General features: G+C 38.2%; 52 protein-coding genes and 1 other annotated feature (1 of these 53 only partly in view). Of the genes, 33 read left to right on the top strand and 19 right to left on the bottom strand.

All coding sequences use genetic code 11. The features are described from left to right. The first annotated feature begins 349 nt into the window (after positions 1–349). The 5 genes from HCH28_RS16030 (at position 350) to recQ (ending at position 8,699) form a co-directional block, all read left to right on the top strand. Positions 350–2,236 carry an FAD-dependent oxidoreductase gene (locus HCH28_RS16030; RefSeq protein WP_221682129.1) on the top strand — a complete coding sequence of 629 codons (1,887 nt, stop codon included), beginning with the start codon at positions 350–352 and terminating at the stop codon, positions 2,234–2,236. Between the two features lie 81 nt (positions 2,237–2,317). Continuing rightward, positions 2,318–2,537, top strand: a binding site (T-box leader). 44 nt (positions 2,538–2,581) lie between these two features. Then, positions 2,582–4,255 carry an arginine--tRNA ligase gene (argS, locus tag HCH28_RS16025; RefSeq protein ID WP_221682120.1) on the top strand — a complete coding sequence of 558 codons (1,674 nt, stop codon included), beginning with the start codon at positions 2,582–2,584 and terminating at the stop codon, positions 4,253–4,255. 130 nt (positions 4,256–4,385) lie between these two features. Then, positions 4,386–5,561 (top strand): MFS transporter, encoded by a 1,176-nt coding sequence (locus HCH28_RS16020; protein ID WP_221682118.1) that lies wholly within the window; start codon positions 4,386–4,388, stop codon positions 5,559–5,561. Between the two features lie 254 nt (positions 5,562–5,815). Further along, positions 5,816–6,919, top strand: a complete 1,104-nt coding sequence (locus tag HCH28_RS16015) for a TcaA NTF2-like domain-containing protein (protein ID WP_221682116.1) — start codon at positions 5,816–5,818, stop codon at positions 6,917–6,919. A gap of 7 nt (positions 6,920–6,926) precedes the next feature. Next, on the top strand, positions 6,927–8,699 hold the full coding sequence (gene recQ / locus HCH28_RS16010) for a DNA helicase RecQ (protein ID WP_221682114.1): 1,773 nt from the start codon (positions 6,927–6,929) through the stop codon (positions 8,697–8,699). Positions 8,700–8,760: 61 nt separating this feature from the next. On the opposite strand, the gene msrA is transcribed toward recQ, so the two are convergent. Beyond that, entirely contained in the window at positions 8,761–9,291 is a 531-nt protein-coding gene (gene msrA / locus HCH28_RS16005) for a peptide-methionine (S)-S-oxide reductase MsrA (protein ID WP_221682366.1), read from the bottom strand. Between the two features lie 165 nt (positions 9,292–9,456). Between msrA and HCH28_RS16000 the strand changes: the two genes are divergently transcribed. From HCH28_RS16000 to HCH28_RS15990, 3 genes are all read left to right on the top strand, one after another. Further along, positions 9,457–10,407, top strand: a complete 951-nt coding sequence (locus tag HCH28_RS16000; protein WP_221682112.1) for an LCP family protein — start codon at positions 9,457–9,459, stop codon at positions 10,405–10,407. Between the two features lie 64 nt (positions 10,408–10,471). After that, entirely contained in the window at positions 10,472–11,671 is a 1,200-nt protein-coding gene (locus tag HCH28_RS15995; protein ID WP_004230045.1) for an AI-2E family transporter, read from the top strand. 101 nt (positions 11,672–11,772) lie between these two features. Further along, positions 11,773–12,138 (top strand): cupin domain-containing protein, encoded by a 366-nt coding sequence (locus HCH28_RS15990; protein ID WP_221682110.1) that lies wholly within the window; start codon positions 11,773–11,775, stop codon positions 12,136–12,138. A 47-nt stretch (positions 12,139–12,185) separates the two neighbouring features. Here the strand turns inward: HCH28_RS15990 and HCH28_RS15985 are convergent, their stop codons facing one another. Further along, positions 12,186–13,361, bottom strand: a complete 1,176-nt coding sequence (locus HCH28_RS15985; RefSeq protein ID WP_221682108.1) for an aminotransferase class I/II-fold pyridoxal phosphate-dependent enzyme — start codon at positions 13,359–13,361, stop codon at positions 12,186–12,188. 232 nt (positions 13,362–13,593) lie between these two features. Here HCH28_RS15985 and HCH28_RS15980 point away from each other — a divergent pair, with 232 nt between their 5' ends. Together HCH28_RS15980 and HCH28_RS15975 are read left to right on the top strand one after the other, a co-directional pair. Beyond that, positions 13,594–14,475 (top strand): aminoglycoside 6-adenylyltransferase, encoded by an 882-nt coding sequence (locus HCH28_RS15980; RefSeq protein ID WP_221682100.1) that lies wholly within the window; start codon positions 13,594–13,596, stop codon positions 14,473–14,475. Between the two features lie 14 nt (positions 14,476–14,489). Further along, positions 14,490–15,305, top strand: coding sequence for an ATP-binding protein (locus HCH28_RS15975; RefSeq protein ID WP_221682098.1), 816 nt, complete (start codon positions 14,490–14,492; stop codon positions 15,303–15,305). Between the two features lie 46 nt (positions 15,306–15,351). On the opposite strand, the gene HCH28_RS15970 is transcribed toward HCH28_RS15975, so the two are convergent. Then, a complete protein-coding gene (locus HCH28_RS15970; protein WP_004230036.1) occupies positions 15,352–16,146 on the bottom strand; it encodes an enoyl-CoA hydratase/isomerase family protein in 795 nt (264 codons plus the stop codon). Positions 16,147–16,513: 367 nt separating this feature from the next. On the opposite strand from HCH28_RS15970, the gene HCH28_RS15965 reads away from it, so the two are divergent. Continuing rightward, positions 16,514–17,389, top strand: coding sequence for a tyrosine-type recombinase/integrase (locus tag HCH28_RS15965; protein ID WP_221682096.1), 876 nt, complete (start codon positions 16,514–16,516; stop codon positions 17,387–17,389). A 43-nt stretch (positions 17,390–17,432) separates the two neighbouring features. Here HCH28_RS15965 and HCH28_RS15960 read toward each other — a convergent pair whose 3' ends face one another. From HCH28_RS15960 to HCH28_RS15950, 3 genes are all read right to left on the bottom strand, one after another. Next, complete coding sequence (locus HCH28_RS15960; RefSeq protein ID WP_221682078.1) at positions 17,433–18,287, bottom strand: transglutaminase family protein; 855 nt, start codon at positions 18,285–18,287, stop codon at positions 17,433–17,435. A gap of 61 nt (positions 18,288–18,348) precedes the next feature. Next, positions 18,349–19,314 carry an alpha-E domain-containing protein gene (locus tag HCH28_RS15955; protein ID WP_221682076.1) on the bottom strand — a complete coding sequence of 322 codons (966 nt, stop codon included), beginning with the start codon at positions 19,312–19,314 and terminating at the stop codon, positions 18,349–18,351. Beyond that, positions 19,268–20,758: a circularly permuted type 2 ATP-grasp protein gene (locus HCH28_RS15950; RefSeq protein WP_221682074.1), complete on the bottom strand. Its 1,491-nt coding sequence runs from the start codon at positions 20,756–20,758 to the stop codon at positions 19,268–19,270. The genes HCH28_RS15955 and HCH28_RS15950 overlap by 47 nt, the downstream gene beginning before the upstream one ends. Before the next feature lie 76 nt (positions 20,759–20,834). Here HCH28_RS15950 and HCH28_RS15945 point away from each other — a divergent pair, with 76 nt between their 5' ends. From HCH28_RS15945 to HCH28_RS15880, 14 genes are all read left to right on the top strand, one after another. Continuing rightward, positions 20,835–21,248 carry a hypothetical protein gene (locus HCH28_RS15945; RefSeq protein WP_221682072.1) on the top strand — a complete coding sequence of 138 codons (414 nt, stop codon included), beginning with the start codon at positions 20,835–20,837 and terminating at the stop codon, positions 21,246–21,248. Positions 21,249–21,559: 311 nt separating this feature from the next. Next, positions 21,560–22,522 (top strand): tyrosine recombinase XerC, encoded by a 963-nt coding sequence (locus HCH28_RS15940; protein WP_221682070.1) that lies wholly within the window; start codon positions 21,560–21,562, stop codon positions 22,520–22,522. A gap of 57 nt (positions 22,523–22,579) precedes the next feature. Further along, positions 22,580–23,074 (top strand): DinB family protein, encoded by a 495-nt coding sequence (locus HCH28_RS15935; RefSeq protein WP_221682068.1) that lies wholly within the window; start codon positions 22,580–22,582, stop codon positions 23,072–23,074. Positions 23,075–23,236: 162 nt separating this feature from the next. Next, a complete protein-coding gene (locus HCH28_RS15930) occupies positions 23,237–23,386 on the top strand; it encodes a hypothetical protein (RefSeq protein WP_004230023.1) in 150 nt (49 codons plus the stop codon). Between the two features lie 213 nt (positions 23,387–23,599). After that, the gene (locus tag HCH28_RS15925) at positions 23,600–23,770 is read left to right on the top strand and encodes a transcriptional regulator (protein WP_221682066.1); all 171 of its coding nucleotides are present in this window, start codon (positions 23,600–23,602) and stop codon (positions 23,768–23,770) included. A gap of 391 nt (positions 23,771–24,161) precedes the next feature. Beyond that, positions 24,162–25,880, top strand: coding sequence for a putative bifunctional diguanylate cyclase/phosphodiesterase (locus HCH28_RS15920; protein WP_255601566.1), 1,719 nt, complete (start codon positions 24,162–24,164; stop codon positions 25,878–25,880). 369 nt (positions 25,881–26,249) lie between these two features. Beyond that, positions 26,250–27,686 carry a proline--tRNA ligase gene (proS, locus tag HCH28_RS15915; protein ID WP_221682055.1) on the top strand — a complete coding sequence of 479 codons (1,437 nt, stop codon included), beginning with the start codon at positions 26,250–26,252 and terminating at the stop codon, positions 27,684–27,686. Between the two features lie 318 nt (positions 27,687–28,004). Beyond that, positions 28,005–29,078 carry a hypothetical protein gene (locus HCH28_RS15910; RefSeq protein WP_221682053.1) on the top strand — a complete coding sequence of 358 codons (1,074 nt, stop codon included), beginning with the start codon at positions 28,005–28,007 and terminating at the stop codon, positions 29,076–29,078. Positions 29,079–29,092: 14 nt separating this feature from the next. Continuing rightward, the gene (locus HCH28_RS15905) at positions 29,093–29,779 is read left to right on the top strand and encodes a Dph6-related ATP pyrophosphatase (protein ID WP_221682051.1); all 687 of its coding nucleotides are present in this window, start codon (positions 29,093–29,095) and stop codon (positions 29,777–29,779) included. 245 nt (positions 29,780–30,024) lie between these two features. Beyond that, positions 30,025–30,237 (top strand): hypothetical protein, encoded by a 213-nt coding sequence (locus tag HCH28_RS15900; protein WP_221682049.1) that lies wholly within the window; start codon positions 30,025–30,027, stop codon positions 30,235–30,237. A gap of 302 nt (positions 30,238–30,539) precedes the next feature. Further along, the gene (locus HCH28_RS15895) at positions 30,540–30,866 is read left to right on the top strand and encodes an ArsR/SmtB family transcription factor (protein WP_221682047.1); all 327 of its coding nucleotides are present in this window, start codon (positions 30,540–30,542) and stop codon (positions 30,864–30,866) included. After that, a complete protein-coding gene (locus tag HCH28_RS15890) occupies positions 30,863–31,273 on the top strand; it encodes an SRPBCC family protein (RefSeq protein ID WP_048392814.1) in 411 nt (136 codons plus the stop codon). The genes HCH28_RS15895 and HCH28_RS15890 overlap by 4 nt, the downstream gene beginning before the upstream one ends. A 103-nt stretch (positions 31,274–31,376) precedes the next feature. After that, on the top strand, positions 31,377–34,547 hold the full coding sequence (locus HCH28_RS15885) for an ATP-binding cassette domain-containing protein (RefSeq protein WP_221682039.1): 3,171 nt from the start codon (positions 31,377–31,379) through the stop codon (positions 34,545–34,547). Between the two features lie 144 nt (positions 34,548–34,691). Further along, on the top strand, positions 34,692–35,642 hold the full coding sequence (locus HCH28_RS15880) for a nucleoside hydrolase (protein WP_221682030.1): 951 nt from the start codon (positions 34,692–34,694) through the stop codon (positions 35,640–35,642). Here HCH28_RS15880 and HCH28_RS15875 read toward each other — a convergent pair whose 3' ends face one another. From HCH28_RS15875 to HCH28_RS15865, 3 genes are read right to left on the bottom strand one after another with little or no spacing between them, the layout of a single operon-like run. Further along, entirely contained in the window at positions 35,643–36,767 is a 1,125-nt protein-coding gene (locus HCH28_RS15875; RefSeq protein WP_221682028.1) for a Ger(x)C family spore germination protein, read from the bottom strand. It abuts the gene before it with no gap. Beyond that, positions 36,754–37,875: a GerAB/ArcD/ProY family transporter gene (locus HCH28_RS15870; RefSeq protein ID WP_221682025.1), complete on the bottom strand. Its 1,122-nt coding sequence runs from the start codon at positions 37,873–37,875 to the stop codon at positions 36,754–36,756. The genes HCH28_RS15875 and HCH28_RS15870 overlap by 14 nt, the downstream gene beginning before the upstream one ends. Positions 37,876–37,891: 16 nt before the next feature. Continuing rightward, positions 37,892–39,409, bottom strand: a complete 1,518-nt coding sequence (locus HCH28_RS15865) for a spore germination protein (RefSeq protein WP_221682023.1) — start codon at positions 39,407–39,409, stop codon at positions 37,892–37,894. Between the two features lie 415 nt (positions 39,410–39,824). On the opposite strand from HCH28_RS15865, the gene HCH28_RS15860 reads away from it, so the two are divergent. Beyond that, entirely contained in the window at positions 39,825–40,706 is an 882-nt protein-coding gene (locus tag HCH28_RS15860) for a GNAT family N-acetyltransferase (RefSeq protein WP_221682021.1), read from the top strand. A gap of 264 nt (positions 40,707–40,970) precedes the next feature. Next, complete coding sequence (locus HCH28_RS25460; RefSeq protein WP_221682365.1) at positions 40,971–41,555, top strand: argininosuccinate lyase; 585 nt, start codon at positions 40,971–40,973, stop codon at positions 41,553–41,555. A 181-nt stretch (positions 41,556–41,736) separates the two neighbouring features. On the opposite strand, the gene HCH28_RS15850 is transcribed toward HCH28_RS25460, so the two are convergent. Together HCH28_RS15850 and HCH28_RS15845 are read right to left on the bottom strand one after the other, a co-directional pair. Continuing rightward, the gene (locus HCH28_RS15850) at positions 41,737–42,594 is read right to left on the bottom strand and encodes a PhzF family phenazine biosynthesis protein (protein WP_221682014.1); all 858 of its coding nucleotides are present in this window, start codon (positions 42,592–42,594) and stop codon (positions 41,737–41,739) included. Positions 42,595–42,737: 143 nt separating this feature from the next. Then, a complete protein-coding gene (locus tag HCH28_RS15845) occupies positions 42,738–43,946 on the bottom strand; it encodes an MFS transporter (RefSeq protein WP_221682012.1) in 1,209 nt (402 codons plus the stop codon). Between the two features lie 133 nt (positions 43,947–44,079). Between HCH28_RS15845 and HCH28_RS15840 the strand changes: the two genes are divergently transcribed. Further along, the gene (locus HCH28_RS15840) at positions 44,080–44,634 is read left to right on the top strand and encodes a helix-turn-helix domain-containing protein (RefSeq protein ID WP_221682010.1); all 555 of its coding nucleotides are present in this window, start codon (positions 44,080–44,082) and stop codon (positions 44,632–44,634) included. 367 nt (positions 44,635–45,001) lie between these two features. Here HCH28_RS15840 and qoxD read toward each other — a convergent pair whose 3' ends face one another. Genes qoxD through qoxA form a run of 4 tightly spaced genes read right to left on the bottom strand, consistent with a single transcriptional unit; the run spans position 45,002 to position 48,741 of the window. Beyond that, complete coding sequence (qoxD, locus tag HCH28_RS15835; RefSeq protein ID WP_221682008.1) at positions 45,002–45,286, bottom strand: cytochrome aa3 quinol oxidase subunit IV; 285 nt, start codon at positions 45,284–45,286, stop codon at positions 45,002–45,004. Position 45,287: 1 nt separating this feature from the next. Further along, positions 45,288–45,884 (bottom strand): cytochrome aa3 quinol oxidase subunit III, encoded by a 597-nt coding sequence (gene qoxC / locus HCH28_RS15830; protein ID WP_221681998.1) that lies wholly within the window; start codon positions 45,882–45,884, stop codon positions 45,288–45,290. After that, positions 45,881–47,830, bottom strand: coding sequence for a cytochrome aa3 quinol oxidase subunit I (gene qoxB / locus HCH28_RS15825; RefSeq protein WP_221681989.1), 1,950 nt, complete (start codon positions 47,828–47,830; stop codon positions 45,881–45,883). Before qoxB ends, qoxC begins: the two co-directional genes overlap by 4 nt. Before the next feature lie 20 nt (positions 47,831–47,850). Then, positions 47,851–48,741 carry a cytochrome aa3 quinol oxidase subunit II gene (gene qoxA / locus HCH28_RS15820; protein ID WP_221681980.1) on the bottom strand — a complete coding sequence of 297 codons (891 nt, stop codon included), beginning with the start codon at positions 48,739–48,741 and terminating at the stop codon, positions 47,851–47,853. A 352-nt stretch (positions 48,742–49,093) separates the two neighbouring features. On the opposite strand from qoxA, the gene pdxR reads away from it, so the two are divergent. Further along, entirely contained in the window at positions 49,094–50,524 is a 1,431-nt protein-coding gene (pdxR, locus tag HCH28_RS15815; RefSeq protein WP_221681968.1) for a MocR-like pyridoxine biosynthesis transcription factor PdxR, read from the top strand. A gap of 643 nt (positions 50,525–51,167) precedes the next feature. On the opposite strand, the gene HCH28_RS15810 is transcribed toward pdxR, so the two are convergent. The 3 genes from HCH28_RS15810 to HCH28_RS15800 form a co-directional block, all read right to left on the bottom strand. Beyond that, on the bottom strand, positions 51,168–51,779 hold the full coding sequence (locus HCH28_RS15810) for a hypothetical protein (RefSeq protein WP_255601563.1): 612 nt from the start codon (positions 51,777–51,779) through the stop codon (positions 51,168–51,170). A 200-nt stretch (positions 51,780–51,979) separates the two neighbouring features. Further along, positions 51,980–52,612, bottom strand: a complete 633-nt coding sequence (locus HCH28_RS15805; RefSeq protein ID WP_004229970.1) for a hypothetical protein — start codon at positions 52,610–52,612, stop codon at positions 51,980–51,982. Between the two features lie 249 nt (positions 52,613–52,861). Continuing rightward, positions 52,862–53,110, bottom strand: coding sequence for a hypothetical protein (locus tag HCH28_RS15800; RefSeq protein ID WP_221681966.1), 249 nt, complete (start codon positions 53,108–53,110; stop codon positions 52,862–52,864). A 300-nt stretch (positions 53,111–53,410) separates the two neighbouring features. Here HCH28_RS15800 and HCH28_RS15795 point away from each other — a divergent pair, with 300 nt between their 5' ends. The 4 genes from HCH28_RS15795 to HCH28_RS15780 all read left to right on the top strand — a co-directional run bounded on the left by HCH28_RS15795 (position 53,411) and on the right by HCH28_RS15780 (position 57,145). After that, complete coding sequence (locus HCH28_RS15795; RefSeq protein ID WP_221681964.1) at positions 53,411–53,593, top strand: hypothetical protein; 183 nt, start codon at positions 53,411–53,413, stop codon at positions 53,591–53,593. Then, positions 53,545–55,074, top strand: coding sequence for a DHA2 family efflux MFS transporter permease subunit (locus HCH28_RS15790; protein ID WP_221681962.1), 1,530 nt, complete (start codon positions 53,545–53,547; stop codon positions 55,072–55,074). Before HCH28_RS15795 ends, HCH28_RS15790 begins: the two co-directional genes overlap by 49 nt. 164 nt (positions 55,075–55,238) lie before the next feature. After that, positions 55,239–55,850 carry a TetR/AcrR family transcriptional regulator gene (locus HCH28_RS15785; protein ID WP_221681953.1) on the top strand — a complete coding sequence of 204 codons (612 nt, stop codon included), beginning with the start codon at positions 55,239–55,241 and terminating at the stop codon, positions 55,848–55,850. 5 nt (positions 55,851–55,855) lie between these two features. Next, positions 55,856–57,145 carry an MFS transporter gene (locus HCH28_RS15780; RefSeq protein ID WP_221681951.1) on the top strand — a complete coding sequence of 430 codons (1,290 nt, stop codon included), beginning with the start codon at positions 55,856–55,858 and terminating at the stop codon, positions 57,143–57,145. 189 nt (positions 57,146–57,334) lie between these two features. Here HCH28_RS15780 and HCH28_RS15775 read toward each other — a convergent pair whose 3' ends face one another. Further along, positions 57,335–57,671, bottom strand: partial view of a C40 family peptidase gene (locus tag HCH28_RS15775; protein ID WP_221681949.1) — the final stretch only. 572 nt of this gene lie beyond the right edge of the window; 337 of the gene's 909 nt are visible here — the last part of the coding sequence; the start codon falls outside the window, past its right edge; its stop codon occupies positions 57,335–57,337.

The following is a 57,671-nucleotide window of genomic DNA, read 5'->3' as shown; positions in this document are numbered from 1 at the left end:
TAGTTGCTTATTCACAAAGGTTTCGTCTAAAATGATTCTGACTGTTTATATATCAAGTAAATCATCACTGGTGCCCACAAGCCCATCCCCGTTTTGAATGCCAGCTATTTGTGGCTCTTTCATTTATACTAGATAGATGTTGCTAAAGTTAGACTAAAAACATCACAATCCTCATAAATGATTTCATTCATTTATCTTGATGATAATTTCATAAAAAATGCTGTAAGCCAATGAATTATTCGTTGTTGGTAATGATATGCCTGCGTTCAACTAGGACATTCAGCCCTTGTGGCGGGAATGATGATTAAATAAACACATCGATGGAAATTTTAACAATTGGAGGTATATTATGGGTAAGGGCTTATTATGGACAGCCACTTGTGTAATAGTAGTTTTACTTGGGTTTGGTAGCTACTATTTTATTAAAGAAATAACAAACTCTATGGCATACAATAAATTAGTAGATGAGTATAAAAAGCCAGAACCAATTGAACATATAGAGGAAGAATATGATGTTATTGTCATCGGTGGTGAACCAGAGGGTGTGGCTGCGGCTGTGGCTGCTGCTCGAAATGGTGCGAAAACATTGCTGGTCGAAAAACGACAAGAGTTAGGTGGATTATTTACATATGGTATGCTGAATTTCCTCGACATTCCTCGTAATGGCCATAACAAATCGATTAGTGAGGGAATATTTAAGGAATGGCATGAGCTTGTTAGAGGGAATGACGCTTTTGGCATTGTAGGTGCTAAGGCAGCCTTTAAAAAGCTGATCGATGAAGAGCCCAACTTAACTTTATCCGTGCAAACCGAGGTTGTGAAAGCGAATGTCAAACAACAACAATTAACGTCTGTGGAATTAAAAAATGAGTACGGTACATATGTTGTGACGGGGAAATCATTTATAGATGCTACACAGGATGCTGATTTTGCTGCCTTGTCGGGCGTTCCTTTCTTTGTGGGTGGAGAAGATATTGGCATAAAGGATAAGCGTATGGCTGTGACGTTAATGCTACATTTAAAAAATGTCAATTGGGATGAAGTCAAAAAAGCGGCTAATTCTGGTGTATTTGGCGGTGCTAATTTAAATCATACGGTGATGTGGGGCTTTACAAAGCTGCATGATGAATACAAGCCATTACAAGAGGGCACAAGATTACGAGGCTTAAACTTAGCTCGTGTAGATGATGAATATTTCATCAATGCCTTACAGATTTTTGGTATTGATGGCTTGAATGAATCCTCAAAACAAGCGGCGATTGTCGCTGGGAAGAAAGAAACGTTACACATTCTAAAATATTTACAAACAAACTTCCCAGGGTTTGAAAAGGCTGAAATTGTCAGCTATCCAGAAGAACTCTACGTCCGAGAAACGAGACACATTTGGGCAGAGTATCAATTACCAATGGCAGACCTGTGGAAAAATAGTGATCAGTGGGATAGCATTGGCATTGCCTCTTATCCAGTCGATGTGCAAGCGCAAACGCCTCATGATTACGGCTATGTGATCGCTGCACCAAAGCAATATGCTATTCCTTTCCGTTCGTTAGTACCGAAGGATATTGATGGCTTACTGGTTGTCGGACGCTCTGCTGGTTATTCATCACTTGCAGCTGGTAGTGCACGTATTGTTCCAACAGGGATGGTAACTGGTGAAGCGGCTGGGACTGCGGCTGCTCTTGCACAGAAGCACGATGTAACCTTTAGAGACATGAGTAAGGATAAACCATTAATCGCTACATTACGAAAGCAATTGGCTAAACAAGGTGCCTATGTTGATTCATTTTCAATTGAGTATCCATATCAAGGAGAATGGTATGATGAAGCCATTCAAACGCTCATTAATTACGGCCTTGTAGTGGGCGGCTATGATAATGACTTAAAAGTAAACAGTAAGGCGACGAAAATAAAGTTTGCTAAAATGTTAAAAGAGAGTATGTTACGTGCTGGTGGAGAAAGTGGATCAGGAATGAAGGACCAACTCGAAATTGTCATCAATAAGGTTTATAATCAAGGTGATGAAGCTATTGAGCGAGATGAGCTGGCTCAATATTTGGCCGACGTCCTATTCGGTGAATCCAATGCGACAAGCTGGGATACATTAGTAGAAAAAGGAATTATCACGGAGAAAGTAGCGAAGAAAGTCTCTGACAATAAGGAATTAAAATTAAAAGAGATGTATGCCATTATGGCTGATGTGATTCAGTATGTAGAAAAAAAACGTTCCTCCTTGTGAGGAGCGTTTTTTGCTGAAACGGCAACGTAAAAAATGGTTGACGCCAATAAGGAAATCCTGTAATGTATGTCAAAATCATAGAAAAATTCGATGAAAAAGAGAGTAATTGATGGGATGACTGGCAAGCGAGTTAGGGATGGTGGGAGCCTAATGCAGGAACCATGAATGAAGCGCACTTTGGAGAAGGTTCTCGAACAAGTAGTAGAGAATAGCGGGGCGTCACCTCGTTAACAATGGAAAGTGGTCATGTTACATGACAACTAGAGTGGTACCACGGGATTATCATGCTCTCGTCTCTAATTATAGAGGCGAGGGCTTTTTTATTTGAACAGGAGGAGGAGTAAAATGAATCAACTAATCGCCAACAGTATAGCGGTCGCATTAAAGCAACAAATAATAGGAGAGGAAATAGTGTCATTATTAGAAAAACCCAAAAGTTTGGAGCTTGGGGACGTAGCCTTTCCATGCTTTACTCTAGCAAAAGTGTGGAAAAAATCACCGCAAAGTATCGCAGCACATATTGCAAGTCAAATAAATCATGACAGCATTGAGCGTGTGCAAGCTGTTGGTGGCTATGTCAATATTTTTCTCGATCAACAAAAGGTGACCCAACAGGTGTTAAGCAAGATTCTGCGCGACAAGCAACAATATGGTACTACTCCAACAAAGGTGGGAGCGGTCGTCTTGGATTTTTCCTCTCCTAATATCGCAAAGCCTTTCTCAATGGGACATTTACGTTCAACGGTCATCGGCAATGCCTTAGCAAATATTGCAGAAAAAAATGGCTATCAAGCCATTCGTATTAATCATTTAGGGGACTGGGGTACACAGTTTGGCAAGCTTATTGTTGCTTATCAGCTTTGGGGTGATAAACAGGCCATTTCAGCGTCACCGATAGAGGAGTTATTAAAGATTTATGTGAAGTTTCATGAAGAGGCAGAGCAAGACCCAACGCTCAATGAACAGGCTCGTGCCGCCTTTAAAGCATTGGAGGACGGTAATGAAGAGGCACAGGCATTATGGCAATGGTTCCGAGATGTGTCATTCGTAGAATTTCAAACAATATATGAGCTATTAGGAATTCATTTTGATGCCTTAACAGGTGAAGCCTTTTACAATGACAAAATGCCGTCCGTTGTAACAGAATTAAAAGAAAAAGGGCTCCTCGTGGAATCAGAAGGTGCGTATGTGGTGGAGATGGAGGAGATGCCTCCATGTTTAATAAAGAAAACGGATGGGGCCACGCTTTATGCGACGCGTGATTTAGCAGCTGCCCTGTATCGCCAACAGCACTACCAGCCCCAAAAGATGTTCTACGTTGTTGGCAATGAGCAGTCCCTCCACTTTAAACAACTTTTTCAGGTCATCGAAAAAATGGGCTATCCTTGGGCAAAGAATTTGCAACATGTGTCATTTGGCATGATGCTGAAGGATGGTAAAAAAATGTCGACGCGTAAAGGCAAAGTGGTGCTATTAGCTGATGTACTAGCAGAAGCTATAACGACAGCACAGCGTAATATGGAACAGAAAAATCCTTCTCTGCCTAATAAAGAGCAAGTCGCAAAGCAAGTGGGGGTTGGAGCGGTAATTTTTAATGATTTAAAAGCCCATCGTCTAAACGATATTGAATTTTCAATCGAGCAAATGATGAATTTTGAAGGCGAAACAGGGCCATACGTACAATATACATATGCACGTATTTGCTCTATTTTAGATAAAGCGAAAGCTCCGACTCAAGATATATTATTCAAATCTTTAGGAGAGCAGGCTTGGCCGATGATCCTATTATTAGAACAGTTTCCTAAAACGGTAGCTATGGCTTTTGAGCAGGCTGATCCGTCCCAAATAGCGAAGTATGCCTTACAACTGGCACGTTTATTTAATAAATATTATGCACAGTACAAAATATTAGCAGAGGACGAACAGCAAGCATCCCGTCTTGCTCTATGTCAGAGTGTTGCGATTGTTTTAAAAGAGTCATTAGCCTTATTAGGTATTGAATCACCTGAAAATATGTAAGAAGCATTAGCCATTTAAAGATAAACTGTCCAATCATTGACCATCCATCGAAAACATGATAAAAGGATAGAGGAATCCATGCAAGCTTTTCATAAATAAAGGCAGCGTATTAATAGAGAGGATCAAACAAATGGCTAAAAAACATTGGACCGTATCACTCACCTTCGTGGTCATTAGTATATTTTTTGTAGCTCTTAATATGAGACCAGCTGTCACGGGAATAGGACCGCTTTTTAATATCCTCATGACATCCTTACAAGTCTCGAATACAAGCATGAGCTTTCTCACTGCTATCCCCGTTTTTTGTATGGGATTATTTGCACCTTTGGCTGTCCCGCTTCAGCGAAAAATGGGCACGAAATCAGCTATCACCCTTTTAATGGCGATCCTTGTCGTCGCGAATGGGCTACGCTTTTTCCAAGCAAGTTATCTCTTGCTCATCGTGACAAGCTTTGCGGCAGGCTTAGCGATTGCAATGATTGGTCCTATTCTAAATGCTTATATTAAGAAAAAGTTTCCAGAACGCTTTACGACAGTAGTCGGTATCTATTCATTCGGTATTGGCGTAGGGGCTACCTTAAGTGCAGCCTTAACCGTGACTTTTTATCAGGGTTTCAGTAATAGTTGGACAATCGCCCTTGGCATGTGGTCAATCCTTGCTATAGTTGCTCTCGTTATCTGGCTAGCGGCAATTCCATCCGAACACAACGAGCAACTCCAACAAGTAACTACGTCAGAAGAAGTCCGTAATCCGTGGACATCTAGACGTGCTTGGGTAATTTTACTGTACTTTGGTTTACAAACATCACTCTTTTTCTCAATTATGTCATGGCTTACGCCGCTATTGCAGGATAAAGGCCTGTCATTAGAGGCATCCAGTGCCATGCTAACAATTATGTCTATTGTACAAATGATAGGTAATATGGCGGTCCCAATTCTCATGGAAAAATGGCCAAGTCGAATGGCCTGGCTACTAGTGTTTAGCTTTGTTGGCGTGATTAGTTTTATGCTACTCTGGCTGACAGCGGGTATTTACCTATGGCTGGCTGTTTTATTAATTGGTATTGTGCTAAGTGGGCTATTTCCAATCGGACTATTGTTGCCTCTTGATGAAGCCAAAAATGATCAGGAGGCCACTAGTTGGTCATCTATGGTGCTGGCAGGTGGCTTTATGGTAAGTGCCATTATCCCCATTCTAATAGGCGTTTGCTATGACCTAACAGGCAACCATACATGGACGTATCTGATCTTTGTATTATTAATGCTCGGCATTCTAGTAACGACAGGACTATTAAGGAAAAAATGATTGTCAGAGACATGTGTCAGGTTGCACATGTCTTTTTATGTGAAAATTATTTTGAGGGTATGATATCCTTCCATCCTCACAGCAAATTTTGGCTTCCATCAATATTAATGGGTAGAAAGAAATGACTTTAAGGTAGTTGCTGCATTTTTCTAATATTATTCAATTTATAATAATATTATGTAAACTTGAAACATTACTAGTCCTTGATTATGATAGAGAAGAGAGAATGTAGAATAGAAAGTTTTGGTGAAGGTATGTATAAAAAAGTGCTCATTTTAGGAGCGACAGCTTTTCTTGTCGCAGGCTGCGACAGTCAAATAGGGACAAGATGGTTTCAAAATAAAAAGGCAGAGGTGGAAACAGAGGGAGCTGTGACGAAGCAACAGGAAAAAATTGTCCCAGAGGTCAAAGTGATTGGAGAGCATGGTGTTGGAGCAGGCATTATTATCAGACAACAGGATGATCAACTGTATATTTTAACGAATGGTGCACTAGTGGCATCCAAACCAACTGCCCTTGTTCAATTTGATCATGACAAGCTGGTAGCAGCAACTATTCATGTCATGTCAACAGCCTATAATTTGGCCCTGTTACGAGTAACCTATCAAGCGGAAGTGCAAGTGCCTAATTTATATGAAGGAGAGCTAAATCAGCTGGCTGTTTATGTGAATGGCTTACCCTATACGATTCAAAAATACCAAGATAGAGTAGCGGCCTATTATATAAAAGCGGAACAATCGATCCCTCTAGGAAGCCCTGTCATGGAGGCTGAAAACGGAGCCATTGTCGGATTATATTTTAATCGACAACAGCAAGGACAGTCACAGCCATACATATTGCCTATAAAGGAATTCCAAGCATCCATCGATGAATGGATTGAGGAGGGCATGACAGCCAGTGTACGACTTTCCCAATCGAAAAACTTATACCCCTATATTGAACAAGGGGATAAAGAAGCTGTACAGCAAGCCATCGAACAATATGGAGAAAATATATTTGCGTATAATACCGATGAAATTAAGCTATTTTTAGATACGTTTCACAAGCATTTAAAGGGGGCGGTGACAACCCAGGATGCAAGTGTTATGAAACCGATTGTCGGAACAGAGGCTATACAAGAAACCTTGGCTAGTATGGTTGCCTATTATGCTTCCAAGCAAGCCAAAATTCATTTCTCAGACACGGATATTCAGGCAATTCGCGTAGAAGGACAGCGTCTTATCGTCCAGGCTAAAACGGAATATATCCTGACGAATGCTGCTGGACAGGAGGCACTTGCCTACTCCAACATGTTGTATGAGTTAGAAAAAAATGAACAGGGCGAGTACAAGCTACTTGGTCTCACAAACAAGGAGTGAATTTTGCATGGAGCAAGCTAGACAAATGCTACAGCATCATTTTGGCTATGATACCTTTCGCCAAGGTCAAGCCCAAATTATTGAACAAACATTACGAGGGCAGTCAAGTCTTTGTGTCATGCCAACAGGTGGAGGGAAATCCATTTGCTATCAAATTCCAGCGTTAATGCTTGAGGGGTTAACCATCGTGATTTCGCCACTGATTTCACTGATGCAAGATCAGGTGGAGGCTTTACGTACAGCAAATATTCCAGCAGCCTATATCAATAGTACGCTGACAGCACAGGAAGTGGATGAAACCATGCAGCTTGCCAGTGCGGGTTATTTAAAGCTCCTCTATATTGCACCTGAGCGTCTGGAAAGTACTACGTTTCTTCAAGCATTGTCGAATTTATCTGTCCCTTTACTTGCGATTGACGAGGCTCATTGTATATCGCAATGGGGGCATGATTTTAGACCAAGCTATCGTTCGATCCACAAGCTTTTTACACTATGGCCACAAAAACCCACTGTTTTAGCGCTGACAGCCACTGCTACTCCAACAGTTTGTGATGATATTCGTCAATTGTTAGCGATTGATGAGCAGGCAACGGTCATGACAGGCTTTTCACGTGAGAATTTGGCACTTTCGGTGTTAATTGGTGAAAATAAAGAACGTTATGTAAAAAATTATGTACAACAAAATAAACAGGAAGTGGGCATCATTTATGCAGCTACTCGAAAAGCTGTGGATGCCATTTATGATGTGCTGAGTCGCTCTGGTGAAGACGTAGCAAAATATCATGCAGGTCTTTCAGAAAACTTGCGAATGGCTGAGCAGGAGCGGTTTTTAAAAGATGAGGCACGTATCATGGTGGCAACGAATGCTTTTGGTATGGGTATTGATAAAAGTAATGTGCGCTTTGTGTTGCATTATCAAATGCCTCGTAATATGGAGAGCTATTACCAGGAAGCGGGTCGTGCTGGCCGAGATGGTCTGCCAAGTGCTTGTATTTTATTGTATGCTTCAGGGGACGTTCAAACACAGCGTTTTCTTATCGAACAGTCACAGGATGAGGCTCGTATTACACAGGAGCTAGCTAAACTCCAAACAATGGTCGATTATTGCCATACTGAGGGCTGCTTACAGAATGCGATTTTAGCGTATTTTGGAGAAGTAGAGGAGGAGCCGTGTGGGCGGTGTAGTAACTGTATTGACGGGCGAGCAGTGACGGATGTGACAGAGGATGCGCAAAAGGTGCTGGCCTGTGTTGTGCGTATGGGACAAAAATTCGGTAAGACCATGGTGGCGCAGGTGTTAATTGGCTCTAAAAATCAAAAGATAGCTGAATTTGGCTTTGCCCGTTTATCGACCTATGGCATTTTAAAAGGACAATATGCCTCAAAGGATGTCTCTAACTTTATCGAATTTTTAATTGCAGAGGGCTTGCTGGCCGTGAAGCATGGTACATTCCCTACAATTTATGTATCAGCTGAAGGCAAGGAAGTGCTACTTGGTAATCGACAGGTCATGCGCAAGGAAGCTGTCACAGTGAAGAAGCTAGTGGATAATGATCCATTATTTGAACACTTACGGGTATTACGCAAAGAGATTGCCGATGAGGAAAAGGTACCACCATTTGTTGTATTTTCCGATAAAACGTTACGTGATTTATGTGATAAGAGACCAACTGTATTGGAGGATTTACGACAAGTGAGTGGTATAGGGGAAGTAAAATTTGAGAAGTATGGTCAACGCTTTTTTGACGCACTACAATCGTTTTTAGAAGCCTCTATTTAATAAATTTGTTGCGATTGTATAAAAGAGAGATGTCTCCAGCTTGTGGGACACCTCTTTTTTATTATTTTTCCCAATGCTTTGCAATGAACGTATCACGCCCAGAAACAGCCCGGTCTTGCTGATAGTGTTCTGTCTCTTTTTTATAATAATCCTGGTGATAATCCTCTGCTGGGTAAAAGCGTTCAGCATCGCGAATTTTGGTTACAATAGGTTTATCAAAGCGTCCACTATTGGCAAGTTTTTCTTTCGAGGCCTCTGCGATTTGCTTTTGCTCATCTGTATAGGTAAAGATTGCGGTAGTATAGGATTCACCACGGTCATGGAACTGTCCATACGCATCTGTCGGATCAATTTGCATCCAATAAATATCAAGGAGCTGCTCATAACTAAAAATAGCAGGGTCGAATTCAATTTCGACTACTTCTAAATGACCTGACGTTCCTTTTTTGACATCTTCATAGGTTGGGTTTTCTAAGTGGCCACCCATATAGCCTGAAGTGACTTTATGTATACCGTCCCACTCGACGAATGGCTTGACCATACACCAAAAACAGCCGCCAGCAAATGTCGCTTTTTCTATCAATTGAATCATCCTTTCTTTTGTGAAAATATTATAGCATTGTTTGACGCCAAACTGTGCAAATGGGTGTAAAATAACGTTTAGATAGAAAAACATGGAATAGTTCCTTTTTATAATGAAACTTTCTAGCTAATCAATCGTTACATTAACTATATCAAAATAGAGGAGTTAGTTGTTATGGAAGAGCAAGATTATACAAGACGCTCCCAACGACCTAAAAAGCGTCGATTACGTAAAGGGAGAGCATTTTTTACACTATTACTATTGTGTATCATTGTGATTGTCGGCTATTCGGTCATGCAATATCGCAGCGGACTTGAGTTAGCCAACGATACCAAAGTTGCACAGGAAGAATTTACGGGTGATAGCATCAAAGGGGATATCGAAAACTATTTGATTTTAGGGGTCGATACACGTGGAGAGGAAAAATCACGGACCGATACAATGATGGTATTATCCTGGAATAAAGCAAACAACGACATTAAACTCGTATCCTTTATGCGTGATATTTACGCGGATATTCCAGGCTATCAATCCTATAAGCTTAATACAGCTTACTACCTAGATGGTGTTCAGCTATTAAAGGATACATTGACAAATATGTTTGGCCTACCAATTCATCATTATGCACTGATTGATTTTAAAAACTTTGAATCCTTAGTGGATATTTTAGCCCCAAATGGTGTGGAAATGGATGTTGAAAAGGACATGTCTGAAAATATTGGGGTAGAATTAAAGCAAGGTGTTCACCGTTTAAATGGACAGGAGCTACTAGGTTATGCGCGTTTCCGTCATGATGCAGAAGGAGATTTTGGGCGTGTTGCACGTCAGCAAAAAGTGATTGAAGCATTAAAAACAGAGTTATTAACACCTACGAATATGTTGCATTTACCAAAATTTGTTGGGGCGGCACAGGGCTATATCACAACAGATTATTCATCTACTGAGGAAATGCAGCAAGTGCTTAAATTGCTATCAAAGGGCAAGGTAAACATTGAGAAAGCAACCATCCCTATCGAGGGGAGCTATCAATTCCAAAACTTTAGCCATGCGGGCGATTCTATTGTCATCGATGTGGAGCAAAACAAAGCCTTTTTAAGTGATTTTTTAGGTATTTCACTAGAGTGATGTTTCGCAAAAACCAGCATTATCCTGTAATATAAAGGTAGAGCATTTGGATTGGGGTGGATATATGGAAAAAGAGAGACCAAAAGAGCGTTCAAGCCTGTTAGCAACCAAGTTTATTCGTTTTTTAGGTGGTAGAAACCTATTATTTACACTGGTAATTTTATTACTGGTGGCATGTGTTATTTTTATGTTTAATCAAGTTTCCTTTATCTTTACCCCGCTACAAGTTTTATTTGAAGTAGTCATTTTACCAGGGGTACTAGCCGTCATTGGTTACTATTTATTACGCCCATTGCTGGCGATTCTAGTACGATGGCGCATTCCAAGAATATGGGGTATTTTAATCCTCTATATTGCGGTCATTGGTGTCATTACGTTACTTGTGGTGCTAGTCTATCCGTTTTTACGCGATCAGTTTACTAATTTAGCACAGGAATTCCCAGAGTACTTCATGGCATTTACGCAAAACATTGTAGAATTCCTAAATCATTCACGTTTTAATGAGTACTTAGATAAAATTAGTTTTAATTTTGATGAAGTTTTGAATAACTTCACAACGGATATGGTAAAAACAGTGAAGGATATGGCGACCAATGTAGCACAGGGTGTGGCATCTGGTATTACTGGCTTCCTATCAACGTTAACAGGTATTTTGCTTTCACTTGTAACGGTGCCATTCATTCTGTTTTATTTACTAAAAGAGGGCGAAAAATTACCGAAATTTATGCTGAAAGTGTGCCCACCACGTATGCGTAAAGAGGTAACTGACATTTTCCATGACATGGACAAGCAAATTAGTTCGTACATACAGGGACAGATTTTAGTATCCATGTGTATTGGGGCAATGGTAACGATTGGCTTCTTAATTATTGGCATGAAGTATGCTTTATTGCTCGGCTTCCTTGCCATGATTACAAGTGTGGTGCCTTATTTAGGACCCGTTATTGCGATCACACCAGCAGTCATTATCGCTCTTGTTACATCCCCATTGATGCTGATTAAGCTAGCGATTGTATGGACAATCGTTCAGTTAATCGAAGGAAAGTTCATTTCCCCGCAAATTATGGGGAAATCACTCAGTATTCACCCGATTACGATTATCTTTGTACTATTAACGGCAGGCTCGTTATTTGGAGTCCCAGGCGTTATTTTAGGGATACCAGGCTATGCGATCTTTAAGGTACTTGTCACGCATTTATTCAAGCTCTTTAAGCAGCGCTATAATCGCTACGAAGATGACGTTCATCAAAAATATGATATCTAATAAACGACCAGCTACTGCTAGCAACGCAGTAGCTGGTTTTTGCTGTAGTAAACGGCATTATGCTATTCTAGTAGTAGAGTCAAAACAAGGGGGAAAAGGAAATGGCATACATACCGATTAATTTTCAAGAGAAACTGGCTAAATTTCAAGAGCATTGGTCTCCAAAGGTCATTGCTGAAATGAATAATTATCAATTCAAACTCGTCAAAGTTCAGGGGGATTTTGTTTGGCATAAGCATGAGGATACGGATGAGGTGTTTATCGTCCTTGAGGGGCAATTAATTATCGAATTTCGAGATGGTCAGGTAAGCTTGCATGCAGGAGAGATGTTTGTTGTTCCTCGCAATGTGGAACATAAACCCTTTGCAGCTTCAGAGTGTAAAATTCTGCTTGTAGAGCCAATGGGTGTCGTGAATACAGGTGAGGAGCAATCAGCGCTTACCGCTGAAAATGATGTGTGGATTTAACCTTCATAGAAAAACCCTTCCAACAAAACGTTAGAAGGGTTTTTTAATTATTGCTTTGCTAATAATTGGACTTGTGCTAAGCGATCCACTGCTTCTTGCAGAAGTTCCTTTGGTTGGACTAATGCTAAACGTAAATAGCCTTGTCCAGCTGTACCAAATACGGTTCCTGGAACTGTGACAACGCCTACTTGTTCAATCAATTGAAAGGCTAATTCTGTGCAATCGATAGCATAGGGATATTTAGCCCATACGAACATTCCCCCATCAGAGGGTGCTGCTTCCCAGCCTAAAGCTTCTAAACCATTCATCAGCGTTTTATGGCGCTCTGAGAAAGTGGCACGTAAGCTTTCCGTAATTTCCTCAGCGTTATCCAATGCTACGACAGCCGCATCCTGAATTGGCTCGAAAATACCGAAATCTAAATTTGATTTTAATTGCTTAATAACCGCGATCATTTCTGCATTTCCTGCGATATAGGCAATACGTGTTCCAGCAAGGCTAAAGCTTTTAGAGAGGGAGTTAATTTCCATACCGACTTCTTTTGCTCCAGGAGCAGCTAGGAAGCTAATAGGACCATCTCCCGTAAAATAGAACTCTGAATAGGCTGCATCATGGAGGACGATGATATTATACTTTTTAGCAAAGGCAATGACTTTTTCAAAGTACGCTAATGACGGCATTGCTGGTACAGGATTTCCTGGTAAGTTTAAAATCAATAGCTTTGCTTTCTGTGCAATTTCTTCTGGTACAGCGTCTAAATCAGGTAAATAATCGTTGTCGGCTGTTTGAGGCATGTAATAAGGTGTTGCGCCAGCTAAATGAATCCCTGCGTCATACGCTACATAAGCTGGGTTTGTGGATAAGACGATGTCTCCTGGATCACAAAAGGCGATTGGTAAATGCACTAAGCCTTCTTGTGACCCAATTGTTTGAATAATTTCTGTTGCGGGATCTAAATCAACATTACTACGACGTTTATAGTAGCGACTCACCGCGTCATAAAAACGCTGTGTGCCAGTCAGTGTATAGCCGTAAGATTCAGCTAAACCTGCGCGATAGGAAAGATGCTCACGTATTTTTGCATGTGGAGGAAGATCAGGGCTTCCTAAGCTTAAGTCAATTAAGGTCATACCCTTTGCTTGCTGCTCTCGAGCAAAATTTTTCAAATCTCCGAAAATTGCTGGTTTAAATAATGACATTTTTTTAGATGGTACGATTTTCAAAACTAGTACACTCCTTGTAGTTGTATAACAGAATAGTAGTTCACATTTTATCATACTGAAGCGCAGAAAGGGACAGAAATTCTGAAAAAAGAAAATATTTATATATTGAAGAGGATGTGTGCATAGACTAGCGAAAAAAGATTTTCTACCATTGGGAGAAGCTACTATAAATTCCTTCAAAGAGGAAAGTGTATTATACTGAGTATAAAGCTTTTCAGGTGGGGTGAATCCTATGAGAACAGAACAAGAAATGTATGATTTAATCCTGGCTATCGCACAGCAGGACACTAGAATTCGAGCTGTTTACCTAAATGGCTCAAGAGCAAATCCGAATGGTCCAAGGGATATGTTTCAAGATTTTGATGTTGTGTATGTCGTAACAGACACAGCCTCTTTTTTACAAGATGACAAATGGATTCACGTATTTGGTGAGCGGCTGATGGTGCAGGAGCCTGATCGACTGGATAAGGGGCTTGGCTTGGACAAAGACTTTTCTTATAGCTATACATATTTAATGTTATTAAAGGATGGGCATCGCATTGACCTTCGCTTATTATCGACACAAGCTATGCTGAATGAGTATGGTCAAGACAAGCTGACGGTCTCTTTACTCGATAAGGATCAGCTTTTGCCACCTATCTCTCCATCTTCAGATTGTGACTATCATATTAGCCCGCCGACTGTGGGGCAATTTGCCAGCTGTACGAATGATTTTTGGTGGTGCTTACAAAATGTAGCCAAGGGTATTTGGCGGGACGAACTCCCATATGCCAAGCAAATGTTTGAGGAAACGACAAGGCAGTGCTTACATCAAATGCTCAATTGGTGGATTGGTCAGCATCATCATTTTCAATTATCTACGGGCAAAATGGGAAAGTATTTAAAAAACTATGTACCAGATAACTATTGGACATTGTATGTAAAAACCTATGCGGACGCAGACTATGCTAACATGTGGAATGCCCTGTTTGCGGCATGCACACTCTTTCGAAGTATCGCAAAGGAGGTAGCCCATCACTTTCAGTTCGCGTACCCTCATGAGGATGATGCTCATATGTCAGCCTATTTGAAGCATGTACGTTCATTACCAGCAGATGCTAAAACGATATTGTAAGGGGGAAGAGGGCAGTGAAGGTTTATTCATTAAGTGGACCAAGCGGCACAGGTAAAAGTACAAGTGCGCTTGCCTTTGCCCATAAATTAGGCGTAGAGGCCATTGTTGATGATGGATTACTCATTGTGAATGGCGTCAGGGTGGCAGGCCTTTCTGCTAAATTCGAAAAGAATACAATTACTGCTGTACGACGTGCCATTTTTACAGATCCAGTTCATCGTGAGGCTGTCCAAAAGGCGCTAGCTCATCATCAGGTACAATCTATTTTACTGATAGGCACATCAACTAAAATGACGAATAGTATTGCCAAGCAGCTAGAGCTGGGTCCGATTGAACACTATTATAATGTAGAAGATGTCCGTTCATTGAAAGAAATTCAAAAAGCACGCTTTATCCGTCAAACACAGGGCAAGCATGTTATGCCGATCCCATATAGACAAGTGGAGCAAAATTTCTTTAAACGATTGGTGCAAAAGGGCATGGAGATTTTTTCTTCGAAACGAGAAAAAATCGGGGAAACGACGATTGTACGTCCTGATTTTCAGCGGGAATATATAGAAATCAGCAAGCCTGTTTATGTACAGCTACTGACATACTGCTGTAGCCAACAGGCGATTGTACAAAAGGTCGAGCAAGCACAATTTATACTAGGGGATCAGGTTCAAGCTATCCTCACTATACAGGTGAAGTTGCCGATTGATTATCCATTAGCAGCGCGTTTAGTAGAATTACAACAAGCTGTGCAGCAAGATTTTTATCTACATTTTGGCTATGAATTAGATGCTATTCATGTACATGTAAAAACGGCTTTGCAAAAGAAAAAAGCTTAAAAAACAGGTACTCCGCTCGCACGTTGGCGTTAAGAGTACCTGTTTTTCATTTAGGCTGGCGCGTGAACTGTGGCTGGCGTTTTTCCACAAAGGCACGACAACCCTCTGCGAAATCACTGCCTACAAATGGCGAAGAGCCTTGCCATAAGGTCGGCACACTATCGAGACATTCTTGAACAGATTGCTTCACGGCAAGTAAGGATTCAGGCGACATTCCTGCAACCAGCTTACCCATTCGAATCATGTATTTATTTAAATCTTTTTCAGCTACTAGGTAGTTAAGCATTCCAAGCTTGAAGGCTTCCTCTGCTTTAAACATTCGTCCTGTAAAGACTAAATCCTTGGTTGTGGCAGGACCGACAAGCTGGACTAAACGCTGTGCAAATTTGTTATTTAAGGTAATTCCTAATTTACCGACAGGAATGCCGAGCTTGGCCTTTTCAGAGCCAATGCGGATATCGCAGGCTAAGGCTAATTCCAAGCCAGCGCCCATCGCAGGCCCATTGATAACGCCAATCGTTGGAATTGGGAGGCGCTCAATGGTAGAAATGGTTTTTTCCATATGTACGAAGGCTTCTTCAGCTTGTTCAAGAGAAATGGCATTGAACTCTTTAATATCAGAGCCCGCTGTAAAGTTTTGGCCAGAACCTCGTAAAATTAGTACTTTATTTTTCGGGTTATCTAATACTTGTAGGGCAATCTTGGCTAATTGATCCCACATGTTTGCGGTTAAAGCATTTTTTGCTTGTGGTCGATGAATCGTAATAATCGCTAGTCCAGCTGTTTCTTGATAAATAATTTTCGCATCTTCTGCTTCCAGTCGAGTCGTTTTTACTTGCATATCGGAAAGCCTCCTACATGTTAGTGTCTATCTTTATTATATAACACAATTAACCTTAAACACGAAATGATACGAATTTTCACATAAAATTGCGTTGTTATACAAGAATGTAGGGAATAGTAAGCATTTATTGTACTACAACAGGGGAGCGGAATTTACTATTGTAAGAAAGTAAAAATTATGAGAAACTACTTTAGGAACATATGTTTCTTCAATACGTAAGGGGCATTTGAATGGTAGAAGCGGGTTCATGTTATAGAAATACAGATTATCCGACATTACAATATGATAAAATGAAATTGAACCTACGCACCCAAAATATAGTAAAATATAAATAACACACGCATAGCAAACAAGGAGGTGCCATATGGTTGCACTTAGGGACGCATGGAATAGCTACTATTTATTGCTACAATCTTTGAAAAAAAGTGCTGCTACAAAAAAACAATACAATATGGATGGACAGCAATTTTTAAATTTCGCCCATAAGCAAAACTACTTGTATGTAGATCATCAATTGAAAAATTTATTACAGCTCTACTGCGACTATTTAAAGGAAACCTACAGTAATAGCAATACTTTTAACCATAAAATAGCGACATTACGAGGCTTTGTAGACTTTCTTTTTTTACGAGAATGGGTGGAGCCTTTTGATTATCAGCCTATTTTACAGCCGAAAAAAAGACAAAAAGAGGCACTGCAAGCACTGACAAACAAACAGATCATGCAAATTGCTAACGTATGGCCGACCTATTTCCAATATGCTAAAACAAAGGAGCATGCATGGCTGGCAAGACGTAATGGCTGTATCGTTCAAGTGTTGATGGAAACGGGTTGTAAGCCTGCCGAGCTCGTTCGAATGAAATGGACTCACTTTAATGAAGAAAAAGCGACTCTTTTTATTGCCAATCGAAATGGACGTCGAGAAATAAAGTGTTCACCGATCCTTATGGACATGCTGGCACAGTATAAAAAAGAGACAGCCAATTTACATGAGCAAGAGGTAGGGGAATGGGTTTGGGTAAGCGAGGCAAGTTTAACGAAGCCGATTACTACGAAAACAGTTGAACGCATTTTTCAAACGATGTCACAAGATATAGGGAAGAATGTAAGAGCCACTGACTTGCGTTATACTGTGATGCAACGGGCGTTTCAACAGGAAAAAACATTGGAGCACATTCAACTAGAAATGGGCTATGTACGGAAATGGGTGCTAACAGAAAGACAGCAGCGTCTAGAATAAAAGCGTGCAGTAATCGCGATTTATCACCATTACTGCACGCCTTTTATAAATGATTCAATGCTTTGACATTTACTTTGACTGTTAAATCATGCTTGCCTCCTGTATATACCCCTTCCACAGGGCTAATGTCACTATAATCGCGACCAATACATAAAATAATATGGTTTTCTAATACTTCCACATTATTTGTGGGATCAAGACCGATCCAGCCGATACCTGGAATCATGACTTCTACCCAGGCATGTGTAGCGATATCTCCGATAAGGGCTGAGTTTTCATCGACATATAGATAGCCACTGACATAGCGAGCTGGTATTCCTTTCGCCCGTAAAACAGCAAGCATGACATGGGTGAAATCCTGACAAACACCACGTTTTAAAGCAAATGCCTCACTTGCTGTTGTGGTTACATCGGTCGCTGTCGGGTCATACTCAAAGCTAGAATATAAATACTGCATTAAATTAAGCGAAAAGAGCACAGGATTTTCAGCATGACCGATCGCATGATAAACTTCCTCTAATTGCTGCTCTGTCATAAATGTAAAATGTGTTGCTTTTAAATACGGTAAATAATGCTCATAGAATAGCTGTGAGTGAAAGATGGTCTGCATTTCGGGCGAATATTGAATACGATGAATAAATGGTGCACGCTGAATACTAACAATTGAAGATGTATGAATTTCTAGGATTTGATGTTGCTCTGGTATATAAAAAGAACCAACTGTATTGCCCCAAATATCCGTATGCTCACGGGTTAGGGAGGATGGCGTAATGGCAATTCGATAAGATAACAATCGCTGACGCTCATCACTACGCGGCTTTAAACGAATAGTATTCAAGCTTTGATCGACTTCAGACTCATATTGAAAAATATTTGTATGCTGAATTTCAAATTTCATCGTGTCCGCTTCCTTCTGCTTACTGACTTGCCTGTTGAAAGGGAGCTGTGGTGAATTCCTTTCAAGGTTGTACGCTGGGTTCATATAAATGATAGATTGTCGAAAAGGCATCACTAAAAGCCATACATTGAGACAATCTTTCCTCCATCATTTTTAGGGTTTCCTCAATAGTCATTTGCCAAAAATCAATATGATCGATTGCAAGAACAAGGCTACTAATATCCGACTGAAGCGTTAAAAATCGTGAGGATAAAGAATCGTGTTCAATAGCCATTATGGCTTCTTCTATTTTCTTTACACAGAACATCACAGAACATGGGAAATGCTCATCTTGGACTAAATAGCGAATGACCGTTAGTAAATTGGTCTGGCGATGCTTTCGCATGAAAGATTCTCTTGCTGCAGAAAGATCCAATAAAAAGGTACCATCATCCTCTAACAGTGACGTACCTGTTAGCTTCTGTTGTTCTACGATTATAACGATCATCCGAATGGTTTTTTCTGCTCGTTCAAGCCATTTGCCGACCTGCATAAAATAGAAGGGAAGATCGCGATCCATCGAACCCTCAATTAACCCTGTCTCCATCCATAAAGTCTTTCGCACATCCTGTAAAAAATCTTGAAGGGCAATGAGTGGAATAGGTCGTTCTCTTTTTAGTATGGACTGTTGCTTTGTTAAATAAAAGGAATTTTGAATTTCCCAAAGTTCCGTTGGCATACTATCACGTGTAACTCGTGCATTTTCCCGAATAGCACGTAATGTGGCATGAAGGGCATTACCGTTTTTCTCAGAAAACAGAAGATAATCAATCAATGGGTTAACACGAATCGTTGTGTAATTTGCTAAATACTCCTCCTTAGAGGCACAAATATTTAAGACAGCCTCCCAATGATCAATATAATCATGTTCTTGTCCAGATTGCTCCAACATATTCAACAGCTGTACCTGTAATATATGTGCATTTGTTTGTGTACGTTCACTATAACGTGCCATCCAGTACAATGCGTCGGCTACTCGACTTAGCATGCTGCAATTCCTCCTTTAAAATCCACGTATCCTTTGCACCGCCCCCTTGAGATGAATTCACAACAAGAGACCCTTCTTGTAGTGCCACTCTGGATAAACCGCCAGGCAACACATAGCAATCCTCACCCTTCATAACATAGACACGTAAATCAACATGGCAAGGGTAAAATCGCCCATTCTGGAAGGCAGGTGCTCTGGACAATTTAATCGTTGGTTGTGCAATGTATTGATAGGGCTGCTCAACAATTTTTTGCTTAAATAAAGCAATCTCTTCCTTACTCGCATGTGGACCAATTAACATGTCATAGCCACCAGAGGCTCCTACGTTTTTAATAACGAGCTCGTGAATATGCTCTAGCACCCATTCACGCTGACTGTCATCTTCTAGATGATAGGTTTTCACATTTGGTAGAATAGGTTCTTCCTGTAAATAATAGCGAATCATCTCAGGCACATAGGCATACATTGCTTTATCATCTGCCACTCCATTCCCAACGGCATTCAAGATGGATACATGACCAGCTTGATAAGCAGCCATTAAATGTGGAACACCTAATAAAGAATCCTCACGAAAGACAGTAGGATCTAAAAAGTCATCATCAATCCGACGATAAATAATATCGATTTGCTGTAGGCCATAAATGGTTTTCATATAGACCTTTAAATCCTGTACAACTAAATCGCGGCCCTCCACGAGCTGGATGTTTAAATGCTGGGCTAAAAAAACATGATCGTAATACGCAGAATTGTACATGCCTGCTGTCAGGAGTACAGCTTTAGGCTCTCTTTCTGCTTGCATGGAAGGTGGGCGATGGGCAAGAAGTGCTTTTTTCATATAAGCCATTTGTTTATCAAGAGGTCGAATCGTATGCTTGGAGAAAAATTCTGGGTATACTTCCTTCATCACATCCCGATTTTCAAAGACATAGGAAATGCCAGAAGGATTGCGTAAATTATCTTCGAGTACATGATAATCGCCTTTTTCATCCCGAATTAAATCAATCCCTGCTAAAAATATATGATTCGCAATTGGTACTTGAAGTCCTCTCATGGTTGGTTTGAAATAGGGATTATTTTCAACAAGCTGTCTCGGAATAAGACCATCCTGAATGATCTTTTGTTGTCCATAAACATCCTGTAAAAATTTGTTGAGTGCCTCCACGCGCTGTTTGACACCTGCTTCAATCATGGCCCATTTGGTTTGAGGAATAATAATTGGGACACAATCAAAAGGCATGGTACGTTCTGTTCCATCTTGTGCACCATATACCGTAAATGTAATCCCTTGTCTGAGAAAGCTAGCTTGCGCTTGACGGTATTTTTCTTCAAGTTGCTCCCGCGAAAAAAAGGTTAGCTTATGATGAAAAGATCGATAATGAGGCTTTGGCTTATTGCCATCAAACATTTCATCGAAAAACAGACTAGAATCATATAAATTCATCATATGGATCGCCTCCGAATTCAAGTAGTAGAGAAAACATGTTACACTGTGAATAAATACATAAAAGGAGCTAACAACCATGACCATCATTAATTTAATGCAAGCGTATGAATTAGATAAACTATCCAAATTACATTTATCAGACGAGGAAATTTTACGAGCTTTGCGTTCGGGGGATGTATCAGCTTGGCAAGAACAAGTGCCAAACTATGAATTTAGCGAGACAATGGCTCTATATCAGGAAGGGGAACAACAGTTCTTAGATGCATACCATGGCCATTATCGAATCAAGTATGTAACATTACCAGGCATCCAACGTTTATTGCAGCTACGCTTTCAATTAGAAGAAGGGAAGGATTACCAACTAGTAGAAACAGGTATCCAGCATTTAACGTGTGATGAGGAAACAGTCACAAGACTTCAGCAAATGTTATCGACAAACTGGTCACTAACAAAACAAGAGGATGGCAATTATTCAGTTTTTGTAAAATAATGCCATGTGTGTTGTGAGACGAATTGACATGAACAGTTACCCATCTATTGTTTTTTCGAAGCGTCTCACAAAGCAAATAAAGTCTACTAGATTTTAATATTCATTTACCGTGAACTTTATGCCTAAAATCCTATAACTGTCACAAAATAGTTGTAACAAAAATCCTCTTTTTAAAAAGGGGTTTTTTTATTACCTTCGAACAGAACATTTGTTCTAACGTACGAAAAAGGGCATTTTTTTCAATAAAGTTCCCAAATTTATATTTGGGAACGTTTTTTCATGGTAAAATAGAGCAAATAGAGGTGATGAGCATGCAAAAAATGAAGCAACCAAAATTCATGAAGGATTTTCTGGTCTATTTAACAACCATAAAAGGAAAGTCTCAACGCACAAGAAAAGAATATGAATATGACCTGAGCTTATTTTTCCGCTTCCACAAAGCTGTCCAGGAGGACTTGGATATAGAGAATTTAGCTACCATTGATATTGGTACTATTACAATAGAAGAAATTCGTGAAATGACATTAGAGGATCTTTATTTATTCATGGAATATTGTGAAGTACAGCGAGGTAATTCTGCTGCTGCACGAGCACGAAAAGTGGCCACATTAAAATCCTTTTTTAAATATTTAAAAGGCAAACGTCGACTTATCGAGGAAAATCCAGCAGAGGAATTAGAGACACCAAAGATAGGCAGAAAACGACCTATTTATATGAACCTACAAGAAGCTACACAATTTATAGATGGGATTAAAAGCAATCAGGCATCCCCGAGAAATTATTGCATGATGATGTTTTTCTTAAATTTAGGAATACGTGTCACTGAGCTATGTCAGCTTAATAAAACATCCATTCAAGGACGTTATTTAACCGTAATGGGAAAGGGCAATAAAGAGCGCACCGTCTATTTAAATGATAGCTGTATGCAGGCACTTGCTGACTATGAAAACAGTGGGAAGACACCCTATAAGGGAGAAGGCGAGGAGCCACTTTTTGTGTCACAAAAGGGAACACGCTTTACAAGACAAACCGTTGCCAAAATTGTTAAACGTATTAATAAGCAATCAGGTCTTCAAAAAGAACGGCTTACACCACACAAGCTACGCCATACATCCGCAACGATGATGTATAAAGCAGGGGCAGATATCCGTAGTTTGCAGCACATTTTGGGGCATTCTAGCGTCGCAACCACGCAAATTTATACCCATATTGAAGATGAGCAGCTACAGCATGTTTTAGAGAATAATCCATTTAATATTGTTCGTGAAAGATGATTTTCTCCCCTCCATATCGAATATATAGAAGAAGACCTAATGAAAGGGGAGCCAAGGATGTCAAACGTCAAAGAACATCTCGATACCACAAGAACACAATTACTTCAGGAAATTCACTTATTGGATGATACAGCCTTTAATAAGAAACCAGATGCTCAAAGCTGGAGTGTGGCACAAATCTGTCATCATCTCGTATTAGTAGAGGAAGCAACAAAGAAAGCCATTACATGGGGATTAAAGGCAGAGGAACAGTCAACACCCGCTCGAAAAAATGTTCAGCTCATCTTAGATCGATCAAGAAAGTTCCAAGCACCGCCTATTGTAGAGCCAGCAGAAGAACCTTTCACTGTTCAAGCAATGCTAGATTTACTAGCTACAACAAGAAAGAACCTCCTCGGCTTTTTACAAACAATTGAGGAACCTGAAGCATTAGCTAAGCGCGCTGTGCAGCACCCAGCTTTAGGCGAATTACCACTCGATCAATGGATTGAAATGGTCTATTTGCACGAGCAACGTCATATCAAGCAATTACAAGAAATCGTTAAAGAATAACATGTATGAAAGGAATTTGGCCACAGGAGATGAGCTAAATTCCTTTTATTGTTATTCAATTTTTCTGTTATAATCTCTTGACGTGCTACATAATCTGTTATATATTAAATAAAAATAATAACAACTGTTATAAAACAGTTTTCGTTAGAGGAGGAAATATAAATGTCAAAGTATCGTGATGGTTATGAATTTTATTGTGAAATGTGTGAGCGCTATGGATTGGAGCCAATTTCTTTCCGTTACTATGTATTACAATTATCACAACAACAACTTTCAGCTTACAATATGCAAGCAAAACAATTAGGAATTTAAAAGGAGTGATTATGACGGAAGCCGCCGTGAATATTTTATGAAAAGCCCAGCCATACTAAATAAAATGGTCTGGGCTTTCGTAATTTCAGCAAGAAATTTCAGATAATTCATTGACAAGTACAGTAGCCTGTTATATATTTTTAAACAAATAATATTTCTGTTATATAACAAAAAATAGACATATAGTAGCAAATGTGAAAGGAAGTTATGAGGATGACAGATTATCGAGAAGGTTATGAATTTTATCGTCAAGTATGTGTGGAGCATGGGCTAGAGCCTATTAATTTTCACTATTACATTTCAAGTTTATCCCAAGAGCAATTAGATGCCTACAACATGCAGGCGAAATCAATAGGGGGTTCAATAGAATATGAGGTCTCTTAACATATAAAATGCCTTACTTCCTATGTGGGACAGTAAGGTATTTTACTTTAACAAAAATTTTACAAGACATTAAAACTTATTATATGAAACTTTTAAATTTTGTATTAAAAAGATAAATAGCCTAAATAAACTATTTAACGTAGTCCAAAAGTATTAAATAACTATATATTTAGACATTTACAAGGAGGTTATATCCACTAATTTTTGTCTATTTTATTAAAAACTATCAAATACAGCTTTGAATGTTTTTGAGATTTGGGTTGAATTAACTGCTTTTCTAAGACTATAATATAATTACATAAAAAAGGGCGATATACCACAACTTTATACCTCGCTGTAAGATAAAGCAAAAGTACCAAACCCTTCATATTTTAATGAATGGAGAATGAAAATGATGAATATCACGCCTAGTAGTGTTAATCAAATGAACTACAGTCTAAAAGAATTACAAGATATCTTTTCCGCCATGAATAGTTCCATTATTGTAGCGATTACAGATCGTACCGGAAAAATTACATTTGTTAATGATCATTTTTGTAAAATTTCGAAGTATACGCGTGAAGAATTAGTTGGTCAAGATCACCGTTTACTAAATTCAGGCTTTCATCCCAAATCTTTCTTTAGAGAGATGTGGAAAACAATCGGTAATGGCGATATGTGGAATGGCGAGGTGTGCAATCGTGCGAAAGATGGCAGTTTATATTGGGTGAAAACAACGATTATCCCGTTCCTAGATGAACGAGGAAAGCCGTATCAATATATTGCCATTCGCGTAGATATTACAGCGCAAAAGGACATTAAAAAAATTACTCACATTGCCTATCATGATGAACTAACAGGGCTACCAAATCGTCGCAAATTAGAACAGCGTTTAGAAAATGAATTTCATCAATCTCGACGTACAGGAGAGAAGTTTGCGTTATTTTTCATTGATGTGAATCGTTTCAAACATATTAACGACGGACTTGGTCATATTATCGGCGATATGTTTTTAGTGGAAATGTCGAATCGTCTGCGCAATATTGATCATACATCAAATTCTTTCTATCGCCACAATAGTGATGAATTTGTCATGATTTTAAATGATGTCAGTCGCATTGAGGAAATGGCTAAGGAAATTATTAGCGTCTTCAATGAAAGCTTTATTGTCGACACCTATGAGTTTTATGCAAGTATCAGCATCGGCATCAGTATATTCCCAGATCATGCAAACTCTGTGGAAGAATTATTGAAAAATGCAGATATTGCTATGTATGCGGCAAAATCTACACGTGGTAACCAATATCGCCTCTATCGCGATAATATGGACGAGGCCAATGATAAATGGCTTTTACTAGAAACGAAATTACATCAAGCATTAAAGCAAGATCGTCTAGAATTACATTATCAGCCTAAGATCGACTTAAAAACGGATTCTGTTATTGGGATGGAGGCATTGCTACGCTGGTATGACCCTGTATTAGGTCATATTCCGCCAGATCGTTTTATTCCATTTGCAGAGGATTGTGGACTGATTAATGATATCGGTGTATGGGTTTTACGTAAAGCCTGTGCTCAAGCTCGTCAGTGGAATGAAGCACATGAACTATCATTGCGGGTGGCTGTGAATATTTCACCAATTCATATTAGTACAGGTGGCTTTGTGGATATGGTGCGTAGTGTCATTGCAGAAACAGGCATTGACCCTAATTTATTAGAAATTGAAATTACCGAGATGAGTATGCTTGATTATACGGAAGATTTAATTGATACCATCAAGCAATTACGAGAACTAGGTATAACTATTTCATTAGATGATTTCGGGACAGGCTATTCATCGTTAAATTACTTAAAAAAATTCCCGGTGGATGTGCTTAAAATTGATCGTGCCTTTGTCCGTGATATCGTACCTGAGAAGTCTGGAATCGCTATGATTTCAGCCATGATTTCATTAGCACATGCCTTAAACCTACAAGTAGTAGCTGAAGGTGTAGAGGAGGAAGCTGAATTAAATGTTCTGCGTGAGCATGGATGTGAGTATGTGCAGGGCTATTATTTCAGTAAGCCTTTATCTGTAGGAGATTTTACGAATCTCATTGTTAATACTGTCACAAATAAATCCAGTTATTAATTGCTATTCCTGAATGATTTTGCTAAAGTGGGATAAAGTAAAACTGTTAACATGATAAACCCTTTGATGATGTGGCCAAGTAAGTAAGAATTGTGAAACAGAAAATATAGCACCTGCTGAGAGCTATATCACCGCTTCTTGACTGAACACCTACCACGGAGATGTTATGCAAACATAACCGAGTCGTTTTCGTTACCAAACGTGAGAGGGCTTTATATTCTACTTAAAGCTAAATCAAGGTGGTACCACGTCGTTCCAGCACAAAGACGTCCTTATTCTGAGGACAGCTTTGTGCTTTTTTTTCTTGCTTCAGCTAAATCTTCATACGGGTTGAACAAGTATTCATTTAACACAATTGGAGGAGAACACATGTCAAAACAACTAGAAGATTTTTCGAAATGGTATATCGAGACCATCCAAAAAGCCGATTTAATGGATTATACACCTGTTCGAGGCTGTATCGCCTTTAAGCCAGACGGCTATGAAATTTGGGAGCATATTCAGGAGGAGATGGATCGTCGCTTTAAAGAGACAGGACATCGTAATGCCTATTTCCCAATGCTTATTCCTGAATCCTTCTTCCAAAAGGAAAAGGATCATATCGAAGGGTTCTCACCTGAGCTTCCTTGGGTAACCGAGGCAGCAGGGGAACAATTAGAAGAACGGCTAGCCCTTCGTCCAACATCTGAGACGATGATTGGTCATCTTTACTCTAATTGGATTAAAAGCTACCGTGACCTACCAGTGCTGATCAATCAATGGGCAAATGTCTTCCGTTGGGAAAAGAAAACACTGCCTTTTATTCGTACCTCTGAATTTTTATGGCAAGAAGGGCATACAGCGCATGTAGATGAAACCGATGCTCGTCAGGAAACAATGCAAATGCTAGACATTTATAAAGAAGTCGTAGAACAGGTACTAGCAATTCCTGTCTATGACGGACAAAAAACCCCTTCTGAGCGTTTCGCAGGGGCTGTCGATACGTACTCTATTGAGGCAATGATGAAAAATGGCAAGGCTGTGCAAGCAGGAACATCCCATTATTTAGGAACAAAATTTGCTGAAGCCTTTAATATCAAGTATTTAAATAAAGCGAACCAGCACGAATACGTACACACAACATCTTGGGGTACTTCCACACGTTTAATTGGTTCGGTTATTATGGTGCATGGTGATGAGCAGGGACTTGTTTTACCTCCACGTATCGCACCAACACAAGTCGTTTTAATTCCAGTAGGGCCATGGAAAAAGAACCCTCAAATCATGGAGCATTTAGATGAGATTTTTGCAGCCTTAAAAGCGAAGGGTATTCGTGTACGTCTGGATGATTCAGACCAATCGCCAGGCTATAAGTTCAATGAATGGGAGCTAAAAGGCGTGCCTGTGCGTGTTGAATTAGGGCCACGTGACCTAGAAAATAAGCAAGCTTTACTGAAAGCGCGTGATGAAGAAGAAAAACGAACTGTCGAATTAGCTACTATCATCACAGCTATTGAAGAAGAATTAACAACCATGCAAACGCGCTTATTAGAAAAAGCTCGTCAATTCCGTGAAGCAAATGCTCACACAACAATTGACACACTTTCACAATTGCAACAGCACATTGACACAGCAAAAGACAATGGCACAATCCCAGGCTGGGTGCTTGCTGGATGGTGTGGCGAGGATGCATGTGAAGAAAAAGTGAAGGAAGAGACGAAATACACATCTCGCAATATTCCATTCAATCCACCAACAACGAAAACCACATGTATTGGCTGTGGAAACGAAGCAAAACATACAGTTTGGTTTGCGCAAGCTTATTAATTAATAAAGCCATATGAAGCAAGCCCGAACAATTATGAAGCACACTTGGTTGTTTTATAATTAGTTCGGGTTTTTCATGTTAAGATGGTGAACAATAACACGCTATGCTTTCTTCACGGAAACTCTTATACCAAATTTTAAAATTCTCACTCCTGTTTGTTTCTCCAGGCATTGATCCAACGAGCTGCCTTCATCACTCATAATGGTGTTTCCTTCACTCTGTCTAAACCTTAGCGTATATCGCCAAGTTCTCATCATGATTGTGATAAAATAAAGGGACGTTTGCTTCTGAAAAATCCTAAAGAAATGAGGATATGAATGACAGTATTACAAGAAGTATTTGATAACTACCTTAATATCAAATTTAACCGGGGATTACCAGCTGTTCACATGAATGATTTCGAATATGTTTTATTAGAAGATACTAGCGCAGAGCTCTTTTTTATTGATCACGAACATGGGACTTTTTTGGAATGGGCAGAGGCATTTCAACCACAAAATCCGCATTATGTTCAAAAGCCAGACTGGCAGCCTATGCTTACATCTTTTTTCAAGCAGCTAGATGTTTATGATGAGCAAGTGTGCTATTATTTGCTCTACACGATAAATGCAACAACTAGAATAATTCCACGGAACCCGTATAACAAGATGAATGATTTTATGAAAAACTATTGCTTCTTTCAACTTGCTCAATTAGAGCATATTACGATACTCAACAAAGAGCAGAAACAACAGTTAAAGGACTTTTTATTCTTTTTCTATTTGTATACCCATCCAGTGAATGAGGAAACGCTTTACGCTTTTTCGTTCAAAGAAGGAACTTTAATTCATGCTAAAACGAATATCAATATGGAGCAATATTTTTCTCATTATCATGATTATATTTGTAAGCATAAGCATGACCGAACATTATTAACACCACATGAGATAAATGCTTGCAAGAAGCTGACAATCGAACTATTGAGAAGCATCGAAGGAAAATCAAAAAGACTCGTTATGCCATTTGAAGATGGCATAGAGTACCTACATCTAATTAACAATATAGATGATTTTTTACATATGTTTAATCAAAATAATAAGGCATTCTATCAATTGCTTCATAGCTTTCTATTCGATCATCAATCGAATCCTTATCGTGAGCATTGCTTTAGTATGCTATTACAGAATTATGTCACTTATATTTTGACTTTTCACTTTGATGACCTTATTCAGTTAATAGCGTATTTCCATGATTCACCATCAATTTGTAGGATGATTATCGATAAAATTTTTGTCGATACCATCTTTATGCAAAAGATTTTGAAAGAGGGAAATATTAACATTAACAATTATCCATCGATCATAGAGTTTTTTGACGAGGATGCTAGAAGCATATATCTTGATGAACAGTAAAAGGAGACAAGGAAATGACCAACACAACAGGCTGGAAACAGAATGCACAAAATCGCACATTTATAGCTTCATTTAGTGGTGGCAAGGATAGTGTTTTAGCTTTATATAAAGCATCACAGGTGGGCCAAGCAATGGGGCTTATCGTGATGCTGGAGGAAGAAGGAAAACGTTCAAGATCCCACGGGATGCCACCTGCCCTAATCCAGGCACAAGCTGACTCTATTGGGCTGCCAGTCTATACTGCTGCAGCAAGCTGGGCTGATTATGAAGAAGTATTTGTAGATTTATTAGTAAATGCAAAGCAACAGGGAGCTGAAGTATTAGTAACAGGAGACTTAGATATGCCTGAACATGGCTGCTGGCACGACAAAGTCACTAAAAAGGTAGGTTTAAAGCTAGGCATGCCATTGTGGGAGATGAACCATCGTGAGGCTGTCGATGAATTTATTCACTTAGGATTTATTACAATGATTGTCACGGTCAACCTATCCTTGGGCATGACGGAGGACGATTTAGGGCGTGTGCTTACCCCTGATTATGTAAAGGAGCTTGAAGCCCGGAGCATTGACCCATGCGGAGAAGGCGGCGAATTCCATACGACCGTCATTGATGGACCTCTTTTCCAGCAGCCAATTGCGGTGCGTAAAGGTTCCGTTATAAGAGATGGAGACTACGCCTTTTTACCTTTAGAGCTAGCATAAATTTACATCAGAAAACCCTTATTGCCATGCGCAATTCATAACAATAAGGGTTTTTATTTTGAGGTGTATTGTTATTTTTTTTATATATAATAAAATTATTACATATGAAAAGGTGAAGAATTATTAACAGTTTTGGGTGCTTATCCAATCCTTATCGATTAAATATTATTGCTATTCTTCATCAAGAAAAACAATATGTTAGCCAACTTGCGAGAGTGCAGATTTTATGAAAGGAGTTTTATTATATGTCATCAACAACACTTACCATATTTTCAGCGTTCTTTGGTTTACTTCCACTTCTAGTACTTGTTTTTATTTTTGTATTTGTTATTAGTATCTTTCGACGAGTGGAACGCCTAAAAATAGAGAAAGAATCAGCTCAATTGCAACAGCAACAGATTCAAGAAATAAATAAACGTTTAACAACGATTGAAAATATATTGAAACAAGTTGATTAGGAGTAAGATATTTTAACTATTTCTAGGTAAAAGGAATAATAGGTTGAATTCAACATTGGCTCATATGGACATCGACATCATTATAACATTTGTCTCTTGCTACGAACGTGGGTTATCCATAACAAATGAATAATTACCCGAAAGTACACAGGCTCTCCTCTGTACTTTTTTGTATTTCAGCTAGTTTTTCCTTGTAGGTATAGAACTCCTAACACTTTGACCAAAATAATATTTGACTGGACACTGATTGGTGTCATATAATTAAGACACCAATCAGTGTCCTATTAGAAAGGGTGGTGGTTTTGAATAACAATCATCAAGAGCGTGACGTTTATGTAGCCATTGCTGACCCTACAAGACGAAAGTTGATCCATTTATTGGCAGAGGTAGATGAGTTACCGCTTCACGAATTAACCGCTCAATTTGATATGGGGCGTACGGCTGTTTCGAAGCATTTAGCCATCCTGAAAGATGCAGGCCTCGTCATTGCACGCAAGGAAGGTAGAGAGACGAGATATCGATTGAATGCAGCTCCATTGAAAGAAATACAAGATTGGGTATCGTTTTATGAAGGTTTTTGGAAAGAAAGAATCGCGAAATTACATCTAATATTGGAGGAAAAAAAATGAAACCAGATGTATCATTAGATTTTAAATTTACAAGTTCCATCGAACAAGTATGGCATGCTTTAACAGACTCAGATACACTAGCAAAATGGATCTGGAACAATGACTTCCAACCAATCGTAGGACATAAATTCCAATTCCGTGCTGAACCAAATGAATGGTGGGACGGTATTGTAGACTGTGAGGTACTGGAAGTGGAAGAGCCTCATAAATTATCTTATACTTGGACAAGTGCTGGCGAAACAACAACAGTTACATGGACATTAACACAGGTAGCAGATGGTACGACTCAGCTTCATCTTGATCAAGGTGGCTTCAGCGAAGAAACAAAGGCACGTCAAGGTGCAATCGAGGGAGCAAAATATGCTTGGACAAATATGAGTGCACAGCTTGAAAAAGTATTAGCGTAGAATAAATTAAATAACAGCAAGAAGAGCGCAATTCCGTAGCAAGAATTGTGTTCTTTCATGTTCAGTCTCATCTTTTAATTTTCTTAAATGGAAGGATAACTAAATGAAAATTAATGAACTTATTGCCAATAATATTAACCGTCTAGATGTCGTTTTATCCGACGATCAATCTTTAGCCATAGCAGGTTTGTCTGGTTCAGGGAAGACGACATTTTGTCAAACGATTGGAGAAGAATCCAAAAAACGTCTTGTTTCTTTATTGCCAAAGGCTGAATATCAATATTTGTTTCCAAACATTATGGAAACGAACTTCAGTGCCATCAAAATGGAGGACATGCCCCTTGTACTTTTTCTAGGAAAATCCTCGATCTCTAGCAATCCACGTTCCACAATTGGTACACATACAGGTGTTTTTAAAGAAATTCGTAATCGATTGGCAGATGAGTTTCAGCTATCGCCAGAGATGTTTTCCTTTAACAATGCGTTAGGCTGGTGTCCTGCATGTAAGGGGCGAGGCACGACAAAAAATGTAGAATGTAAAAAATGTTTTGGTAAGCGCTATAGTCCAGAAGTGGAGCAGTATAAAATCACTTTATGGAATGAACTCTATAGTATTTCTGATATTCATCATTTAAGTATAGAGGCCATCTATTCCTTATCAAAAGAATTAAATATCAGTGAAGAAAAACAGTATATTCTGCATAATATTATGCAAATGAATATTGGCTACTTAACCTTGAATCGTATTATGGGGACTCTATCAGGTGGAGAATTAACAAGGCTGTACTTAGCAGAATTCATGGCAACAAGCGAAAACACCGTGATTATTGTTGATGAAATTTCTGTGGGTCTGGACCATAACACCTTACTAAAAATTTTAGAGCAAATACAACAGCTAGGCGCTAAAAACCAAATTTGGTTGATTGATCATTCTGATACTGTGTTAGACACGGCAGACGAGCATCTATTCTTTGGACCAGGAAGTGGAAAATACGGAGGAAAAATCGTTGAAGAATCTCCACGACCAAAGCCTATCTATTGGGAACGAAATCCGGCAGCACCAACATCCTATTATCAATTCCGCGATTTATATTGCCGTAATATCCAAATGGAGGCAATAGACATTCCACAAAATCGACTTGTTACCTTTACAGGAGAGTCTGGTTGTGGGAAATCAACGCTTGTTAATGAGTGTATTGCTAAAGATTTTATCAAACGCTATCCCAAGGACAAACTTGTGATGGTTGGGCAAGATCGTAACCAATCCATTACGAGTCGTTCCACTGTCGCGACATTCCTTGATATTAAAAAGAAACTAACAAAATATAGTGAGGACATTGATGATATTTTCCAACGCTCGATTGAAGATATAATCGATGAACTACCTAATGAGGATATCGCTCATAAACGCTTAAGCTTATTGATTAAGCTTGGACTAGGCTACTTAACGCTTGAGAGAAAAACGCAATCTCTATCGACTGGTGAATTCCAATGTGTGCATCTAGTCTCAGAGTTATTTGCCAACGCTCGTAATCCCCATACATTATTTATTTTTGATGAGCCTTCTAAAGGGCTATCTCAGAACATTTTAAACCAATTCATCGATAGTGTCAGGGACATCCTAGAGGATGAATCTATCTCCATCATCATGATTGAGCATAATGCCTATATGCTAGAAAGCTCCGATTTTGTTGTTGACTTCGGCAAAAGACAGCAGGAGCCTGTAACACATCTAAATGTAGTTAGCCATGAAGATTATTTTAATCAGGATAATCATTCAAGGGTTTCAGCTCCATTACAAATCACATCTACGCTCGCATTAAGGAATGGCATTCAATACTTAGAAGACAATCATATTAGCTATTTTAAAAATGCGGAAAATATATATAAGGGTGGTATCTTAAAAAGCTTATCTTCCATGGCTCGTCTGATTTACGGTGAATATGAATCGAACAAAATTGCCCCAGTTGTTGCCATTGATTTGGAAAGACATTTATATAGCCAATATAGCTTCCTGTATGAAATAGGTGGTCTAATCAATCATATTGTGGCCGCTCATCCAACAAATAAGGATACGAGAAGCTTCGATTTTTATAGCCAAGAAAATCATTGTCCTAGCTGCTCTGGTCGATTGGAAATTGAAAAATTCGATTTTGATCTTGTGGTACAAGACAAAAACGTGCCATTTTGGGATGGCCTACTACATCCCGATATAATGGAGGTTTTAAAATACTATCAACATTCTAAATTAGAATTTCTCTTTGAGCAGATTAAAATTGAGCTGGGTCAGGACATTAGTAAAAGCTATTATGATATGACTGAGGAAGAAAAGCATACATTTTTATATGGTTATTGGGACAAATCCTTTTATGATAAGGCAACGAAATCCTCGAAAAAGTGGGAGGGCTTTAATTTTATCATTGGTCGTTATATCGTGATTTCAAAATCCATTATAAAAGAGCAAATGAAGGAAACAAGAGAAATGGTGCCATGCCCAATTTGTCATGGTTCTGTGCTCAACCACCAAAAGAAATTACGATTTGGGGACACAGATATTCGTGACGTAATTCGCCAGCCGCTTGATGAAGTCATCAACATTGTAGGCAACTTACCACAACTAGAAAAAATCAAAGCCATCGTGGGCGGAGACATGTCACTGCTACAGGATGTTTCCTTATTGCCAAGGGAAACACAGGTATCCCTAAAAATGCTGGAATTAGAGCTAGCAAGCTTTGTCGGCTATGAAATCGTACTACAAAACGCTTTTCCTTTTTGGAACAAAATCAAAGATAATCTAGAGCGCATCAGCCATAAAAATCAAGTGACCATCTGTGATTTTGCCAATATACAGGAGACAAGAGAAACCATCATCGATCAATATTTTACGAATGGTAAATATAAAAAACTAACATATGTATATGAAGCATTTGGCTACAAGAAAATCGTAACCCATATCAATAAAGTCAAAGCCAGTCATTCCTGTCCATTCTGTAAAGGGAAAAAGGTGCTCTCTGAAGATGGACTGCATGATGGAGTCCATAAATTAACCGTGCCCTGTGTAAGCTGTGGCGCAAGTGGCATTAATGAGGAAGGACGCCAGCAAATCGTTGATGGCATTGATGTGGAAACATGGCTAACTGGTACTGTAAGCGATGTTGTTACAGAGGGCTCCCATCTTGAGGCCGTTGCCAATATTCCTATTTTTAATCGTATACGCGAATTGAATAAGCAGGAAATGATGGCAGTCTATCAGTTCCTTCAATCAAATCACTAAATCATCAAACCCATGTGCTTCGGCATATGGGTTTCTTTCGTTGGACTAGAATTACTCACTCATTTTTCCACAAAAATTCATAATTCGTGTCATCTTTGATTACTATAAAGATAACAGTAATGGTAGTAAAAGGGAGGACATAGTTTGGTAAAAAAAGTGCTGTTATTCGGGGATATTGGCATTGATGATACGGTGGCATTGATCTACGCACGGCTTAATCAAGAAATAGAAATTGTGGGACTCGTTGCAGATTATGGCAATGTATCGCGAGAGGATGCGATATCCAATATTTATTATGTCATGAAATTGTTCGACTTCCCTCAAGGTATTCCTGTGATCTTAGGAGCAGAAGTACCCTTAACAGGAGAGCAGCCGACCTATTACCCAGAAATTCATGGTGAACGAGGTCTTGGACCCATCATCCCAAATGATGATCACGAATTAAAAATTGAGAACTTTTTTGAAATCGTCAACATTATTGAAAGGTATAAGCATGATGAGCTAATTATTGTTAATATTGGGCGATTAACCTCACTAGCCACGATGCTTATCCTTTATAAAGAGCTTATGAAAAATATCAAGGAATTTTATATTATGGGTGGAGCATTTTGGGTGCCAGGTAATGTAACGACAGTGGCTGAAGCGAATTTCCATGGTGATCCCTTTGCCGTTAATATTGTGCTTACCTATGCAACGAATGTGACAATCATCCCTTTAAATGCGACACAAAAGGCCATTGTCACACCTGGGATGGTGGACTATATTGACTCCTTTGGCAAAACAAAAATTCTAAAGCCCTTAATGGAATACTATACACGTTTTTATAAAGAACGGGACCCCTCACTTCTAGGAAGTCCCGTGCATGATGCGTTAACACTAATGGCAGTCATTTATCCTGACATGTTTATTTATGAGTCCTATCCTGTAACCGTTGTCGATAAGTTAGAAGGACCTGCAAGGGGGCAAAGTATTGCCGAGACAAGACCTTATGAAAATAATAATGGCGAAAAAAAGCATCGTATTGCTTTTGATATTCATTATGAACATTTTTTCCAAAACTTTTTATCGGTTATGACAGGGCAACCATTTCACTAGTTATTCAAAAACTCCATCTCTTAAAATTGTAAAATCAACATGGACATTTACCTTCATGTCTTTATATATTTTTTGCCATTTATCCTTTGTTAGCTTAGAATGTCTTACTTCGCTTCGATATTTCTCACCAAAGCCAAAGATGTCAGACTCAACTTCCTGACTATGAGCAATCACTCTACGTATTTCCTTTGACAATTTTTTCTCGATTGCTTTTTCCAGTGCTGCCACACTTTTGGGGTCCCCTTGATTGATATCAGGGTACACCTCTAATACTCTTGATTTGATTTTGACGTTCAGGTCAAATGTTGGCGTATCCGCATCAACTAACTTCATTTCTCGTTTCGACTGGATTGCATCAAATGCTACGGTTATTTTATTGGCAGGCTTTTGAAGAATTTCGGAAGGTACATCTTCGTTTTCCAGAACGGTTTCATATAAACCTACTTTAAAGGTATCTCTGACAATCTTTACGTAAAAGCTATCTTTTGCTGGAAGGGTACTGACCATTTTGCTGCCTTTAAAAAGAGCTATCCCACTTAATTCCACCAGCTCGTCATCTCTTTTAATAATAGGCATGGCAAAATCTTTCCCAGATGAATAGAAATCATGGGCAATTTGATGAAGTGTAGAAGAAATCATGTATTCCTGCTTGACATTTTGTTCAATTAACCTAAAAATATGCTGCCCAATATCCTCAATATTTTGATATTCGTATTTCAGTAATGTTTCTGTTTCACCTTCCGCAATAGCCATAAAGATTCCATTGCTGACACTAGCATTTTCTAAGTTTGTATCAATATAATAGCGAAGGTCTTTTTTTGCCAATTCCTCTCCAAATAGGATGACTCTCATTTGACCAACCATGATTTTTTTTGAAAGCTTACGATTGGCTTCCATCCGATTTCCTTTACTCGTATCGTTTTCTGTAGACAGAACTTCCACATTGCTTTGAAATTCGGGATTTACTTCACGAATAACAGCTGTTGTCTTTATTTTATCCTCTGTTCCTACATCATAGCCGACTAAAGTAGTTAATCCAACTTTATCCAAAATATTGGTTTGTGCACATCCATATAAAAAAACAAAGGAGAGAAGAATCATCCATCTTCCTCTAAGTTTGTTCATTCTTTTTCACCTTCTTTGATGTGAAGTTCTTCTTTAGTCGTGCTATTGGCCAAAGTAAAATAGGGTAGACAAAAATTACGTAGAATGCAATTTGTCCAAACACCGTGTTAATTGTATTAATCTGTGTCCGTGTTTGAACCAATAATGTTCCAATTAGAACGATGAATGAAAATAGCCAAACAAACGACTTTTCACTTATCGGGAATAAACGAATTGCTCCGCGGTACGCAGCCCATAAGTACAGACATAGATTCGGTAAAATGATTAGCATCCAAAAACAAACAGCTACAAATTCAAAGCGTTCCATAAAGGGGAAGCTGATAAAACTAAATAATGTCAAGGTTGCCCATATCGTTTTCAATAGCTTGCCTTCACTGTAATATGCAATGGACACCATCATCACGGCTAAATAGATGATGGTTGTAGCTAATAGTCCTAAATGAACAGGTTTTCTAATTTTTTTCTTGTCTTTTACAAAAGGGTAAATTACGTTTAGTATTTCAAAGCCGATAATGGTAAAGGTCATTGATTGTGCCCCTTTTAAAATAGAGCGAATATCATTTTCTAAAATAGGGAAAAGGCTTTCTACTGTAGCATATTTCATGGGAAAGGCTAACATTGGGAAAATCCATAGGGAGAGAATGATACTAAAAAAAGACACGCCTACAATGACACGAAGCCCTCCTGTAAAGGCATAGATAATAATAATTAATAAAGTTGCTGACAGGAACCAGGTCTCGATGCTAGGAAAAATCCATGCTTGTATAACTTCAATATAATTTCGTAAAACTGAAAAGAACGCCACAGAGCAATAGATGACATAAATTGCATTTAAAAAATTGCCAATCCATTTGCCAAAAATATCAATTTGAATTCCGTAAAGATCATCAGAGCCGTAAATTTCTAACGTTTTAATCATACAAAACGTAACAAGATGTGTGGCAATCCCAGCCAGTAGAACAGAAATCCATGCATCCTGTCTAGCATCCTGATAGATAATGCGTTGAAATCCCTGTATACCAACCCCAATTTGAGCACCGTGTACCACAAAAAAAAGCAAATAAGCATTAATCATATCTTTAGGGCTAAGTTGTATAGGTTTTGCCATTTATTTCACCTTCAGTTCAACTTTTATCAGGTTTCACTGGCTCTGGGACAAATTTATGCTCATCCTTTGGTCTTGTCAAAGCAGGTCTTTTCGCTGTTAATGGGACAGGCATTCTAATAATACTATCCCGCATTTCCTTCAACCTCGGTGGATAGAAGGGCGACATGTAAGGAGCACCCAAGCTTGACTGACGTAACAAATGAATAAGAATAAAACAAAAAGCCAGCATGATACCATAAAAACCCCAAAATCCTGCAAGTATAATAATAGGGAAGCGAATAAGACGAATCACATTGCCCATCATATAACTTGGCGATGTAAAAGAGGCTAGGGCACTTAACGCAATGATAATCAGCAATATATTACTGGTAATCCCCGCCTGTACAGCAGCTGTTCCAATAACGATACCACCAACGATACCAATTGTTTGTCCAATTTTTGTTGGTAATCTGGCTCCTGCTTCTCTCAGTAGTTCAATAATAAATTCCAGCAGCAAAGCCTCAAATATGGGTGGGAAAGGAACCAAAGCCCTTGATTCACTTAATGGTACGAGAAAGGCTTGTGGAATCACTTCATAGTGAAATGTCAGAGCTGCCACATAAAACGGTGTTAAATAAACAGATAAAAAGAAGGCAGCCAGTCGTAATAAACGAAGAAAAGTAGCAATTTGCCACCTTAAATTTTGATCTTCTTGACTTTGAAAAAACTCAGTAAATCCTTGGGGGCAAACGATAGCCATTGAACTACCATCTACGAGAACCCCAATTTTCCCGTCTAAAATGCCATCACAAAATCTGTCAGGTCTTTCCGTCAAAAGCATTTGTGGAAAGACAGATAGTGAATTATCATCAATCATTTCAGCTAATACGGCACTATCGATAAGCTCATCGATATAAAGATCTGTGATTCGTTGACGCATTGTTTGAACCATTTGATCATTGGCAATGCCACGCATATATAAAAGAGAGACAGAGGTACTTGTCCTTGCACCAATTTTTACTTTTTCATTACAAAGATTAGGACTCACTATGTAGCGACGAATCAAGGAAACATTGGTAGATAGACTCTCATTAAATCCAACCTGTGTACCTATTACCTGCGATTCATTTTCAGGCGCTGACAATGCTCTAGACTCTCTGCTAGCGATATTGGCTAAAATAGTCTGTGGAAAACCATCTATGTGTATCACAACATGACCATTGACCATCAATTCTACGGTTTCCCTTAGTAGACCGGTTTGACTAACTTCTGCAATAGAAAGGGCCACCTCAATTGCCTCGGGGGTATCATGAGGCTTGCTCTGTAAATTAGCAATAATATCATTATTTAAAGTCTGATCATCAATCAGATTATCGATGTAAATAAGGGTGACGTTTGGTGGAAGAGATTTAATGATTAAATCGGCTGGATGATTCGTTGCATTTTTAATCGATTGAATAAAATGATCTGTGGCATGTGCAACTCTCACAAGATTTTCTTTAGGCGCCTCTTGAACTGGTTGTTGTTGTTTGTTGAAAGGTAGTTTAAATTTCATAGTAAATGGTAGGCTCCCTTCATTGCTAACTTCGTTTATAGAATAGGCTTTAAAGGGGTATTCTATACTTATTTCATTTATTTTCATCATGTAGACATATCTAACAAATAACGGTAATATAATAGTATTCTTAAAAACAGAAGGGAGATTAGCTTTTTTATGCTAAAACTAATTATCGCTAATTAAATTCCAATGAATTTAATAAAGGGGCCATCCTATAATTTTTTTAATTATAGGGTTCATTTAGTGATGCCCTTTTGCGATAAAAGAGAAGCATAATGATGTCTAATCCACAGTTATATTTTGTATACAACGGACTTTATGAGCTTGTTCTCATAGGGTCTTTTTCTGTTTTTAGGAGGTGATGATTCCCACAAAAATTAGCGATTGAAACATAAAATTGGAGGGAATAGACGTGGAAAAATATGATTTAGTTAGTGATTATCGTCACAATGAAAAATTAAAGGCAAGTTTTAATGATTTAGCAATGAAAACATTTGGTTTGGATTTTCGAGGGTGGTATAACAAAGGATATTGGAGTGACCAATATATTCCTTACTCATTTGTACGAGAAGGAAAAGTGATTGCGAATGCTTCTGTTTATAAGATGTCGATTCGCATAAATGGCAAGCGATTAAAGGGAATTCAGATCGGTACAGTGATGACGGATGAACACTATCGTCATCAAGGTTTGGCAAAGCAGTTGATGTTGCATATCATGAAAGAGTACGAAGGTGCCTGTGATTTCATGTATCTCTTTGCCAATAAAACAGTACTAGATTTTTATCCAAAGTTTGGTTTTAGAAGAATCCATGAAAGTGAATACAGCTTAGATCTTACCACAAGAACTATTCAACTAAAGCAGACCAGCGTTCAACAGCTGACAATTGAGCAGGATCTAGCACTCCTTGAAGAGTATGCAAAAAATCGTTATATCCATTTAAGTATGATTGCTGTTGAGGAAAATGAAAGTTTATTAATGTTTTATTTTACGTTAGTTTTCCCTCATGCTATTTACTATTTAGAAGAATTTGAAACAATAGTAGTAATGGAGGAAGAAGAAGGGGTATTAAATATTTATGATATCATCTCTTTACAGGCAACCAATGTAGAGACTGTATTAACAAGCATTATTAAGGATACCACAAAAAAAGTAGTATTCTATTTTACACCTGACTTTACAATCGAAGGCATGACAGCCACTATCACCACAAATGATGACGATGCCTTATTCATTCTCTCGAAAAAGCCCTTCTTACAAGGGCACTTTATGTTTCCTTTAACATCCCATTGCTAGGTTGGATGATCACTTCTAGCTGAAATATGAGCGACATTGGATAAAAAGTGAGCGCTTCGAACAAGAACAAGAGCGCTTTAACATGAAATTGGATCACATTTTCACATACCATAACAGCCTTTTTTAATTGACATTATAAATATTGGGCATTTCTCTATAGGATGGTATAGATAAAGTTATTTCATTAGGAGGAAGCAATGTATACAGTTGGTGTCAGCGATCCTCATTCATCTGTAGAACGCATCATTCAATTCCGATTTTTCGATTATTATTAGATTAAGTGAAGAGTTAATTTTATGGAGTAGCCAAGAGTTTAGATTTATAACGATTGATGATGCCTATTCTACTGGCAGCAGTATTATGCCACAGAAGAAAAACCCTGATGCCGCTGAACTGATACGAGGCAAAACAGGACGTGTATATGGTTCACTGACTTCACTCTTAATAACTATGAAGGGCTTACCATTAGCCTATAATAAAGATATGCAGGAAGATAAGGAGCCATTTTTCGATGCATTGGATACCGTATTAGCTTGTCTACAAATCATGTCAAAAATGATTGCTACGATGAAGGTAAACAGTGAAAACATGAAAAAAGCAGTCAAAGGAGGGTTTCTGAATGCAACAGAGGTCGCTGATTATTTAGTGAGTAAAGGCGTTGCATTCAGAGATGCACACAGCATCGTGGGTTCCATTGTTATTTATTGTGAAGATCATAAAAAAGCCATTGAAGATTTAACAATGGATGAATTGAAAGAATTAAGTTCGTTCATCGATGACGATATCTATGACTATATTGAGTATCAAAATATTTTAAATAAAGGGATTAAAGTAGGTTTATTATTATAAAAAATAAACCGTTATCTTGACTATAAATGGTCAACATACGGTTCCTTATAAGGGTGGAAAAAAGGCATTCATTGTAGACAAACACATTGTTCAATTAAATAATGTGTTTGTCTTTTTATCTATTGTTCTATTTTTAAATTAAAATTCAGAAAATCTACAGTCTGAGGTTGAGAAATTATTTTCACTCCATATTTTCTACTTTTAAATATTTAGTTTCACAGTAATAGCCTTTGCCGCCAACATAAACTTTCTCTATTTCATTCTTGCTATTGGTTGCTAGTTTAACTAATATTTCGGAAGGAGAGTGTAAAGAATAACCTTGTTCAAATACATAGACTTCTTTTTGCAAGTGGTGCTGTTCATAAAGATAGCAAGCTAATGCACCGTTAGAAGTGCCAGTCGCTGCTTCTTCATTGATGTCATATAGTGGAGCAAAATTTCTGCATATAATTCGATCGTCATTAAAAGTATACAGATGGGTCCCGACAACATGATAGTACTTGCTGATTTCTTTAATCTTTTCGAAATTAGGTTGCAGTGCATGTAATTGTGTTTCACTTATTATAGGAATTAAAATATCTTTTAAGCCCGTGGAGACAATTTGAATCGGGTATTTATTGTCTATAGCTTTACTATCAATACAGTCGATAAACTCGTTTGGAGATATAACATCATAAAATTTCGGTTTATTTTGTTCCATGAATATGATGTCATCTTTTATCGTAATAGTAAGAACACCGCTGTTTGTTTCAATTGTATAGCGATCCTTGAAAAGTTTATTTAAATGCATCAGTATCGTAAAAGAGCCAATTGTGGCATGACCACATAAATCAACCTCTTCTTTTGGTGTAAAATACTCAAATTTATAATCAGCCATTTCAGATGCTGATATAAATGCGGTTTCCGCATAGCCCAATTCTTTGGCTATCGCCATTTTTTGAGTAGTGGTCAATGTATGTTCATTCAATACCACTCCTGCTTTATTCCCGCCTTGATGATCCTTGCTAAAAGCACTTGCAACATAAACGGATATTTTCATAAAACATCTTCCTTCCTCATTTATAGTGAATTGTAGCATATAAAGAACTACGTAAAAATGTTGTTGGATAAATTTTTTAGCAACTAAAATCTCAAAAAATAGATTGTCTACTTTCTTTAAACACGGTTTTAATATTCCTTACCTCATCTATTAGGAAGTACGCGAATAGTAGCTGATTCCATCTTTGTTTTAACCTTTAACGTCAGCACCATGATAATGATGATGATCAATAATAAGGTGATAAGGGCAACGTCAAATGTATTCGTCATATCTTTGATGACACCAACAAGCATTGGAATGATACCACTAATGATATAGCCACCGAATTGAATCATCGCTGTCCATTCACTTGCCTCTTTTGGTGTAGTTGTAGCATCTAAAGGTAAAATCATTGCTAACGGGAATAAACCACCAGCACCGATCCCTGTTAACGTCGCACAGAAAATAGGCGAGATGCCGCCCAGAATTAACATCAAAATGCCAATAAAGGAGCTTGAAGCACACAGTAGCATCCAAGGCTTTCTCTTCACGCTGTTATTAATGATAATGGGAATAATAAAGCTACAAATCATTTGCATGACAGAAAAAATAGTTACCGTTGTTGCGGCGTAGGCATCATTATATCCCATATCCTGTACTTTTGGAGCGAGCCATGTCGCTAGGGAATAATAAACGCCAGATTGTAAACCGAACATGACCATAAGGAGCCAAACATATCGGTTTCCCCAAGGTAGTCGACTTTTTTGGCTTGCAGATTTCTCTAATGGCTCTTGAGATTGTTTGGATTTTTTGATAATTGGAATCCAAACAATAATACCCATAAGAGCGAATACCGACCATATTGCTAAAGCTGCGTTCCAGGATTGATGAAAAGCATGCATAGCAGGCACAACTAAACCAGCACTCAAAGACGCTCCAATTCCCATACCCGCAGAATATACACCAATCATCGTAGAAGAATATTTAGGAAATTCCTTTTTGATATAGCCTGAAATCAGTGGGCCTGTAATAGCAATACCTATCCCACTAAGAATAGCTGTTACTAATAAAAATAAAGGAAAAGTCGCCACTAACCGTAAAGCTGTTGATACACCAATTAATAAAACGGATAGCCCAATCGTCCATTCGATACCCCATCGTTCACTTAGCTTACCAGCCAATGGTGCAAAAATCCCCATACAAAATACGGGAAGTGCTGTTAATAAACTTACAACAACACTTGTCATCTGCAAATCCATTTGAATATTTTTCAATACTGGCGAGATAGATGTGATCGAAGCTCGTAAATTCATAGATAGTATAAACAAAGAAAAAACGCTCCAAATAATCGGAAAGTTTTTTGATTTCGCCATCACTGAAAACACCTCTTTTAGTTATTATTTGATATACTATAGTTAACTTTTAAATTTAAAAATAAACTATAATTAATCGATTTGTATACTATAATATACTATTTATACAAAGTCAATGGGAGGGGTGTGCAGAATGCAGGAGGAACATATCGACTTATCTGGACAAGTTGGAGGAAATTTGCGAGAAATTCGAAAAAGCAAAAGGATGAGTTTAGAGGAACTGGCGAAAGTCAGCAATGTTAGTAAATTGACGTTAGGGAAAATCGAACGAGGGGAAACGAATCCGACTGTAAATATTCTTTGGAAAATTTGTAGAGGACTTAATATTCCGCTTGTCGCTTTACTATCTTTTGAGGAAAATATAGAGGTTCATCGTTTTGGCTCAGACTATCAATTCGTAGGTCATAATAACGACTGGTTTGTTGATCCATTATTCAAAACAAATGGGACTGAGTGGTTTAGAGGTCGTCTTGAACCGAATAGTGAATACAGCGAGTGTCACCTAGCAGGCTCCGAGGAAATTGTGCTTGTATTAAATGGGCAATTGGAGCTAAAGGTCGGAGAGAAAACCCATCAGCTAAACCAATGGGATGTCATTAAATTCAAGGGTGAAGAACTTCACACGTATATCAATCACTCGGATGAAAAAGTACATTTAATGCTGTCATTAACGTATACAACCCCATGATTGTTCAACAAAAATCCAGCAGAAGATGATACTATTTTGGGAGGAAAAAATAATTCTGATTATCGATTTCATCATTTATTATTTTCATGAATATCAAAAAAATCTTGTAAGAAACGAGGAAATCGATAAAATTGGCGTCATAAATGAAACAACATCCTCTATAATTATTGATAAAGGCAATCCTATATTAATACCATTCAACCAAGCTCAACCACGAATCACTTCATATCACAATTAATGAAAGTGGACTCTTACTTTGATTGTGAAAATTTCAAAGAATTGTTTACCCTCATTGTCTTTTGAATATCATGCGTTTCCATACAAAAATCATCCTTACTAAGTTAAAGTAAGGACGATTTTTTTCTATTCAGATATAACCCCAAATCATACATAATAATGTTCCGAAAATGGTAACGAGCGCAATGATTAAACCATAATAAATATTGGTATAGATGGCTGGTTTATCATTTGTTTCACCAGCATGCATAAAGACAACTAACTGCAAGCCTGCCTGAATAAATGCTGTGACTAATAAAATAGTCATGGTAATCGGAAAAGATAGATTGAAAAAATATACACATGCCGCAAGGATCGTAAGGATTATGGACACACCAAACCCCATGACTTGTTTCATCGGGAATAAATCATTCATGTTACACCATTCCTTTCAAGTAAATGAAGCTGAAAATAAAAATCCAGACCACATCTAAAAAGTGCCAGTATAAAGAGAAGATAAACGATTTATTGGCTGTTTCTGGTGTTAAGCCACGTTGGATGAGCTGATAGACGATGAACATTCCCCAGAATACCCCAAAGGTAACGTGTGCACCATGTGTTCCTAATGTTGTTAAAAGGGCAGCCGTAAAGGCACTCGTCTGTAAGCTCGCACCAACATGAATATAGTGCATAAACTCGTAAACTTCAAAACCAATAAAAACGACACCGAGTACTATTGTCAAAACATAGAAACCTATCATTGCTTTCGTGTAGCCCTTACGCATAGCATGTATACCTAAGCCAATGGTAAAGCTACTTGTTAAAAGAATAAACGTTTCAAATAAAACAGGTGTAATTTCAAAAATCTCCGCTCCTGTTGGACCATTCCCAGTACGGTCTACTAAAACAAAATAACCTGCGAATAATGTGCCGAAGAGCATAATTTCAGCACCAATAAACACCCAGAAGCCTAATATATTCAATTGATTTTGCTGAGTACTATATTCTAAAGGGAGTGATTGATCGATTTTCATAATTGACTACCTCGCAATTTCGATTCCGTTGCTTTCACTTTTTCGACAGGTACATAGTGTCCTGGATCTTTTTCCAATGAACGATGAGCCATGCAAATAAAAATACCAATGGTTGTGAGAATTGTCGGTATCCACATTCCGAAAACAAAGGAGAAGCCCCATGCAAAGAAAATACATCCTAATATAAAAGGCACACCGCTATTATTCGGCATATGAATCTTTTCATATGGCTCTGGGAACAGTTCATGCTGATGATATTTTGCATCCCATAACGCTTCCGTTGAAATCACATGTGGCACCTTGGCAAAATTATAGTAAGGCACAGGGCTTGGTGTAGCCCACTCTAACGTGCGAGCGTCCCATGGATCCGACCCAACATTCCTTGGTGAATAACGAATACTGTAGATAACATTGTAAACAATTAAGATAAAACCAATTGTTAAGCCAATTGCACCGATAAACGAAATCATATTCCATAATCCAAAGCCAGTGGAGGCAGAATAAGTGTACATACGTCGTGCTTGTCCATCTAAGCCAGAGACAAACATTGGCATAAAGGCTAGTAACGTACTGATAGCAATAATCCAAGCCGTCCACTTGCCGATTTTTTCATTCAACATAAAGCCAAACATTTTTGGCCAATAGTAATGTAAACCAGCTAGCATAGCAAAGACAACACCAGGAATAATTACCATATGGAAGTGGGCAACCAAGAACATTGTGTTATGGTATTGATAGTCAGCTGCTGACATGCCAAGCATTACACCCGTTACGCCACCTATTGTAAAAGTAGGAATAAATAACATGGAGTAAAGCATTGGCGTTGTAAAAACAATTTTTCCTTTCCACAGGGTGAATAACCAGTTAAAAATTTTAACACCAGTTGGAACGGCAATGGCCATCGTTGTAATCGAGAAAATACTATTTGTTAAAGCACCTTGTCCCATCGTAAAGAAATGATGTGTCCATACTAAAAACGAAAGGAAGGAAATGATCACCATGGAGCCGACCATTGATTTATAGCCATAGAGATTTCGACCTGAAAAAGTAGAAATAATCTCACTGTAGATCCCAAAGGCAGGTAAAATCAGAATATAAACCTCAGGATGCCCCCAGACCCAGAAAAAGTTTGCCCACAGCATATCCATACCACCATCGGAAGTTGTGAAAAAATTAGTAGCAAATAGTCGGTCAAAAGTTCCCATCGTTAAGGCAACCGTTAAAACTGGAAAAGCAAAAACGATAATCACGTTTGCTACTAATGAAGACCACGTAAACATCGGCATTTTCATAAGCGTCATGCCTGATGCTCTCATTTTAAGTATCGTCACAATCATATTAATACCAGTAATTAATGTGCCAAGACCTGAAATCTGTAAGGCAAATAAATAATAGTTTGTTCCTACAGATTGACTAAATTCATTATTTGCTAGAGGGAAATAATTCGTCCAGCCAGCATCAGGGGAGCCACCTATAACAAAGGATATATTTAGTAGCATAGCCCCCATGAAAAATAGCCAAAAGCTTAAAGCATTCAAACGTGGGAAAGCAACGTCTCTTGCACCTATTTGTAAGGGCACAATATAATTCATAAAGGCCATAATAAAAGGCATGGCCATAAAAATAATCATGACTGTTCCATGTGTTGTGAAGATTTCATTATAATGCTGCGCATCAAGTAATGTATTGTCAGGTACAGCCATTTGGGCGCGCATCATAATCGCATCTGCTCCACCACGGAAAAGCATCAGAAGGGCAGAAATTAGATACATAATACCAATACGTTTATGATCAACGGTTGTTAACCATTCACGCCAAAGGTAGCCCCATTTTTTAAAGTAGGTTAAGCCAACTATAACTGCTATCACCGTCAGTCCAATCGCAACCATCGATGCATAGATAGCTGGGCTTGGATGGGGTATAGCAAATCGTTCGAAGTACTCCATATGACTATGTCTCCTTTTAATTAATGATCGTTTTGTTGAGAAGCATGATCTTTAATGTGTGATGTGCCATGCTGATGTCCACCATTTTCACCCTCAGGGGCTGGCAGGAATGTTAAATGTGTACCCGTGTAGGTTGATTGGCCAACGTGTCCTGGTTCTAGCAACGTATTAAATTTTTCTTCTGTTAATGGTTCAGCTGTTGCTTTTACTTCCTTCACCCAATCATCAAACTCATCCTGAGTCACTGCTGTTACGTTAAACGTATTTTCAGCGAACCCTTTACCATTAAAGTTTGCATTTCTCCCCATATACTCCCCAGGTAGATCCGCAGCCAGATGCAATGTATTCACCATATCGGCCATTGCATATTTTTGACCACCCAGTTGAGGAATCCAGAAACTTGTAATCGGTCCGTAAGAATAAAGTTTAAATTCGATAGGACGCTCTGCAGGAATATACAAATAATTTACCGTTTCAATATCTTCTTCTGGATAGCTAAAATGCCATTTCCAGTTCGATGTTGAAGCATAAATAATTAACGGCTCTTCCTGTTTGTATTTCTCTGGTGTAGATTCCACCTTATAGTTACTTTCAACAGAAATAAAGGATAGGTACACTACAATTAGAACGGGTATACCTACACAAATGATTTCCACCTTTGTACTCCCCTTAATGTGGGGAGGCTTATAGTCAGGGCTTTGCTTAGATGCACGAAATTTCACTAACATATAAGCTAACAACACAAAAACAATGAGTATGATAAAGGACATAATCCCTATCGAGAGCATAATATCTTTGGCTTGCACTTGAGCTTGAGGTCCTTTTGGATCTAATACTAACAATGGGTCACAGCCTGTTAGCATTGTGACAATAGTGGAAAGACCAATTAATCTGAGCCAACTTTTTTTCATAAACAAACCCCTTTAACTATTTCATTGAAGTGCTATAGGCTACTACGGGTTTGTATGGAATTCGATTCACAATTGATTTTTATAATAGGGGCACTTCTTTTGAAAGACAAGGCGTTTTCCAAGATAACACAGAATGTTCTCAAACGAGAAAAATAATTTCAGTATAATTTTATAGAGGGAAATGCGCATCAAGTAAGGGCTTTCATCAATTAGAATGGATTGAAATTGAAAGTGGATGGTGAAAGTAATAAGGAAATGGATGGTTAGCTTCAAATATTGTTATAGTATGATTGTCTTTTTAGCTTATTTACTAGAGCTAAGAAAGGATAAGGCATAACCGAGGTGAATAAACATGGATTGGAAACCTGATCGAACAGTAAAAAAAGCGATTTATAAGCAGCTCGCAGAATACATTGAGAAGGGTATTGCAGATGGAACATTCCCGCCCGATAAACCCTTACCATCTGAGCGCTATTTAGCAAACGCTTTGAGTGTAAACAGAAGTACGGTAGTGAGTGCATACGATGAATTGGAAGCAATGGGGCTGATTGAACGGAATCGTGGAAGTGGCACAACCATTAGTAAAGACATCTGGGGCATCACGAGGAAACGGATTCCTAGCTGGAATCGCTATATTGAGGCAGGTTCCTTTTTACCGAACCTTCCTGTTACCCAAAAAATTAGAAAAGAGGCTATTGAGCATAAATTAATTAATCTAGCTACTGGCGAATTATCAGAGGATCTTTTTCCAAAAAGCGCCTTGAGAGAGATTACCGCAACGCGTTCATTTATCGGTAGTCTTGGGTATGATCATCCTTTAGGGAGTGACATATTACGGACAACCCTTACACGGCATATTAAAAACAGCAGGGGAATTGAGACAAAGCCGTCCTCCATACTGATTACATCAGGAGCACAGCAAGCCCTACATTTGATTGTCCAATGCCTGTTAAAGCCTGGAGATGCAGTCGCCATAGAAGATCCTTCTTACAACTTTAATCTGCCTATCTTTAAAACAGCAGGCTTACAAATCCATTATCTTCCTGTCAACAAGGATGGCATTAACCCGGATGATTTGCAAGTATTATATAAAAAACATCGAATTAAAATGATTTTTCTAAATCCTGATTTTCATAATCCAACAGGGTCTTCCTTAGATTTGAAGAAAAGAGAAGCTATTCTAGACATATCCTCTAAACTAGGTATACCAGTAGTAGAAGATGACCCCTATAGCCTAACAGCTTTTTCGGGGAATAAATTGCCTACGCTTAAATCGCTCGATAAGAACGGGAATGTTTTATATATTAGCTCTTTGTCCAAAATTGTTGCCTCAGGCTTACGAATCGGATGGATTGTTGGTCCTACATCTGTAATTGAACGACTATCCGATGCCAAGCAACAAATTGACTTTGGGCATTCTAGTTTCACACAATGGATCGCCAATGATTTTTTAGAGTCCCCTAATTTTAATTTGCATATTAAGCATTTAGTGAAGGAATTAGAAACACGACGAGATAGCATTGTACAGAGCCTCGATATGTATTTAAAGGACATAGTGACGTTTTCCATTCCACAAGGTGGGATTCATTTATGGTGTCATGTTCTCAAGGGATATAACGAAACGCAATTACTTGAGGAATCCATTAAGCGAGGCGTCATTTATGTTCCTGGATCTACGATGGGCTCCAAAAAGGGTTTTGTACGCTTCACTTACGCCAGAGAGGATGTTCATTCAATCAATGAGGGGATTAAAAGGTTTGCACAAGCTCTAAATAGCTTCTAGTAATTTTGTAAATTATAGCCAAGTGGATGGCTGAGAAAGTGCTTAAGTGGATGGTTTAAATTCGTTAGAAAGTATTTAAGATAGAGTCATGGATAACAACTATCCATCAAGGCTAACTACTATCATGGCAGTGTGGATGGATTCACAATTATTCACACAAGTAATGAAATCTGTAAATTGGGAAGGTGATAGAGAAACCTTGACTGCTATGCCGAGGACGTTAGGGAAGAGGTAGATCGCTAATGCTAGTAGGTGAATGCTTCACAGAGGTTATTGGAAAAAATCGCTAGAGCCCACTTTTAATAAAGAGGTTATAACATTCACAACACCGATTGTTAAAGTTGTCTGAAAGCTTTACCTGTTCGACCAATTTCATTTTTAGCTTTAGCTGCTGATGAAAAAAACCAAGGCAGTCACTACTTATTATATTTTAAGGCCAACGAGAATATAGAAAGGATATAGGTACTCCTTATATATTCAATTAAAACTAGTTAAAAGCATCACTTAGCCACCTAGCTCTGCAATACCGTCAGCTCGCTAGGTGGCTGGCTGCTTTTATAGAAAGATTGAGAAAATAGTTAAGTAATAATATCTGATTATAAAAGTTTCGTGATCACTCAGTTAGTGGTGATGATATACAATATTATTTTTTAGTTACTATATTAATGCCTGCACTTGCAGTACCTATTACATTAACTGGTAGATTCACTGTTATTGAAGGAATATAAAAAACTATTAATAAACAATCACCTATCGATATAGGTAAGGGTGAAATATTACCTGATGCGAAAGCTATTTTTCCTAAGGTTACAATCGGTAATGTTATGGGGGGAGTCAAATCAATAAAGGCACTTGTACCAGTGAAAATATTACTTCCAACGGGTGCATGAAAAATTTGAGCACGGATTGTAACAGTTCCTTCTACTAAAGGTAATGATCCTAATGGAGAAAATGACGCTGAGATAGCTGTAATGTTACCATTACAAGGAACTGCGAAGGCTTCACTTGTGTTTCCATCTATGTTAATGACATTATTTATAATAGAAACGGTATTTACAGTACCGAACCCTATGCTACTTGCGAGTCCAACTAGAGCTTGAATATGTGATGTTGAATTTCCGCTTGAGAATGCAATTATAGTGCTGTCAGTGGTAGAAGAAGGGTTTAAACAGTTGGTTTCTGTAGCCACAAATGGTCCTGATTGATCGCATGCTCTAAATGTTGACAAACTACTATTATATCGACAATTATCCATACAAGAACTTATCCCCTTTCTATTTATAATATGTAGTAAAGAGTATTAGGCATGAACAATAACCTTATGTATGGGTATTTAATGTGAGTAAAAACACTTTCAAATGGTTCACAAATGAACTACATATAATATAGATAAGGAAGATCACTTTGAGCGACAAGTGATCCTTCTTTTTTATACGTCCATAAGGAATACAGGTTTTAGTCATCGCATGTATATTTAAATTCCGGATTAGTCTGAATAAAATATCCACTTCTAACTTGCCCTGCCCAATTCTGTAGTGCTTCTTTCCACGCTACACTTTCAAAAAACTCATCTACTGTTGTTGTTTCAGAAAACCAAATTAATGGTGTGAAGGGTGCAAGTGGTCCCGCATCACCCCAAATCCCCCCAGCTTTAATCGTACTTTGTTTCACAAGAAGCAAGGGGAGCCCGTGTTGAAAAGACATGGAAGGTTCTATTTGCATGAAAGGTGAATAGGGTTCTAATTGATCCGTACGACGTGTTGGCTTTAAAAGGGCAGCTATAGTTCCGTAACTAGAGTTTACAATTCTACGTACATTTTCTAAAGTGGTGTTAGGATACTGGTCTGTATTGGGTAGTGTTCTAGGGAAAAGAAGAACCTCTTTTATTTCATTAAACATACGAATAATGAATCGCTGCTCTTGTGATAATGGTGGTTGCGATGGCCCCAGAGTAAATAGGTTCTGATGGCTAAAAAAAATAGGTATACGGAAAAAAGCACTCGCTGCTTCATTGAAATCATCAACAGCTTTATAAAACTGATCTATTTCATTATTAGTAGCATTTTTTCTAGTTTTATTCTCACTCAATTTTTTATCACCTCCTCACGATAACTTATTCATAAGTTGGAAGGGAGGTTTGTGTTTACATACAAAGTTCACTATTCATTTTTGTATTCATGAATCATTTTAAATAGATATTTATTTCTAGGATTATATATTTTTTATGAAAAAATAAAATGAAACTAATTATTCGTCTGTTCAACATTTTTGTTTCAGAAAAATCTTTACCTGCACATTTATGGTTCTTATGAATAATAACGAAAGATGACTGAGCATCTATTTTTCCATGTTGTAAACACCACCACAGAATAAAAGTGCACTTTTTAACTGTTTCTTATCAACAAAAGTTTGAATATCCATTGATTTTGCTAGTGCTTCATTAGTTATTATCGCCTTTATTCGACTGGCAATTTGAGTCCCTGCTGAATCACCGTCAATAAATAATTGATTTGAGACATTGGCCTGTAAATATTTGAGCGCCTGGTTAGCTTGTATAATTGGTCCTAGATATTGCGGCGGAAACATTAGTGTTTCGCGTAGTCACTGCTACTTACAAGAAGTCACCCCTACCATTTACGAATTAACAAGGGAAGGATTATTTATAAAAATAACGACAACAAAAAAGTCGCATTCCAAGAGTTCAGGAATCGACTTTTTGTGAAAAAATTATGTAAAATACATTGAAATGTGAATAGTCTTGTGATAAATTTATAGAGATAGACACTGTATAATTATTAAACAGCTAGTTATCCCTATTTTAATTATACAATACAATCTATTGTGTCGTCAACAATTTTAATTTTAATTTTTTGAGGGGTGGTTGCGATGAAATTAACAGGGGCAAAACAGCAGATTGGGGGAACAAACAACGAAGAAGCTCCATTCTTTGAGACAATCAAATGGCTTCCTAAACATGTGAATGAAATTGAAAAAGATAAAGAAAGTAGGACTGATACTATATGTCAGAGAAAACCATTTCAGTTGAGACAAAAGCGCCATATGGCATGATTGCCATTTTATTTATCGGGGCCTTTGTTGCTATTTTAAATGAGACCTTACTCAACATTGCACTACCAGCCATTATGGACGAATTCGATGTGAAAGCCACTGCAGTACAATGGCTTTCAACAGGCTATATGCTAATTAACGGTATTTTAATTCCTGCCAGCGCGTTCTTCATTCAACGATTTACGGATAAAAAATTATTTATTACAGCGATGGCTCTGTTTACATTAGGTACATTTCTAGCTAGTATTGCACCTGCATTTGGTGTGTTATTAGCAGCACGTATGATACAAGCTGCAGGCTCAGCGATCATGATGCCTTTATTAATGAATGTTATGCTGACAGCATTCCCTGTAGAAAAACGAGGAGCTGCAATGGGGATGTTCGGTCTTGTGATGATTACAGCTCCAGCGATCGGCCCGACGCTTTCTGGTTGGATAATCGAGCATTATAGCTGGAGAATGTTATTTGACCTTGTGCTACCAATTGCCATTTTAACTTTAATTTTTGCAGCCTTTAAATTAAAGGATGTAACACCACAACGTGCGATTAAGCTCGATGTGATTTCTCTTATTCTATCAAGCATTGGTTTTGGCGGCTTGCTTTATGGCTTTAGTTCCGCAGGTGAAAAAGGATGGGATCATATCCTTGTATATGGAACTATTATTATTGGGACGATTGCATTAATTACCTTTACCCTTCGTCAGCTACGAATGGATGAGCCCATGCTTGAGTTTCGTATTTTCAAATATCCAATGTTTGCCTTATCCTCAGCCATCTCCATCGTTATTTCGGTAGCGATGTTCTCGGCGATGATTTTAATGCCTATTTACGTACAAACCATTCGTGGTATTTCACCAATGGATTCAGGTCTGCTAATGCTACCTGGTGCCATTGTGATGGGAATTATGTCGCCGATTACAGGGAAGCTCTTTGATAAATACGGGGCAAGAAGCTTGGCTGTATTTGGCTTAATCATTACCATTGTAACGACGTATTACTTCAGTAAAATTAGCATGGATACAGCTTATTCTACATTGGTGCTGCTGTATACATTACGTATGTTTGGGATGTCTATGGTAATGATGCCTGTGATGACAAACGGTTTAAATCAGCTACCAGCACACAATAATCCACACGGTACAGCTATGAACAACACATTACAGCAGGTTTCTGGTGCGATTGGTTCTGCGGTGCTGATTACGATTATGAACAATAAAACAACTGCCAAGGCAGAGGAATTGACTGCAGGTGCGATGAACAATATGAGTGCCAATGCAGCACAGGCTACGACACAATCTGCCAGCGAAGTAAAACAGCAAATCTTAAACGAAGCCATGCTGCATGGCATCAATTATACGTTCTTCCTTTCCACATTGATTGCGGCCATCGCACTCATACTTGCCTTCTTTATAAAGCGAGTTAAGCTTAACGATGATAATCTCACAGGTGGGGAAGTTGCTGGAAAACAGGTAGAGGAATAATGAAAAGATGAAAAAACAGGCGTTGCTTATGCTGAGCAACGTCTGTTTTTAATACAAAGAACTTTAAGAATATGAAAATAAATCCAAAAATTAAATTGACATAGGAAACAACTTACAATACAATTTGATTGATTCATCAATCATTTTTTTGAAGGAGTTTTGAAATGGAATCTAAACTTACTATTAATGAAAAAAAGAAAATAAAACGATCCACTATTCTAAACGCTGCAATCAAATTATACAGCGAAAATGGTTTTGCAGAGACAAAGGTGGCAGAAATAGCAAAAGAAGCAGGTGTTAGTTTTGGAACAGTATTTACATATTTTGAATCGAAAGAAGCACTTTATGAAGCAGCGATTTTAGAACCATTGGAGGAAATTAAAACATATTTTATCGAGATAGAAAAACACTTTAAAGGCGAGCCTCTTGATATTGTGAGAAAAATGATAGATTGCCATGTACAACTTTTTTCAATGAAAAGTGAATTTCTACGATTAATTCAGCAGGTTCTAGCAAGACCTGATCGATATCCAAAACTCTTTAATGAATTAAACGATTTCGTCAACGGTTTTATTGTTAGTATTCATCCTGTTATAGAAGCAGGACAAAAGCAAGGTTATTTTTATGAAGAAAACACATCATTAATTGCCGAGTCATATCTATCCATCTTAAATGGAATGCGTTTAACGTTTATTGATGAGTATACAAATTTGATGTGGAAAGATATAACGAGACAGGCTTTGAGGTTATTCGGTCCTATCGTTAAAAAGGGGTGAGTAGTATGAAACTAAAGGATATCCATCCTAATGTCAAACTTCGTCTAGCTATGCAATTTATAGGCAGCCTTATGTCCATGGCTGTTATACCTTTTTTAGCAATCTATTTTTCTCAGAAAATAGGAGCTACTCAAACAGGAATTATACTTATCATCATTGTGATAAGTGGTGTCATTGGTGGTTTAATCGGCGGTCACATTTCAGACAGAATAGGTCGAAAAAAAATAATGATGTATGCTGAAATAGGTTTATTACTTTCTTATCTGTTTATCACTCTTTGTAATTCACCTTGGTTCAATTCACCATATCTTTCTGCTGGCTTCTTTATTATTAATATGTTTTGGGGAGGCATGTTTCAGCCCGCAGCACAAGCTATGATTATTGATGTAACTAATTCTGAATCCAGAAAGCTTGTTTTTACAATTAGCTATTGGTTAGGGAATTTAGCAACTGCTATTGGCGGAATCATTGGCGCATTTCTCTTCAAAAATTACTTATTTGAATTATTTATCGGAATATCATTTATCTCTTTGCTATCTGTATTAATGACCATTTTTTTAATTACGGAAACCTACATACCCGAAGAACCTGCTAAACCATCAAATCAAAAACAAAATTGGGCATTAAAAGAAATGTTCTATAGTTTTTCTACCGTTTTAAAAGATAAATTGTTTATGTTTTACATTATAGGAGGGGTCTTAATCCTTTCATTGGAACAGTCTTTAACAAACTATATTGGCATTCGTCTCGAAAAAGATATACCTCATCAACTATCTACATTCTTCAATATAGATTTCATGCTTGATGGCACAAAGATGTTAGGCTTTCTACGCACAGAGAATACCATTCTTGTGGTTCTCTTATCCAGTGTTATATTATTCGCCTTTAAAAAATGGCGTGATCGCTGGACACTAGTTACAGGCATGCTGATCTTTTCGATATGCTTTAGTATTTTTGCTTTTACAAATAATGTGTTAATTCTTTTTATCGTTATGTTTATTGGAACAATCGGTGAACTGATGTATGTTCCGATAAAGCAGGCAATGCTAGGCGAAATTGCACCACCCAACGCTCGGAGCACCTATATGGCTTTTAATAGCATGACCCTCTATGGAGCAATGGTAGTTTCTTCACTGCTAATCATCATAGGGGAGTGGGTTCCACCTATTTATATGGGAGGCTTACTTCTTCTACTAGGATTAACTGGTACATTTTTGTACTATATAGTTACGAAAACACTAGATTTGAGAGTCAGTGAGAAAAATGAAAGTCAAGTACCTGTTTCTCAACTTTAATTTCGTTTGAATAAATTTGAAAAAAACTTACTAACAGAGTCCAAAATAATTTACATGAAAATCCTAGTTGATTAGTCAGTATAATTCGTATTGGCTTTTCTATATGGTAGTGGGGGAGTATAAAATGACATTTCCTGGTAATGACAAAAAAAGGCATTCCATCCATAGATGAAATACCTTTTCTAGTAGTTATTGAGCTAATCGTTGGATAAAGGCTTCTAATTGGACCAATGTGACATTGTCGTTCACACCGAATGTGCCGTCGCCTTTACCTACGGTTACTTTATTCGAAGCAAGGATCGCTACATAATTATTTGCCCAATGTGAGCCTGGAACATCAATAAATTGTTCAGCTGTTCCTTGCTGTGTTAAATGAAATGCTTCCACTAAGACTTTAGATAGTTGCCCACGTGTCATTGGAGAACCAGGATTGAATTTTCCATTATCATCACCCGTAAAAACGCCAATTTTTTTAAGTGCCTCTGCAGCACCTGCATATTTCGATGATGGCTTAATATCTGGGAAA

The sequence above is a fragment of the Lysinibacillus sp. K60 genome, assembly GCF_019731275.1.
Taxonomy (GTDB): domain Bacteria; phylum Bacillota; class Bacilli; order Bacillales_A; family Planococcaceae; genus Lysinibacillus; species Lysinibacillus capsici.
Note: the sequence above shows the minus strand (reverse complement) of the source record. Positions and strands in the feature narration are given on the sequence as shown.

Excerpts from the sequence above, each read along its gene's own strand:
- HCH28_RS15840 (WP_221682010.1), top strand. The coding sequence starts at position 44,080 with ATGCAGGAGGAACATATCGACTTATCTGGACAAGTTGGAGGAAATTTG.
- recQ (WP_221682114.1), top strand. The coding sequence starts at position 6,927 with ATGGAGCAAGCTAGACAAATGCTACAGCATCATTTTGGCTATGATACC.
- HCH28_RS15905 (WP_221682051.1), top strand. The coding sequence starts at position 29,093 with ATGACCAACACAACAGGCTGGAAACAGAATGCACAAAATCGCACATTT.
- HCH28_RS15920 (WP_255601566.1), top strand. The coding sequence starts at position 24,162 with ATGATGAATATCACGCCTAGTAGTGTTAATCAAATGAACTACAGTCTA.
- HCH28_RS15865 (WP_221682023.1), bottom strand. The coding sequence starts at position 39,409 with ATGAAATTTAAACTACCTTTCAACAAACAACAACAACCAGTTCAAGAG.
- HCH28_RS15945 (WP_221682072.1), top strand. The coding sequence starts at position 20,835 with ATGACCATCATTAATTTAATGCAAGCGTATGAATTAGATAAACTATCC.
- HCH28_RS15995 (WP_004230045.1), top strand. The coding sequence starts at position 10,472 with ATGGAAAAAGAGAGACCAAAAGAGCGTTCAAGCCTGTTAGCAACCAAG.
- HCH28_RS15980 (WP_221682100.1), top strand. The coding sequence starts at position 13,594 with ATGAGAACAGAACAAGAAATGTATGATTTAATCCTGGCTATCGCACAG.
- HCH28_RS15990 (WP_221682110.1), top strand. The coding sequence starts at position 11,773 with ATGGCATACATACCGATTAATTTTCAAGAGAAACTGGCTAAATTTCAA.
- qoxA (WP_221681980.1), bottom strand. The coding sequence starts at position 48,741 with ATGAAAAAAAGTTGGCTCAGATTAATTGGTCTTTCCACTATTGTCACA.
- HCH28_RS15800 (WP_221681966.1), bottom strand. The coding sequence starts at position 53,110 with ATGTTTCCGCCGCAATATCTAGGACCAATTATACAAGCTAACCAGGCG.
- HCH28_RS16000 (WP_221682112.1), top strand. The coding sequence starts at position 9,457 with ATGGAAGAGCAAGATTATACAAGACGCTCCCAACGACCTAAAAAGCGT.
- HCH28_RS15785 (WP_221681953.1), top strand. The coding sequence starts at position 55,239 with ATGGAATCTAAACTTACTATTAATGAAAAAAAGAAAATAAAACGATCC.
- HCH28_RS15970 (WP_004230036.1), bottom strand. The coding sequence starts at position 16,146 with ATGCAAGTAAAAACGACTCGACTGGAAGCAGAAGATGCGAAAATTATT.
- HCH28_RS15965 (WP_221682096.1), top strand. The coding sequence starts at position 16,514 with ATGGTTGCACTTAGGGACGCATGGAATAGCTACTATTTATTGCTACAA.
- HCH28_RS15885 (WP_221682039.1), top strand. The coding sequence starts at position 31,377 with ATGAAAATTAATGAACTTATTGCCAATAATATTAACCGTCTAGATGTC.
- HCH28_RS15950 (WP_221682074.1), bottom strand. The coding sequence starts at position 20,758 with ATGATGAATTTATATGATTCTAGTCTGTTTTTCGATGAAATGTTTGAT.
- HCH28_RS15960 (WP_221682078.1), bottom strand. The coding sequence starts at position 18,287 with ATGAAATTTGAAATTCAGCATACAAATATTTTTCAATATGAGTCTGAA.
- HCH28_RS15890 (WP_048392814.1), top strand. The coding sequence starts at position 30,863 with ATGAAACCAGATGTATCATTAGATTTTAAATTTACAAGTTCCATCGAA.
- HCH28_RS15850 (WP_221682014.1), bottom strand. The coding sequence starts at position 42,594 with ATGAAAATATCCGTTTATGTTGCAAGTGCTTTTAGCAAGGATCATCAA.
- HCH28_RS15925 (WP_221682066.1), top strand. The coding sequence starts at position 23,600 with ATGACAGATTATCGAGAAGGTTATGAATTTTATCGTCAAGTATGTGTG.
- HCH28_RS15795 (WP_221681964.1), top strand. The coding sequence starts at position 53,411 with ATGAAATTAACAGGGGCAAAACAGCAGATTGGGGGAACAAACAACGAA.
- HCH28_RS16030 (WP_221682129.1), top strand. The coding sequence starts at position 350 with ATGGGTAAGGGCTTATTATGGACAGCCACTTGTGTAATAGTAGTTTTA.
- HCH28_RS15845 (WP_221682012.1), bottom strand. The coding sequence starts at position 43,946 with ATGGCGAAATCAAAAAACTTTCCGATTATTTGGAGCGTTTTTTCTTTG.
- HCH28_RS15930 (WP_004230023.1), top strand. The coding sequence starts at position 23,237 with ATGTCAAAGTATCGTGATGGTTATGAATTTTATTGTGAAATGTGTGAG.
- HCH28_RS15940 (WP_221682070.1), top strand. The coding sequence starts at position 21,560 with ATGCAAAAAATGAAGCAACCAAAATTCATGAAGGATTTTCTGGTCTAT.
- HCH28_RS15900 (WP_221682049.1), top strand. The coding sequence starts at position 30,025 with ATGTCATCAACAACACTTACCATATTTTCAGCGTTCTTTGGTTTACTT.
- HCH28_RS15910 (WP_221682053.1), top strand. The coding sequence starts at position 28,005 with ATGACAGTATTACAAGAAGTATTTGATAACTACCTTAATATCAAATTT.
- qoxD (WP_221682008.1), bottom strand. The coding sequence starts at position 45,286 with ATGAATGATTTATTCCCGATGAAACAAGTCATGGGGTTTGGTGTGTCC.
- qoxC (WP_221681998.1), bottom strand. The coding sequence starts at position 45,884 with ATGAAAATCGATCAATCACTCCCTTTAGAATATAGTACTCAGCAAAAT.
- HCH28_RS15790 (WP_221681962.1), top strand. The coding sequence starts at position 53,545 with ATGTCAGAGAAAACCATTTCAGTTGAGACAAAAGCGCCATATGGCATG.
- HCH28_RS15875 (WP_221682028.1), bottom strand. The coding sequence starts at position 36,767 with ATGAACAAACTTAGAGGAAGATGGATGATTCTTCTCTCCTTTGTTTTT.
- argS (WP_221682120.1), top strand. The coding sequence starts at position 2,582 with ATGAATCAACTAATCGCCAACAGTATAGCGGTCGCATTAAAGCAACAA.
- HCH28_RS15955 (WP_221682076.1), bottom strand. The coding sequence starts at position 19,314 with ATGCTAAGTCGAGTAGCCGACGCATTGTACTGGATGGCACGTTATAGT.
- qoxB (WP_221681989.1), bottom strand. The coding sequence starts at position 47,830 with ATGGAGTACTTCGAACGATTTGCTATACCCCATCCAAGCCCAGCTATC.
- HCH28_RS16020 (WP_221682118.1), top strand. The coding sequence starts at position 4,386 with ATGGCTAAAAAACATTGGACCGTATCACTCACCTTCGTGGTCATTAGT.
- pdxR (WP_221681968.1), top strand. The coding sequence starts at position 49,094 with ATGGATTGGAAACCTGATCGAACAGTAAAAAAAGCGATTTATAAGCAG.
- HCH28_RS15870 (WP_221682025.1), bottom strand. The coding sequence starts at position 37,875 with ATGGCAAAACCTATACAACTTAGCCCTAAAGATATGATTAATGCTTAT.
- HCH28_RS15810 (WP_255601563.1), bottom strand. The coding sequence starts at position 51,779 with ATGGATAATTGTCGATATAATAGTAGTTTGTCAACATTTAGAGCATGC.
- HCH28_RS15780 (WP_221681951.1), top strand. The coding sequence starts at position 55,856 with ATGAAACTAAAGGATATCCATCCTAATGTCAAACTTCGTCTAGCTATG.
- msrA (WP_221682366.1), bottom strand. The coding sequence starts at position 9,291 with ATGATTCAATTGATAGAAAAAGCGACATTTGCTGGCGGCTGTTTTTGG.
- HCH28_RS16015 (WP_221682116.1), top strand. The coding sequence starts at position 5,816 with ATGTATAAAAAAGTGCTCATTTTAGGAGCGACAGCTTTTCTTGTCGCA.
- HCH28_RS15935 (WP_221682068.1), top strand. The coding sequence starts at position 22,580 with ATGTCAAACGTCAAAGAACATCTCGATACCACAAGAACACAATTACTT.
- proS (WP_221682055.1), top strand. The coding sequence starts at position 26,250 with ATGTCAAAACAACTAGAAGATTTTTCGAAATGGTATATCGAGACCATC.